This is a genomic window from Bacteroidales bacterium (genome assembly GCA_035299085.1).
Lineage (GTDB): Bacteria > Bacteroidota > Bacteroidia > Bacteroidales > UBA10428 > UBA5072.
This window is the reverse complement of sequence record DATGXG010000026.1, coordinates 1-57,671: the sequence shown is the minus strand read 5'-3', so window position 1 is coordinate 57,671 and position 57,671 is coordinate 1. Positions and strand designations below refer to the sequence as shown.

Annotated in this window: 47 protein-coding genes (1 of these 47 running past the window's edge); 28 read left to right on the top strand and 19 right to left on the bottom strand. The window is 41.9% G+C overall.

Annotated features, from left to right (window positions below; all coding sequences use genetic code 11):
• Together recN and VK179_08270 are read left to right on the top strand one after the other, a co-directional pair.
• On the top strand, positions 1 to 1,335 hold the 3' portion of the coding sequence (gene recN, locus VK179_08275) for a DNA repair protein RecN (GenBank protein ID HLO58724.1). The gene continues 321 nt to the left of window position 1, outside the view; only the last 1,335 of its 1,656 coding nucleotides appear in the window; the start codon falls outside the window, past its left edge; it ends in the stop codon at positions 1,333 to 1,335.
• Positions 1,336 to 1,373: 38 nt separating this feature from the next.
• Entirely contained in the window at positions 1,374 to 2,204 is an 831-nt protein-coding gene (locus VK179_08270; GenBank protein ID HLO58723.1) for an enoyl-ACP reductase, read from the top strand.
• Positions 2,205 to 2,306: 102 nt separating this feature from the next.
• Here VK179_08270 and efp read toward each other — a convergent pair whose 3' ends face one another.
• Positions 2,307 to 2,867 (bottom strand): elongation factor P, encoded by a 561-nt coding sequence (gene efp / locus VK179_08265; GenBank protein ID HLO58722.1) that lies wholly within the window; start codon positions 2,865 to 2,867, stop codon positions 2,307 to 2,309.
• Positions 2,868 to 2,923: 56 nt separating this feature from the next.
• A complete protein-coding gene (gene uvrB, locus VK179_08260) occupies positions 2,924 to 4,933 on the bottom strand; it encodes an excinuclease ABC subunit UvrB (GenBank protein HLO58721.1) in 2,010 nt (669 codons plus the stop codon).
• A 109-nt stretch (positions 4,934 to 5,042) separates the two neighbouring features.
• Between uvrB and VK179_08255 the strand changes: the two genes are divergently transcribed.
• A complete protein-coding gene (locus VK179_08255; GenBank protein HLO58720.1) occupies positions 5,043 to 6,440 on the top strand; it encodes an adenylate/guanylate cyclase domain-containing protein in 1,398 nt (465 codons plus the stop codon).
• A 201-nt stretch (positions 6,441 to 6,641) separates the two neighbouring features.
• On the opposite strand, the gene VK179_08250 is transcribed toward VK179_08255, so the two are convergent.
• From VK179_08250 to tsaD, 3 genes are all read right to left on the bottom strand, one after another.
• Entirely contained in the window at positions 6,642 to 7,742 is a 1,101-nt protein-coding gene (locus tag VK179_08250; GenBank protein ID HLO58719.1) for an AI-2E family transporter, read from the bottom strand.
• Between the two features lie 158 nt (positions 7,743 to 7,900).
• Positions 7,901 to 8,275: a DUF1987 domain-containing protein gene (locus VK179_08245; protein HLO58718.1), complete on the bottom strand. Its 375-nt coding sequence runs from the start codon at positions 8,273 to 8,275 to the stop codon at positions 7,901 to 7,903.
• A gap of 291 nt (positions 8,276 to 8,566) precedes the next feature.
• On the bottom strand, positions 8,567 to 9,589 hold the full coding sequence (gene tsaD / locus VK179_08240) for a tRNA (adenosine(37)-N6)-threonylcarbamoyltransferase complex transferase subunit TsaD (GenBank protein HLO58717.1): 1,023 nt from the start codon (positions 9,587 to 9,589) through the stop codon (positions 8,567 to 8,569).
• A 51-nt stretch (positions 9,590 to 9,640) separates the two neighbouring features.
• Between tsaD and VK179_08235 the strand changes: the two genes are divergently transcribed.
• The 4 genes from VK179_08235 to VK179_08220 are packed head-to-tail and all read left to right on the top strand — an operon-like array spanning position 9,641 to position 16,219.
• Positions 9,641 to 14,149: a translocation/assembly module TamB domain-containing protein gene (locus VK179_08235; GenBank protein ID HLO58716.1), complete on the top strand. Its 4,509-nt coding sequence runs from the start codon at positions 9,641 to 9,643 to the stop codon at positions 14,147 to 14,149.
• Between the two features lie 57 nt (positions 14,150 to 14,206).
• Positions 14,207 to 14,905 (top strand): MotA/TolQ/ExbB proton channel family protein, encoded by a 699-nt coding sequence (locus tag VK179_08230; GenBank protein ID HLO58715.1) that lies wholly within the window; start codon positions 14,207 to 14,209, stop codon positions 14,903 to 14,905.
• Complete coding sequence (locus VK179_08225) at positions 14,902 to 15,306, top strand: biopolymer transporter ExbD (GenBank protein HLO58714.1); 405 nt, start codon at positions 14,902 to 14,904, stop codon at positions 15,304 to 15,306. Before VK179_08230 ends, VK179_08225 begins: the two co-directional genes overlap by 4 nt.
• A complete protein-coding gene (locus tag VK179_08220; GenBank protein ID HLO58713.1) occupies positions 15,299 to 16,219 on the top strand; it encodes a hypothetical protein in 921 nt (306 codons plus the stop codon). The genes VK179_08225 and VK179_08220 overlap by 8 nt, the downstream gene beginning before the upstream one ends.
• On the opposite strand, the gene VK179_08215 is transcribed toward VK179_08220, so the two are convergent.
• Together VK179_08215 and glyA are read right to left on the bottom strand one after the other, a co-directional pair.
• A complete protein-coding gene (locus VK179_08215) occupies positions 16,220 to 16,993 on the bottom strand; it encodes a sulfite exporter TauE/SafE family protein (protein ID HLO58712.1) in 774 nt (257 codons plus the stop codon).
• On the bottom strand, positions 16,987 to 18,267 hold the full coding sequence (gene glyA, locus VK179_08210) for a serine hydroxymethyltransferase (protein ID HLO58711.1): 1,281 nt from the start codon (positions 18,265 to 18,267) through the stop codon (positions 16,987 to 16,989). Before glyA ends, VK179_08215 begins: the two co-directional genes overlap by 7 nt.
• Before the next feature lie 147 nt (positions 18,268 to 18,414).
• Here glyA and VK179_08205 point away from each other — a divergent pair, with 147 nt between their 5' ends.
• Complete coding sequence (locus tag VK179_08205) at positions 18,415 to 18,999, top strand: DUF4389 domain-containing protein (GenBank protein HLO58710.1); 585 nt, start codon at positions 18,415 to 18,417, stop codon at positions 18,997 to 18,999.
• A gap of 76 nt (positions 19,000 to 19,075) precedes the next feature.
• Here VK179_08205 and VK179_08200 read toward each other — a convergent pair whose 3' ends face one another.
• Positions 19,076 to 20,851 (bottom strand): chloride channel protein, encoded by a 1,776-nt coding sequence (locus tag VK179_08200; protein ID HLO58709.1) that lies wholly within the window; start codon positions 20,849 to 20,851, stop codon positions 19,076 to 19,078.
• A gap of 318 nt (positions 20,852 to 21,169) precedes the next feature.
• Between VK179_08200 and VK179_08195 the strand changes: the two genes are divergently transcribed.
• The 3 genes from VK179_08195 to VK179_08185 are packed head-to-tail and all read left to right on the top strand — an operon-like array spanning position 21,170 to position 26,143.
• On the top strand, positions 21,170 to 23,785 hold the full coding sequence (locus VK179_08195; GenBank protein HLO58708.1) for a glycoside hydrolase family 3 C-terminal domain-containing protein: 2,616 nt from the start codon (positions 21,170 to 21,172) through the stop codon (positions 23,783 to 23,785).
• 11 nt (positions 23,786 to 23,796) lie between these two features.
• Positions 23,797 to 23,922: a hypothetical protein gene (locus VK179_08190; GenBank protein HLO58707.1), complete on the top strand. Its 126-nt coding sequence runs from the start codon at positions 23,797 to 23,799 to the stop codon at positions 23,920 to 23,922.
• Between the two features lie 13 nt (positions 23,923 to 23,935).
• Positions 23,936 to 26,143 carry a heavy metal translocating P-type ATPase gene (locus VK179_08185; GenBank protein ID HLO58706.1) on the top strand — a complete coding sequence of 736 codons (2,208 nt, stop codon included), beginning with the start codon at positions 23,936 to 23,938 and terminating at the stop codon, positions 26,141 to 26,143.
• A 13-nt stretch (positions 26,144 to 26,156) separates the two neighbouring features.
• Here the strand turns inward: VK179_08185 and VK179_08180 are convergent, their stop codons facing one another.
• Positions 26,157 to 26,585: a pyridoxamine 5'-phosphate oxidase family protein gene (locus VK179_08180; protein HLO58705.1), complete on the bottom strand. Its 429-nt coding sequence runs from the start codon at positions 26,583 to 26,585 to the stop codon at positions 26,157 to 26,159.
• Between the two features lie 87 nt (positions 26,586 to 26,672).
• Here VK179_08180 and VK179_08175 point away from each other — a divergent pair, with 87 nt between their 5' ends.
• Positions 26,673 to 27,176 carry a DUF4440 domain-containing protein gene (locus tag VK179_08175; protein ID HLO58704.1) on the top strand — a complete coding sequence of 168 codons (504 nt, stop codon included), beginning with the start codon at positions 26,673 to 26,675 and terminating at the stop codon, positions 27,174 to 27,176.
• 125 nt (positions 27,177 to 27,301) lie between these two features.
• Here the strand turns inward: VK179_08175 and VK179_08170 are convergent, their stop codons facing one another.
• Positions 27,302 to 29,581, bottom strand: a complete 2,280-nt coding sequence (locus tag VK179_08170) for a M20/M25/M40 family metallo-hydrolase (protein ID HLO58703.1) — start codon at positions 29,579 to 29,581, stop codon at positions 27,302 to 27,304.
• 197 nt (positions 29,582 to 29,778) lie between these two features.
• Between VK179_08170 and VK179_08165 the strand changes: the two genes are divergently transcribed.
• Together VK179_08165 and VK179_08160 are read left to right on the top strand one after the other, a co-directional pair.
• On the top strand, positions 29,779 to 30,672 hold the full coding sequence (locus VK179_08165) for a leucine-rich repeat domain-containing protein (GenBank protein HLO58702.1): 894 nt from the start codon (positions 29,779 to 29,781) through the stop codon (positions 30,670 to 30,672).
• Positions 30,673 to 30,707: 35 nt separating this feature from the next.
• Positions 30,708 to 31,334 (top strand): NAD(P)H-binding protein, encoded by a 627-nt coding sequence (locus VK179_08160; protein ID HLO58701.1) that lies wholly within the window; start codon positions 30,708 to 30,710, stop codon positions 31,332 to 31,334.
• Positions 31,335 to 31,346: 12 nt separating this feature from the next.
• Here the strand turns inward: VK179_08160 and VK179_08155 are convergent, their stop codons facing one another.
• Both VK179_08155 and VK179_08150 read right to left on the bottom strand, forming a co-directional pair.
• The gene (locus VK179_08155; GenBank protein HLO58700.1) at positions 31,347 to 35,105 is read right to left on the bottom strand and encodes an FG-GAP-like repeat-containing protein; all 3,759 of its coding nucleotides are present in this window, start codon (positions 35,103 to 35,105) and stop codon (positions 31,347 to 31,349) included.
• A 48-nt stretch (positions 35,106 to 35,153) separates the two neighbouring features.
• A complete protein-coding gene (locus tag VK179_08150; protein ID HLO58699.1) occupies positions 35,154 to 36,302 on the bottom strand; it encodes an aminotransferase class I/II-fold pyridoxal phosphate-dependent enzyme in 1,149 nt (382 codons plus the stop codon).
• Between the two features lie 132 nt (positions 36,303 to 36,434).
• On the opposite strand from VK179_08150, the gene VK179_08145 reads away from it, so the two are divergent.
• The 8 genes from VK179_08145 to VK179_08110 all read left to right on the top strand — a co-directional run bounded on the left by VK179_08145 (position 36,435) and on the right by VK179_08110 (position 45,372).
• The gene (locus VK179_08145; GenBank protein ID HLO58698.1) at positions 36,435 to 37,829 is read left to right on the top strand and encodes a PAS domain S-box protein; all 1,395 of its coding nucleotides are present in this window, start codon (positions 36,435 to 36,437) and stop codon (positions 37,827 to 37,829) included.
• A gap of 11 nt (positions 37,830 to 37,840) precedes the next feature.
• The gene (locus VK179_08140) at positions 37,841 to 38,482 is read left to right on the top strand and encodes a response regulator transcription factor (GenBank protein ID HLO58697.1); all 642 of its coding nucleotides are present in this window, start codon (positions 37,841 to 37,843) and stop codon (positions 38,480 to 38,482) included.
• A gap of 167 nt (positions 38,483 to 38,649) precedes the next feature.
• Positions 38,650 to 40,701, top strand: coding sequence for a Cache 3/Cache 2 fusion domain-containing protein (locus VK179_08135; protein HLO58696.1), 2,052 nt, complete (start codon positions 38,650 to 38,652; stop codon positions 40,699 to 40,701).
• 20 nt (positions 40,702 to 40,721) lie between these two features.
• The gene (locus VK179_08130) at positions 40,722 to 41,087 is read left to right on the top strand and encodes a response regulator (GenBank protein ID HLO58695.1); all 366 of its coding nucleotides are present in this window, start codon (positions 40,722 to 40,724) and stop codon (positions 41,085 to 41,087) included.
• Positions 41,084 to 43,078 (top strand): chemotaxis protein CheA, encoded by a 1,995-nt coding sequence (locus VK179_08125; protein HLO58694.1) that lies wholly within the window; start codon positions 41,084 to 41,086, stop codon positions 43,076 to 43,078. Before VK179_08130 ends, VK179_08125 begins: the two co-directional genes overlap by 4 nt.
• 3 nt (positions 43,079 to 43,081) lie before the next feature.
• Positions 43,082 to 43,564: a chemotaxis protein CheW gene (locus VK179_08120; protein ID HLO58693.1), complete on the top strand. Its 483-nt coding sequence runs from the start codon at positions 43,082 to 43,084 to the stop codon at positions 43,562 to 43,564.
• Between the two features lie 2 nt (positions 43,565 to 43,566).
• Entirely contained in the window at positions 43,567 to 44,805 is a 1,239-nt protein-coding gene (locus tag VK179_08115) for a hypothetical protein (protein ID HLO58692.1), read from the top strand.
• 45 nt (positions 44,806 to 44,850) lie between these two features.
• Positions 44,851 to 45,372 (top strand): chemotaxis protein CheD, encoded by a 522-nt coding sequence (locus VK179_08110; protein ID HLO58691.1) that lies wholly within the window; start codon positions 44,851 to 44,853, stop codon positions 45,370 to 45,372.
• Here VK179_08110 and VK179_08105 read toward each other — a convergent pair.
• On the bottom strand, positions 45,347 to 46,039 hold the full coding sequence (locus tag VK179_08105; GenBank protein HLO58690.1) for a Crp/Fnr family transcriptional regulator: 693 nt from the start codon (positions 46,037 to 46,039) through the stop codon (positions 45,347 to 45,349). The two genes, VK179_08110 and VK179_08105, sit on opposite strands and share 26 nt — an antisense overlap.
• 193 nt (positions 46,040 to 46,232) lie before the next feature.
• Here VK179_08105 and VK179_08100 point away from each other — a divergent pair, with 193 nt between their 5' ends.
• From VK179_08100 to VK179_08075, 6 genes are all read left to right on the top strand, one after another.
• The gene (locus tag VK179_08100) at positions 46,233 to 46,595 is read left to right on the top strand and encodes a response regulator (GenBank protein HLO58689.1); all 363 of its coding nucleotides are present in this window, start codon (positions 46,233 to 46,235) and stop codon (positions 46,593 to 46,595) included.
• Entirely contained in the window at positions 46,592 to 46,759 is a 168-nt protein-coding gene (locus VK179_08095) for a hypothetical protein (protein HLO58688.1), read from the top strand. Before VK179_08100 ends, VK179_08095 begins: the two co-directional genes overlap by 4 nt.
• 1 nt (position 46,760) lies before the next feature.
• Entirely contained in the window at positions 46,761 to 47,615 is an 855-nt protein-coding gene (locus tag VK179_08090) for a protein-glutamate O-methyltransferase CheR (GenBank protein ID HLO58687.1), read from the top strand.
• A gap of 9 nt (positions 47,616 to 47,624) precedes the next feature.
• The gene (locus tag VK179_08085) at positions 47,625 to 48,698 is read left to right on the top strand and encodes a chemotaxis response regulator protein-glutamate methylesterase (GenBank protein ID HLO58686.1); all 1,074 of its coding nucleotides are present in this window, start codon (positions 47,625 to 47,627) and stop codon (positions 48,696 to 48,698) included.
• Positions 48,699 to 49,350: 652 nt separating this feature from the next.
• The gene (locus VK179_08080; protein HLO58685.1) at positions 49,351 to 49,821 is read left to right on the top strand and encodes a chemotaxis protein CheW; all 471 of its coding nucleotides are present in this window, start codon (positions 49,351 to 49,353) and stop codon (positions 49,819 to 49,821) included.
• A 78-nt stretch (positions 49,822 to 49,899) separates the two neighbouring features.
• On the top strand, positions 49,900 to 53,022 hold the full coding sequence (locus VK179_08075) for a methyl-accepting chemotaxis protein (GenBank protein ID HLO58684.1): 3,123 nt from the start codon (positions 49,900 to 49,902) through the stop codon (positions 53,020 to 53,022).
• 99 nt (positions 53,023 to 53,121) lie between these two features.
• On the opposite strand, the gene VK179_08070 is transcribed toward VK179_08075, so the two are convergent.
• The 6 genes from VK179_08070 to VK179_08045 form a co-directional block, all read right to left on the bottom strand.
• Entirely contained in the window at positions 53,122 to 54,009 is an 888-nt protein-coding gene (locus tag VK179_08070) for a PHP domain-containing protein (GenBank protein ID HLO58683.1), read from the bottom strand.
• A 60-nt stretch (positions 54,010 to 54,069) separates the two neighbouring features.
• Positions 54,070 to 54,723: an HAD family phosphatase gene (locus VK179_08065; GenBank protein HLO58682.1), complete on the bottom strand. Its 654-nt coding sequence runs from the start codon at positions 54,721 to 54,723 to the stop codon at positions 54,070 to 54,072.
• Positions 54,720 to 55,316 (bottom strand): hypothetical protein, encoded by a 597-nt coding sequence (locus VK179_08060; GenBank protein ID HLO58681.1) that lies wholly within the window; start codon positions 55,314 to 55,316, stop codon positions 54,720 to 54,722. The genes VK179_08065 and VK179_08060 overlap by 4 nt, the downstream gene beginning before the upstream one ends.
• Positions 55,313 to 55,705, bottom strand: coding sequence for a VOC family protein (locus tag VK179_08055; GenBank protein ID HLO58680.1), 393 nt, complete (start codon positions 55,703 to 55,705; stop codon positions 55,313 to 55,315). The genes VK179_08060 and VK179_08055 overlap by 4 nt, the downstream gene beginning before the upstream one ends.
• A 6-nt stretch (positions 55,706 to 55,711) precedes the next feature.
• Positions 55,712 to 56,311, bottom strand: coding sequence for an ATP-dependent Clp protease proteolytic subunit (locus tag VK179_08050; protein HLO58679.1), 600 nt, complete (start codon positions 56,309 to 56,311; stop codon positions 55,712 to 55,714).
• Positions 56,312 to 56,512: 201 nt separating this feature from the next.
• Positions 56,513 to 57,671 (bottom strand): glycoside hydrolase family 92 protein (locus VK179_08045; GenBank protein ID HLO58678.1); only part of this gene is annotated, 1,159 nt, incomplete at its 5' end.

The following is a 57,671-nucleotide window of genomic DNA, read 5'->3' as shown; positions in this document are numbered from 1 at the left end:
GATACACCGGTTAATCTTGAACTTTTAAGCGAGTTCGGAAGCCGGTTGATCGATATCCATTCACAACACCAGAACCTGAATCTTTCAAACAGCCTTTTCCAGCTAAAAGTACTCGACAGCTATGCACGCAGCGGTGAATTGCTTAACAGGTATCTGACTGCCTATTTTGATTACCGCCAAACAGAAAAGAATTACAGGAACCTTTCTGAGAATGCGGCTAAAATGAAAGCCGACCTGGATTATTTCGTGTTTCAGTTTGCCCAGCTTGATGAAGCAAAACTAAAAGCCGGCGAACAGGAAGAGCTTGAACTTGAACTTGAAAAGCTCACTCATGCTGAGGAAATCAAGAATTCACTGATGCAGAGCTTCGAAAATATCCAGGGCGAAAGCATGTCTGCGGTCCAGCAAGTAAAGGATGCGTTGTCTGCCATTTCACGAATAAAAAAATATCTGCACAATAACGAAAACCTTGCCGACCGGATCAACTCGGCCTATATCGAACTCAAGGATATTGCAGGGGAAATTGATTCATTGAATAATCAGCTTTCCTTTGACCCCAAAAGATTGACTGAAGTAAACGACAGGCTGAATATCCTTTTTAATCTTGAAAAAAAGCACCGGGTTTCAGGTTTGGATGAACTGATAGCTTTACGCGAAAATTTCCGGGAGAAAATTTCAGAAATTAATTCATTTGAGCAGGGTCTTCCCGAACTTGAAAAGAAATTGCAGGAACATCACTCGGTTCTCCAGGAAATTGCAGGCGAGCTTTCATCAAACAGAAGAAAGGCTGTACCGGAGTTTGAAAGACGGATCGTCAGCCTGTTGCAGGAAGTGGGTATTCCGAATGCCGGTTTTGCCGTTACACTCAATGCAAATGGCGATTTTACTCCCACAGGTGCTGATCATATACAATTCATGTTTTCAGCTAACAGGAACATGAAACCTCAGGATATTGCCAAAGTGGCTTCAGGCGGTGAAATTTCAAGGCTCATGTTATGTATAAAATCGCTGATGTCGGATTCAACGGGATTGCCGACAATCATTTTTGACGAAATCGATACGGGAGTATCCGGTGAAATTGCCGAACGCGTCGGCAATATCATCTTCAGGATGTCAGAAAAAATGCAGATCATCAATATCACTCACCTTCCGCAGGTTGCAAGCAAAGGTGATTATCATTTTCTTGTTTATAAAACCGATGAAGGTCAGTCTACGGTTACCCGAATGAAACTACTCAATGAAAGCGAAAGGCATTTGGAAATTGCCAAAATGCTTAGCGGTGAAGAGGTTACTCCGGCGGCTCTTGAAAATGCAAGAGCATTGCTTGGTAAGTAGTCTTATTTTATCTTTGTGGAATAACTAAATTTAATAGAATGGCTTATAATCTGCTGAAAGGAAAAACGGGCATTATTTTCGGAGCCCTGAATGACAGATCAATAGCATGGAAGGTCGCTGAAAAAGCCCATGCAGAAGGTGCACGGATTGTTCTCACAAATACACCCGTAGCCATGAGACTTGGTGAAGTTAATGAACTGGCTGCAGCCACCAACAGCATTGTTGTGCCTGCCGATGCAACAAGCACGGAAGACCTTGAAAACCTCGTCAGTAAATCGATGGAATTTTTCGGCGGTAAATTCGACTTTGTGCTGCATTCAATTGGTATGTCACCCAACGTAAGAAAAGGAATTCCCTATGATAATATTAATTACGATTTCTATTTAAAAACACTTGATATATCTGCTCTTTCGTTCCACAAGGTAATCCAGATCTGCCGTAAAATGGACGCCATAAACGACTGGGGTTCAATAGTCGGGTTGTCTTATGTTGCTGCCCAGCGTACCTTGTTCGGATACAACGACATGGCCGATGCCAAGGCCCTGCTTGAATCCATTGCGCGCAGCTTCGGTTACATTTACGGACGTGAGAAGAAAATAAGGATCAATACCATTTCACAATCGCCCACCCTTACAACAGCCGGTAGCGGAGTGTTCGGATTTGATTCACTCATCGATTTCACGGAAAGGATGTCACCCCTGGGGAATGCGTCTGCAGAGGATTGCGCCGATTATTGTATTACGCTCTTTTCCGATCTCACCCGCAAGGTAACGATGCAGAATTTGTTCCACGACGGTGGTTTCAGCAGTATGGGTATGAGTGAGAGGGCAATGACTCAATATGATAAGTCGTTTAAGGAATGCCCTTGAAGAATGTTTCAAAGTTGTTTCATATGGTTTCATTTAGTTTCAAAGTAGTTTCAGAACAATTTGAAACAATTTGAAACATATGAAACAACATGAAACTAAAAACTATCTGACCCTCTCAATATAATCACCGGTCCTGGTGTCAATCTTGATCCGGTCACCGATGTTGATAAAGAGGGGAACTTTCACCTGGGCACCGGTTTCAATGGTGGCGGTTTTCAGGGTACGGGTTGCAGTATCACCTTTCATGCCGGGTTCTGTATAGGTCACTTCCATTTCAACGGATACCGGCAATTCAGCAAATATGGGTTCTTCACCGTCAAAGTAAACTTTAATATTGGCACCTTCCTTTAAGAGGTCAATACCCTCGCCTATTGTTTCCCTGGGTATATGAAGCTGATCGTAGGTTTCATTATCCATAACCACCACGTTCGTTCCGTCTATATAAAGGAATTGCTGTTCTTTAAAATGAACTCTAACAATTTCCATTTCATCATCGGGACGAAACCGTTGTTCGATTAACCTGCCGGATTTGAGGTTACGCATTTTAACCTGGTAAAACGCCCTTAAGTTACCCGGAGTGCGGTGTTCGTATTCAAGAACAATTGAAATTTCGCCGTTATATCTTACAAACGTGCCTTTGGATATATCCGATACTTTACCCATAAAAATAATTTTGCGCAAAATAAATGAAAAAAAATGAAATTAAATGACTTCGTAAGTCATTTGGATAATAAATCTTTATAAGCCAGCATTTCATCCCTGAATCGTGCTGCTTCTATAAAATTCAGTTCGGATGCAGCTTTTTCCATCGATTTTTTTGCCTTGTCCATTGCTTTTTGCAGCGCATCCTTTGTCATATACTGAACCACCGGGTCAGCGGCGACATCTACCTTTTCCGGCTCAACATATACCTGGCGGTCGCCGGTTTTGCGACGAATGTCATTGAGTATGTTTGAAGCGGCCTTGACGATCTGCCTCGGCGTAATCCCGTTGGCTTCGTTATATGCGAGCTGAATTTCCCGTCTCCTGTTAGTTTCATCAATAGTTTTTTTCATTGATTCGGTCATGTTTGTCGCATACATGATCACCCGCCCGCTCAGGTTACGAGCGGCACGACCTGCCGTTTGGGTTAGTGACCTTTCCGAACGCAGGAATCCTTCCTTGTCGGCATCAAGTATCGCAACAAGCGAAACCTCAGGAAGATCAAGTCCTTCACGTAACAGGTTCACCCCCACGAGCACATCAAAGGTTCCGTTTCGTAACCCTTCCATGATCTCGATGCGCTCCAGCGTTTCCACATCCGAATGAATATACCGGCATTTGATATCCAGGCGAACGAGATAATTGGTGAGTTCCTCGGCCATCCTTTTGGTCAGGGTGGTCACAAGTACCCTCTCGTTGTTTGAAATGCACACCCTGATTTCTTTCAGGAGATCATCGATCTGGTTAAGCGATGGTTTCACTTCAATTACAGGATCCAGCAGACCGGTGGGCCTGATAAGCTGTTCGACAATTACTCCCTCACACTTCTCTAGTTCATAATCGGCAGGTGTGGCGCTAACAAATACCATCTGCCCTACCAGGTTCTCAAACTCCTCGAATTTAAGAGGCCGGTTATCAATGGCCGAGGGCATCCTGAATCCATATTCAACCAGTGTCTGCTTCCTTGAATGGTCGCCACCGTACATCGCCCTGATCTGGGGAATAGTCACATGACTTTCATCTATAATGGTAAGAAAATCTTCAGGAAAATAGTCGAGCAGGCAAAATGGCCGTTGTCCGGGAGGCCTGCCGTCAAAATATCTTGAATAGTTTTCAATACCCGGGCAATACCCGAGCTCCTGGAGCATTTCAAGATCATACGTTACACGGTCTTTCAGCCTTTTCGCCTCAAGATGTTTTCCTATATCCTTGAAAAAAGCAATCTGTTTGCCCAGGTCAACCTGGATCAATTCGAGAGCCTGTAACATCCTGCTTTTTGTTGTTACAAAAATGTTGGCAGGATAAATGGAGGCATGCTCCATTTCTTCAAGCGTTATGCCCGTTTCAGGATCAAACATTTTCAGCTCTTCTATTTCATCACCGAAGAACATAATCCGGTATGCGTAATCACTGTAAGCCAGGAATACATCAACCGTATCGCCGGCCACCCTGAAATTTCCTCTTTTAAACTCGTTTTCATTGCGTGAGTAAAGGCTGTCGACAAGCTGTCGTAAAAATGAATTCCGCCCCACTGAATCTCCCCTGCTGATCTGGATTGTATTGCTGTGGAAATCCTCAGGATTGCCAATACCATAAAGGCATGATACGGATGACACCACAATCACATCCCGCCTGCCTGATAAAAGGGATGACGTGGTGCTCAGTCGGAGTTTTTCTATTTCATCATTAATTGAAAGGTCCTTTTCAATATAGGTATCCGTTACAGGCAGGTAGGCCTCAGGCTGATAATAATCGTAATAGGAAACAAAATATTCAACAGCATTATTCGGAAAGAACTGCTTGAACTCACCAAAAAGCTGTGCCGCAAGGGTTTTGTTATGACTTAGTACAAGGGTTGGCCGTTTAAGTTTGGTTACGACGTTTGCCATGGTGAAAGTCTTGCCTGATCCTGTGACTCCAAGAAGTGTCTGGTATTTCAGATCCCTCTTTATGCCTGAAGTAAGCTGCTCAATAGCCCGGGGCTGATCCCCTGTTGGATAGTATTGTGAGTTTAAAGTGAAATCCATGATTTTAAGTCCGGTTATCAATCTTTTAGTGACAAATGTCAAAATTAATAAACCTTTTCCGGTATAGTGAACGTAAAAGAATAGTAATTTTTAGTCACGTAGATATTTGATGCCCAGAAAAACAGGTATATTAAAGCACATTGCAGAAATTATTTCTCAGAATAAATCCCTTACTTCCGAGAATGAAAAACTGAACCGGCAAAATGAATTCCTTTCGCAGGAAATAGAAAAATATAAAGTCCTCCTCAATAAACTGGGTAAAAATGAAATTTCAACAAAGCCGGGCACAGAAAAGAAATCGCATGTAATGCGGTTTAAGACTGCAACTGTCTTATATGCTGACGTGATCGGTTTTGAACAAATTACATCCCAACAGGATCCAAAACTTTATGTGGATTCACTTGATGAAATTTTTATCAAGCTTCAGCAGGTAGTAACCAAGTTCCCGGTTCGCAGCATCCGTACAATCGGCGATTCTCTCATGCTTGTAGGAGGTATTCCGCAGAAAAATATAACCAATCCGATAGAAGTATTGCTGGCGGCTATTGAAATGCAATACTTTTTCAGGGATCTGCAACGCACCAATGCGTTCAGCAATATCTGGAAACTCCGGATCGGAATACATACAGGAACAGTAATTGCCGATGTAAGCGGTAAAAAACGACCTCATTATGAGGTTAAAGGCGAAACAGTTAACCATGCCGCCCGCATCAGGCAATTTTGTGAAGAAGGACAAATACTCATATCAGCTACTACATACGAACTTGTAAAAGACCTGTTCAATTGTGAGTATTATAAAAAAATGCCGGTTAAATATGAAGGTGAAATCACCCTCTATTCGGTAAAAAGCATTAAGACAGATTATTCTTTACAGGGCAAGGGGATTATTCCAAACAAAAAATTCAGCCTGCGTTTTGGGTTGATACAGTTCACTGATTTACAGGAATATTTACTCGATAAGCTCGAAAAAGAATTGCCGCCCAGTCTGTTTTATCATAATATAAAACATACAGTGGATGTGGTTACCCAGGTGGAACTCATCGGAATCGGGGAAGGTGTGACTGATGAAGAGCTGCTGTTACTGAAAACCGCTGCTTTGTTCCACGACGCCGGGCATACCATATCGTATGATAATCATGAATACTTCAGCTGCCTTGTGGCACGGGAAATGCTCACTGAATATTATTATACTACGGCACAGATTGATTTAATCTGTGAACTGATCATGGCTACCAAACTGCCTCCCCGACCAGCCAATAAGCTTGAGAAAATTATGTGTGATGCAGACCTCGATTACCTTGGAAGAAGTGATATGATCCCCGTTTCAAACCTGCTTTTCATGGAACTGAAAGAACGATCAAAAATAAAATCACTTAAGGACTGGAACAGCATGCAGGTAAAGTTTATCAGCGGGCACCAGTACTTTACTGAAACAGCCCGTAATCTGCGTGAGGTTAATAAACAACTTCAGATTGAACGCATCAGGAATCTGATAGTGGAAGAATAAAAATTTGTTTCAAAGTTGTTTCAAAGTTGTTTCAAGGTTGTTTCAAGGTTGTTTCAAGGTTGTTTCAAGGTTACCTTGTTGGAACCATTTGGAACCACGTTTAAACCACTTTGGAGCCATTTGGAACCATTTGGAACCACGTTTAAACCACTTTGGAACCATTTGGAACTATTTGGAACTATTTGGAACCATTTAGCCTGATCAAACGGACTTTTTCTTCCATTTCCCCAGGAACCTCATCAAATTCTGCCTCGTCAGAGCATGCCGCTTCGTACCACGGGTTCCCAGCAGGTATGCATAGGGTTCCAGACGGGGTATTCTTTTGAGAATTATCTTCAGCATGGCAAGAAAAGGGATTGTAACCAGCATGCCCGGAACTCCCCAGATCATAGCACCTGCTATAAGTCCGATAATTATAACAAAAGGATTAAGCCTGATATTATTCCCGACTATATAGGGAGAAAGTAGATTATTTTCAAAAAAGTGCACGATGAAAACAAAAGCAAGGATGCGGATGGCAATGACCTCGGAATCCTGGGTAAGCAACGCGAACAGCAATGTCATGGCTCCTCCGATCACATTACCGAAATACGGAATAAAACTGAATAGGGCCTGGATAACCCCGATCAGGAGCGCATATTTCAACCCGATAATCAGCAGTCCTAATGAATTAAAGAAGCACAGGATAAACACCACTGTGGTTACACCCAGCATATAGCGTGTTACCACTGTTGCGATTTCTCTTAAGATATTAATGGTTATAAGCCTGTATTCCCTGCCAGTCAGCTGAAGAATGAAGTAAGCAAACTTTGTACGGTAATAAAGGAACAAAAAAACATAAACAGGCTGCATGAAAAGGGCGAAAAGTGTTCCGGTTGTAGCTGAAAATAGTTTTCCCGATTGCTTGCCGAGGTCGAAAATACTGTTCACTATAAAATTTTTAAGTCGGCTTGCCGACACCCCGAAATTGTTTTCCACGTATTGTTGGATGATTGTTAGGTGTTCAATGGTTTTCTCCTTAAATTGTGGCAGGTCGTCCAGAAACAGGTTCATTCTTTTAACAACCGCTATGGCAATGATAGCCACGATGGCTACAGCGAGAATAATAGGTACAAGAATTGAGAAAATACGGGGAAAACCTCTTTTCTCAAGGTAATTAACAATAGGGTAAAGCAGGTAAGATATCAGGATTCCGAAGGTAAGAGGATAAAGAAACTCCTTAGCCATAATGAGGGCATACAATAAAAGAATTATTGCCAGGAGCAGGAACGACAACTTCATGCCTATTACCTTATTATTCATAACGATTGGTGTTTAAATGTAAAGGTAGTGCAAAAAAAAGATACCGGATGCCGGATGCCGGATACTGGATACTGGATACTGAATACTGGATACCGGATACCTATAGCCCCGGCCTTCACCAGTCACCAGTCACCAGTCACCAGTCACTAGTCACTTCTTTAATCCGTCTGAATAAAATTGAATTTGATTTCGAGGATGGATTCGTAGTATTCCCCTCTTTCCATGATGTCATCATCTCCCTCTTCGTAATACCAGTTAATTGTAAGCTTATTGCCTTTTCTTACAATATCCTTGAGGGCCCTTAAAATATGAAGCAATGCTTTTGAAGATCCACTGTTGAAATACTCAAGTTCAATATCAATAGTTGTGGATTCAGGCGGATTTTGACAATAATAATAAACCCACTCAAAAAGATCATCATAAAACTTGGAAGCATCTTCAGGAATGGAACGACCGCTGATCCTCATTCTGCCATCTTTGTTGAAGGCAACATCAGGTGTTTTTTTGGTACTTTCGATCAGCAGGTTATCCATAAAATCGCTGTATGATAAATCGTGTGTGTAGCCTATACGCCCACAAAATCAAAATGTTTCTGAATAAATCCAAAAAAAAGATCGGCTGTAACAAATTTATAATAAAATTCCGTACTACAGCGCAGAGGCTTTTTTCAATGTTTTATCATGTCTGCATCCCTTGTTCCAAGCCAGTTGACCGAAACCGATATAAACGGGAAAAATGGCTGGTTTACGGTTTCACTAATTATTATAAAGGCGGTTATAAAATTGACCAACGGTACATTTATTTTGACGAACAGTTATTTTAGCTCAAAACTGATCAAAACGGGCGACCGGGGTTAGATTATGAGATGAGTACTGAAACTGTCTTGCTTTATAATACCCTGTGATTGCAATCATGGCTGCATTGTCAGTTGCATACTGCAGCGGAGGTATAAACACATTCCACTTCCGTTTGGCACCCAGTTCATACACTGCCTGTCGGAGTCCTGAATTAGCCGAAACCCCGCCCACAACGGCAATATCATGAATCCCTGTTTCTCCTGCCGCTTTAACGAGTTTGCGTGTGAGCGAATCGATAATGGCCTTTTGAATTGAAGCGCACAAGTCATTCGTATTATTCGCCATAAATTCCCTGTCCTCTGCCATCCTGTCGCGAAGGAAATACAGGAATGATGTTTTAAGCCCGCTGAAACTGAAATCCAAGCCTTTTACAGATGCTTTGGAAAATTCAAATGCGTTTGCATTCCCTTCTTTCGCGTACTTGTCGATTAACGGGCCACCCGGGTAAGGAAAGCCCATCACCTTGGCACACTTGTCAAACGCTTCACCTGCAGCATCATCAATTGTCTGTCCTATGATATGCATATCCAGGTAATCCTTCATCACCACAAGCAAGGTGTGGCCGCCCGATACTACAAGGCAAAGGAACGGAAAACGGGGAACCGGTTTTTCATTTTCACTTTTCAGTATGAAAACAGAAAGAATATGAGCGAGAAGATGGTTTACGTCAATAAGAGGAACCCTGAGCGATAATGATAGTCCTTTTGCAAATGAAGAACCTACCAGAAGTGAACCCATTAATCCGGGCCCCCTTGTATAGGCAATGGCATCTATATCCGCAACAGTACAATCTGCCTCCTTCAAAGCAGCGTCAACAACCGGTATTATATTCTGCTGGTGAGCACGCGAAGCAAGCTCGGGCACTACACCGCCATACTCTTTGTGTACCTGCTGGTTGGCAATTTTATTTGAAAGCAGCAGACCGTCTTCAATTATGGCAGCAGATGTATCATCACAGGACGATTCGATACCGAGGATGGTTAATTTCATTATTGCCTTTAAATTAAAAACTTTTTTCGCAATTTTGACGTTGTGTAAACTATGGCAAGCCGCAAAATTATTAAAAAGTTGGCAAAAATAACAGCCATCCTGCTGTTGATTGTTTTTGCCCTGCCTGCATCCGCTTTCCTTCTACTGCAAAGTAACCGGATACAGAATGATATTGCCGCCTTCATAATGAATAAGGTATCCGCAAAATTCAATACCCGCTGCTCAATCGGGAAAATAGATATTGCTTTTTTTTACAGAATAAGAATCAATGATGTGTACCTTGAAGATATTACAGGTGATACACTCATTTATGCCCGTTCAGTCACAGCAGGCATCCGTTCCATTAATCCCGTGGCAAAGACCTTTTCAATAGGAAGCATCAATGTGGACAGGGGGAAATTTTACCTGGCCATTGACTCGGCCGGTGATTTGAATATTAAATATTTTCTTGACAAGTTAAAGGGAAACGGGACAAAATCAAAGGGCGGCTGGACTGTTGAACTGAATAACCTGAGGACCCGGAACAGCACATTCAGTCTCAAAAATGCCAATTATGTTCCAAAGGATTTCGGGATCAATTACAGCGATATGCAGGCTACAGGCCTGAACGCTGATGTAAGACGTTTTAGCCCTTCATCCGATTCTCTTTCATTTTTTGTGAAATCGCTTAGCTTTAAAGAAAAAAGCGGGCTCACTGTGGAAAACATGAGTTGTCTTTTCAGTGAGAGCAAAACATTTCTTTCCTTCAGGAATCTTGAAATCAGGACAACTGAATCCGAGATTAAAGGAGATGAGGTTTCCCTCCGGTTCGCCAGTTACAGCCAGATGAAAGGTGATTCATTTCCAGGATCTGTGAAATTGCGCATAAGGCTTGATAGATCTGTATTCAACCTTAGTGACCTGTCGTATGTTTCCCCCTCATTCAGGAATATTAAACAGCAGGTTACATTTTCAGGCCGTGTTTCAGGAACTCTTAATAATCTAAGGGGAAAGGACCTATACGTGGGCTTTGGCAATTATTCACACTTTGCAGGTGACCTGAGCTTTGAAGGACTTCCGCAGATAAAACAAACTTTTATTGTAGCTGATATCAATGAATTCATTACATCGGAATCCGATCTGAAGAATCTCCAGTTCTTCAGGCAGAAAAACATACGTATTCCCGAAATATTGAATAAACTGGGCAGAATAACCTACAATGGCAATTTCACCGGCTTTATTAATGACTTTGTGGCCTATGGCAAATTCAATACTGCTCTTGGGGTTGTTCGTACCGACCTTCTTTTTCGGCCCGACACGTCCAATACACTAGGATTCCAGGGAAAGCTGAACGCGCAGGATTTTAATATCGGTGAACTTGCGAATGCTTCGGACAAAATGGGTAAGATCAGTCTGACTGCAACAGTGGATGGCGCTTCGGTTGCCGGCAAGTCGGTTCATGCTTCCCTTAAAGGCAACATCGGTTTGTTTGAATTCATGAAATATGAATATAGCAATATTTCGCTGTCGGGCGACCTGAATAACCGTACATTCAACGGATCGGTAAATGTACATGATCCGAATGTCGATCTTGAATTCCTCGGAAGGGTTGATATTACAGATTCAGTGCCGGACTTCGATTTCAGGGCCAATATTACCGATGCGAATTTATATGAGCTGAACATCACACCAAAAGATCCTGATTTCAAAGTCTCATGCTATCTGATCGCAAATGCACACGGGCAGTCAATAAATACAATGAACGGAGAAATCAAGCTTCTCAATTCACTCTTTGTTAAAAAGGATAAGCAGCTTCAGGTCTATGATCTGACTCTGAGTTCGAAATCCGGATCGTCAGGTAACTTTTTACAACTGAAATCGGATTTCCTTGATGCGGAATTGTCAGGAAATTATGAATTAACAGGTATGGCCGAAACAGTAAAACATTTCATATTCGATTACTTTCCATCCCTGGCTGATTCGGCAGCTATTCCGAAATTTTCCTCCTATGATCTTGCCTTTACTTCAAAAATAAAAAACATCCGGCCGCTGTTTGACTTTTTCCTTCCTGATTACGGGGTGGCAGAAAATAGCCTGATGAGCATGCGTTACAACGGCACAGGACATGATTTGAATATGCATTTCGAAGCGGCTTATGTAAAAGCAAAAAATATCATATGGGATAACCTGAATATAAATGCTTCCGGATCTCCTGAATCGTTGCATTTTGAAGCAGGCAGCGAAATCATGTCACTCGGAAAGCGCCTGCGGTTTGAAAATTTCACTGCAATTGCCAACTCAGCCCATGACACTTCCGGAATTCAACTTAAGTGGAATAACTGGAAAGATGTAACCTCAAAAGGCATGATCAGTGCTATGACGAAATTCAACCGGGCATCATTGATGTCAAAGCCGGGCATTGAGGTGTCTTTTAAAAAGTCTGAATTCATAGCCCGTGATACCGTATGGAACATACAGCCGGGCATGGTAAGGATCGACAGTTCAGCCATACGGTTTGACAATATTGCCATAAACCACCTGAACGAATTTTTCAAAATTGACGGTAACATAACAGAAAACCCGGAGGACGTTGTAACGGTTGTTTTCAATCATTTCGACCTTGGAAATCTCAACAGCCTGTCAGCATCCTCTGGCTATAACCTGGATGGTGTTCTGAACGGCAATGCCAAACTTTCGGGCATTTATTCCACGCCATTTTTTACAAGCATGCTGCACATTGACAGCCTTGTTGTAAACAATGAAATGCTTGGGGCAACGCAGATCAATTCTTCGTGGAATAACCGTAAAAAGGCCATTGAGCTTGACATTTCAGCCATGAGGGACAATCTCAAAACGGTTAACATAACAGGTGAATACCTGCCTACGGATGAAGGCCGGATTGATTTTGATATCCGGCTTGAAAAATTAAGGATGAACATTCTGAACCCTTATTTGAATTCTGTCTTTAGCGATATCAGGGGGATGGCATCAGGAAAGGCCACCTTAAAGGGTACATTGAAAAAACCTGTTCTCAATGGAGAAATAGCGTTACAGAAATCGGCGTTTACAATCAATTACCTTAAAACAAGGTATAGCTTCAGTGACAAAATACTGATTGAGAACAACAACATGTATTTTAACGAGATAAGGGTTTTCGATCCAAAAGGAAACTCCGCTTATCTGAGCGGAGTGATGCGAAGCAGATACCTGAAGGACCTCAGTGTTGACCTGAACATTCGTTCTGAAAATTTTCTCTGCCTGAATACGACTCTTGCTGATAATAAAACGTTTTACGGCACTGCCTATGCCACAGGCACCGTTAAAATGCAGGGTCCTTTACGATCCATGACAATGGACATTGTGGCTACATCGGGCAAGAATACAAATGTCAAAATTCCATTGTCCAACACCGGTGAATTAAATGAATATCCTTTCATTGAAGTAAGCGATGTAAACGATGGCAATGAACCTGAAGAGGTCAAGACCTACCAGGCTGATTTCTCGGGTTTAAACATGAGATTCAAGCTGATTATGACCCCTGATGCCGAAGTACAGATGATCATTGACCCCGTGTTGGGCGAGATCATTAAGGGAAGAGGAAACGGCAACCTCGATATACGTATGAGCAGTCGGGGCGGCTTTACCATGTCGGGCGACTATGTGATTGAAGAAGGGGATTACCTGTTCACTCTTCAAAAGGTAATCAACAAGAAACTTACAATTGAACCGGGAGGTACGATTCACTGGGATGGCGATCCGCTGGATGCCACAATTAACCTGATTGCAAATTATTCGACACGTTCATCGCTTGCTGACCTGTTAGGAGGTGAAGACGATCAGAAGTTAAAAGTGGATGACAGGGTTACATTAACCGGAAAACTGATGTCTCCGGATATCAATTACGACGTTTACCTTCCTGATGCTGACGAATCAACAAGGTTGAGAGTGAACGGAGCTATGGCTACCACGGAGGAGAAGACGAAGCAGTTTATTTCATTGCTGATAACCAATCGCTTTTCACTGAATCAGGAATACGGCCGGCAATATTCGGGCGCCACATCGGTATCAAATTCGTCCTCTTCCATTTATTCCAGTGCTGCAGGGGTTAACTTCAGTGAATTACTATCTAACCAGCTTAGCAACTGGTTGTCTCAAATTGTCAATGACCTGGATGTTAACGTAAATTACAGGTCAAACCGTGAGATGAACAGTGATGAATACCAGGTAGCTCTTTCTTACCCGCTTTTCAACAATAAGCTTATAATTAACGGAAGTGTTGACATGTCAACCAACGCTGCTGCTTCCACAACGAACCAGATTGTGGGTGAATTTGATATTGATTATAAACTGACGGATAATGGAAAATTGAGGTTAAAAACATTCAACCATTCCAACAATGAATCGGTGGTTGAGCAGGGTTTGACACAAAATTCAACTTACACCCAGGGATTAGGTATAACATATAAAGAAGATTTCAATACCCTCGGAGAACTTCTCAGGCGGCTATTCGGAAAAAAAGAGGAAAGTCCCGAGCCTGTCGATACTGACAATGAGAAGCCTGTAGTTAATAACTTGCCTTGAAAAATAAACACCTGTGTTCAACGTTTATTTAATTTTAGCAAACCAATAAAAATTCTTATGCTTTTCGTTCTGTTGCAAAATGTATTGACTACGACTGCCGATAGTCTGGCGGCAGGCCAAACGGGTGCACATGCCACTCTGAATTACTGGGATATGGCCCAAAAAGGCGGATGGGTGATGATTCCGATAGCATTCCTGCTTCTTCTTTCAATTTATATTTTCCTTAACCGCCTGGTTGTGCTGAATTACGCTTCAAAAGAGGATTACAACTTCATGAACCGCATCAAGGATTATATCCATGACGGAAAGATCGATTCAGCACATGCCCTTTGCCAGAGCACACAATCACCTCTGGCCCGCATGATTGAAAAAGGCCTTTCAAGGCTTGGACGACCCATGAAGGAAATTGAAGAATCAGTTGAAATTGTAGGTAAATTTGAAATCTATAACCTTGAAAAGCATCTGAGCGTTCTGGCTGTGGTGGCCGGTATTGCACCAATGTTTGGTTTTATAGGGACCATCATCGGCGTTATTAAGATTTTCTACAATATTTCACTTTCCGATAATATTTCAATCGGGATTATTTCCGGTGGTTTGTATGAAAAAATGGTCGCCAGTGCTTCAGGTCTGTTTGTTGGTATCCTGGCATTCATAGCCTATCATACACTGAATATCATGGTGGAAAGAATTGTTCATAAGCTTGAATTCAGCGTCATGAATTTCATGGACATTTTAAATGAACCGGTTAAAAAATGATACAGTTAAGGAAAAAGAAGAATGCCATGGCTGAGGTTTATACCTCATCCTTTAATGATATCATGTTCTTCCTGATGTTGTTTTTCCTTATTGCATCAACACTTATCAGTCCAAGTGTTGTAAAGCTAACTCTTCCCAATTCAAAATACCATCAAACCATCAGGAAAACTGAGATCGCGTTGTCTGTAACAAAAGATCTCCAGTATTTTGTCAATAAGCAGCAGGTAAGTTTCGACCAGCTTGAGAATGTACTTTTGACAGCTACAGCTGGAAAAACAGAACCCATCATTGTTCTGAGGGTTGATAACACAATTCCGGTACAGAATTTGGTGGATGTTCTCCAGATAGGGAATAAGATTAATGTAAGGATGATATTAGCAACAAAGGCTCCAAATGGGTGAAATAACTCGACAAACATATACTAAGGCTAAAGTTGTAGGCTATACAGGATCGATCGGAACAGGCATCATTTTATTCCTGATCCTTTTCTTTACGTACATTTATACGCCCATTCCTCCCTATCCCGAGGGTGGCGGAGGCGGAGGTATGGACCTTGAAGTAAACCTGGGTTATGCCGAAGCTGGTTTTGGTGAATTGCAGCAGTCGGATCTGTCAATACCCGATTTCACTCAACTAACCAATCCTGCCCCACCCGCTGAAACCAAACCGCAGGAAGTGTTGTCTCAGGACATCGAGGAAACAGCCAGCATAAGCGAAACTCCTAAAAAAGAAAAAAAGCCGGAGCCTAAAAAGGTTGTCTCTTCCACAACCACACCGAAAAAACCGGTCAACCAGCCTGTAACCGAAAAACCAAAGACAGTAAATAAATCGGCCCTTTATAAGCCCAGTAATAATGCGACTTCTAGCACAGGCCAGGGAAATACCGAAGGGGCAACCGACCAGGGAGTTCCCGGGGGCAAGCAGGGTTCGGCTTTATATGGCCAGGGCGGAAGCGGTGGAACCGGTCCGGGAAGCGGCGGAGGTTCAGGCGGAGGATCCGGCGGAGGTATTGGGTCAGGCATTGGAGATGGCGTAGGTCCGGGCATTTCGTTCAACCTTGACGGGCGTTCAATGATCTTCATCCGTAAACCCGATTTCCAGATTCAGAGGGAAGGTATTGTTGTTGTTGAAATAACAGTTGACAATAGCGGCAGGGTAATTGCTGCAACACCCGGTGTGAAGGGTTCGACAATTGTTGACAATACATTATATGCGGCTGCCAAAAAGGCCGCTCTGGAGTCGAAATTCAATGTAAAGGATGATGCCCCGCAAAGGCAGATAGGAAGAATTACCTATCACTTCAAACTCGAGTAATCAGAAGAACATAAGCTGAACAGCGGAAATCAAAACCGCCACGAGAAGCACATATCTTACAAAGGCAGGTCCCCAGCTTACTGCCGACTTTGTTCCGAGCCAGGCTCCTGTCATGCTTCCTATCGAAAGGATCAGTCCCGATTTATAGTCCACCTGGTGCCCGATCATGTAAATCAGCAGGGCAAAAGGGGTGTATAAGAAAACAAGGAAATTTTTAATGGCATTGGCTTTCACAAGATCCATACCGGCTCCGAGTACGAGCCCGCCAAGAAGGAAAAAGCCGACACCTGCCTGCACAAACCCGCCGTAAACGCCAATCAGGAAAAAAACGATAAAATTGAGCCAGATTGAAGCAGGGATCTGCTTTTCTTTCTGTCCTTTCAGCCATGCCTCCGGCTTTAAAAGGATAAAGAAGAACATAATGATCAGAAGGATACCGATGACCCGTTCCATGGCTTTGGCATTCAGTGCAAGTGCCATAAGTGCACCGGCAATGGAGCCCAGTACAGAAGGAATGCCGAGTTTTAACCCGGTCGACCGGTCAAGTGCCGCCTGCTTTCTGAAACCCAGCGAACCGACAAGGCTTTGAAGCATGATGGCAATCCGGTTTGTACCATTGGCCATGTTTGGCGGAAGCCCGATAAACATGAGCATAGGCAGCGTAAGCAGTGAACCGCTGCCTGCAATTGTATTGATAAAGCCGGCAACAAGGCCGGCTCCGATTATCAAAAGATATTTATACCATTCAAGGTCGAAAAAGGTAAGTATTACCATGCAAACAACGGGTAGTCTTTCATTAGCTGGTTCACTTTTCCCCTCACTGCATCAATCACTTTTTCATCTTCAATATGCATAATCACATCATCAATGAGCTCAACGATGGTTTGAATAAGATCTTCCTTGGCGCCTCTTGTCGTGATGGCAGGTGTACCAACTCTCACGCCTGATGTGGTGAAAGGAGTACGCGAATCGAAAGGAACCATATTTTTGTTCAGGGTGATATCGGCTTTCACAAGGGTATTTTCAACCATTTTACCTGTAACCTCAGGCACTTTGGTTCTTAAATCAATCAGCATGGAGTGGTTGTCGGTTCCATTTGAAACCACCTTATAACCCTTATCAATAAAGGCTTTTGCCATGGCAGCCGCGTTTTTCTTCACCTGGGTCACATAATCCCTGTAAGAATCAGTCAATGCCTCACCAAATGAAACTGCCTTGGAAGCGATCACATGTTCGAGCGGTCCGCCCTGGATACCAGGGAAAACAGCCATATCAAGCATGGCCGACATCATTTTGATTTCTCCTTTCGGAGTAGTAATACCCCATGGATTCGGAAAATCGTGTCCCATCATAATCAGACCGCCCCTTGGACCGCGCAGGGTTTTATGTGTGGTTGTGGTTACTATATGACAATGCGGGAATGGATGATTCAGCAGACCTTTGGCAATGAGACCGGCCGGATGAGCAATGTCAGCCATGAGCAGGGCGCCCACTTTATCGGCAATAGCCCTCATGCGTTTATAATCCCAGTCGCGCGAATAAGCCGATGCACCGGCTATGATAAGCTTCGGTTTTTCCTGAAGGGCAATTTCCTCCATTTTATCATAATCAACACGTTCGGTATCAGGGTTCAGTGTATAGGCGACCGGTTGGTATAAAATTCCTGAGGAATTAACAGGAGATCCGTGTGAAAGGTGACCGCCATGGGATAAGTCGAGACCCATGAATTTGTCACCAGGATTGAGTACGGCAAGCATAACGGCTGCGTTGGCCTGTGCACCTGAGTGAGGCTGAACATTAGCCCATGCTGCATTGAATAATTGCCTGATCCTTTCGATGGCAAGGTTTTCCACTTCATCAACTACCTGGCATCCGCCGTAGTATCTTTTGCCGGGCAGTCCTTCGGCATATTTATTGGTCAGGCATGAACCCATAGCCTCCAGTACCTGGTCACTGACGAAATTCTCAGATGCTATCAGTTCAATACCGTGCAGTTGCCTGTTTTTCTCACGGGTAATTAATTCGAATATGCGGGAATCTCTTTCCATGGATGTAAATTTTAGTTTCAAAAGTAATGGTTTTGCCAATGAGTTAAAAAATAAAATTGCAATTGTTTATGAGATATTAACCAACAGCAGCATCATATTTTTAATAATTCCTTACATTTAGTATATCAACCACTTAAATCTCATTCCATGGAATTAACAATTAAAACACAGGACCGCTATTCGCGGCTCCAATTGCTTTTACGCACCTTTTTCGGCTGGCTGTACATTGCGATTCCTCACGGAATTATCCTGTTTTTCCTTGGTATCTGGTCTGCAATCCTGACCTTTGTAGCTTTCTGGATCGTTCTCTTCACAGGGAAATATCCCAAAACCATGTTTGATTACCAGGTTGGTTTCAACCGTTGGAACCTTAGGGTGAACACGGCAATGATGAACCTTTCTGACGGTTATCCCGGTTTTGGCCTGGATGTTCAGGACGAGAACCTGAATTTCAACCTGGAATATCCCGAAAAAATAAGCAGGGTCTTGCTTCTCCTTCGTCTTTTCCTGGGCTGGCTGTATGTTATGATTCCACATGGATTCTTATTATTTTTCAGAACCATCGCCACTATGGTAATTGTTTTCATCTCGTGGTTTGCTGTTCTTTTCACAGGTAAGTATCCTGCCGTATTTCATGAATATGTCACCGGACTCATGAGATGGAATACACGGGTAAATCTTTACATTGCATTTCTGACCGATCAGTATCCGCCGTTTAACGGAAAGGCTTAGTTCAATAGCCCCGGCCTTAAGGCCGGGGGCAATGGATGACCCGGATTTATAGTCCCCGGCCTTAAGGCCGGGGCTACTAATCCTCCGAAATTTCTATCAACCAGTTGCGGTAATAGGAGAATAATTTCGACTTGGATAAAAAGCCGATGTATTCTCCGTTGTTTACAACCGGAAGGTTCCAGGCTTCATTATCCTCGAATTTCTTCATGACGCTTTCCATTGAATCACCCGGCGAAATGTGAGTGGGAGGAGGCTGCATCAGGTCGCGCACAAAAACCTGGTTGTACATTTCACTGTTGAAAATGATATGGCGGATGCTGTCGAGCAATACAACACCTACCAGGATGTTTTTGCCGGTAATTACAGGGAACAAGTTTCTTTTTGAACGGGAAATAGCCTTTACGAGCTTGCCTAGTGAATCAGCCGGGGTAACAGGCACGAAATCCTTTTCGATCAGCTTATCCATGTCCAAAAGGGTGAGTATAGCTTTGTCTTTGTTGTGAGTGATCAGTTCGCCGCGCGTTGCCAACCGGTGTGTGTAAATGGAATGAGGTTCGAAATAACGGATGGTAATAAAGGAAACTGTAGAGGTAATCATTAACGGGATAAACAGCACATAACCACCTGTGATCTCAGCAATGAGAAAGATGGCAAAAAGCGGGGCATGCATGACGCCGGCCATTAATCCGGCCATGCCGCTCAGGATGAAATTCTGTTCCGGTACGTTGATAAAGTGGATTTGGTTAAGGAGTTTTGCAGCCAGGTACCCCGTGAAACCGCCCATGAACATGGAAGGAGCGAATATTCCCCCCACCCCGCCGGCACCGGTTGTGGCAGTCATGGCTATTGGCTTGAACAAAAGTACGAGCACCATGAAGACAACAAAATACCATAAACTGCCTTCATGGCCGCTGAATATGCTCCCGTGGGTGATTGAACTGATATTACCTTCGAGAAAATCATTCAGGATGTCATAACCTTCACCGTAAAGTAAAGGGAGAAAAAGAATAAGTAATCCGAGCACCAGGCCGCCGATAATCCACCGTGTAGTCCGGCTGCCGATTTTTGCAAAGAGTTTTTCAATTGAAAAGGTCATCCTTGTAAAATACAGCGAAACGATACCTGCAAAAAGACCGAGAACGATATAAAGAGGTATATTGTGCAGGTTGAAATTGCCCTGAACAGGATAATGCAGCGAAACGCCGGGATCAAGGAACAGGTAAGATATTGTGGCACCTGTTACAGCCGATATCAATAGCGGAATAATCGACCACACACCGATATCAAGCATCAGCACTTCCAGTGCAAAAACAACACCGGCTACAGGGGCTTTGAAGATACCGGCAACTGCGCCTGCAGCACCACAGCCAATAAGTGTTGTAATGGATTTGTAATTCATGCCGAAAAGCCTTCCGAGGCTCGATCCCATGGAGGACCCGGTAACCACAATAGGCGATTCAAGTCCGACAGATCCTCCGAAACCCACTGTCAGTGTTGAAGCAATAATGGAAGAATAGCTGTTATGAGGCCTTAGAAAACCTCCCTTTTTTGAAATAGAATAGAGAACTTTGGTTATTCCGTGACCCATTTCATCTTTTACCAGGTACTTTACATATAAGACGGTAAGCAGGATTCCCAGCATCGGAAAGGCCAGGTAAAGGAAGTTGATCTGGAAATAGCCACCATACTTAAGAACAAACTGGTGAGTGTAATGAACCGTGTTTTTAAGCAGCACCGCGGCAAGCCCACTGACAATGCCAATGAACAGGCTAAACACATACATTTGCTGCCTGTGATTAAAACGATCTGAAAACCAATTGATTATTTTTGTATACCCCTGTCCGTTTTTCATCTGCCGCCCCTTTTCCTTTTTTCTGATTTTATTTGCGTGAAATTATAACGAAACAATAGAGGATGCAAATGTTTTTTTTCCGGGGTCGGACCAGACTATACACTAAAACAAGGGTTTAAAGGTTCCAATGTTTAAAGGTTTAAAGGTTTAAAGGTTCACTCAGGTTTACAATGGATGCCACCTGGTCGAGATCGGCTTGCTCTTTGAAATGATGACTATTATATTCGATAGCCATCGCGATGCGATCATAGTTTGGATTCTTGCGCTTAAAGCATAAAATGTTTAGATTTGATGTTATCAAACTAAAATAAAAAAGCAATGCGCAGAATACTTTTCACCTTGTGTTTAATACTTCCGGCAATTTTCACTGTCATCGGACAAACCACCTATCAATATCCTTTCCAGGATCCGTCTTTGCCGGTTGAGGAAAGAGCATATGACCTTGTTTCGCGACTTACTTTGCAGGAAAAAGTAACCCAGTTTTTCAACCATAGTGAAGCCATTCCGCGTCTTGGTATTCCGCAGTATGATTGGTGGAATGAATGCCTTCACGGCGTGGCAAGAGCCGGTAAGGCCACAGTGTTTCCACAGGCTATTGGTCTTGCAGCTACCTTTGATGAAGAACTGATGTTCACTGTGGCTACCGCTATTTCCGATGAAGCAAGGGCCAAGCATCATAATTTTCTTAAAAACAATGTGCACAGCATTTATACCGGACTTACCTTCTGGTCGCCGAACATCAATATATTCCGCGATCCCCGTTGGGGAAGAGGCCAGGAAACCTACGGAGAAGATCCATATCTGACAGGCAGAATGGCTGTAAATTTCATTAAAGGATTACAGGGAAATGACCCTCACTATCTTAAAACCATTGCAACGGCCAAGCATTATGCTGTTCATAGCGGACCGGAATACAGCCGCCATGTCGATAATGTGTTTGTTAATGACCGCGACCTGTATGATACTTACCTACCTGCATTCAAAGCTTCGGTGAAAGAAGCCAATGTACAATCGGTAATGTGTGCCTATAACAGGTTCCGTGATAAGCCATGCTGCGGCTCAGACCTGCTTCTCAGTAACATTCTCAGAAAGGAATTCGGCTTTACCGGTTATATCACATCGGATTGCGGTGCCATCAGTGATTTCTATACAAAAAACGCCCATCATGTGGTTGAGAACTCATCCCGTGCCTGGGGATGGTCGGTTTCCACCGGTACAGACCTGAATTGTGAAACTCCTGCCAGTTTTCTTGTAAGCAACCTTGATTCGGCCATACAAAACGGCGTGATCAATGAAAAAGACCTGAACACATCACTTCTCAGGCTTTTTGAAGCCAGAATCAAACTGGGAATGTTCGATCCGGATATCATGGTTCCTTATTCCAAAATACCCTTTTCAGTTGTAGGCTCCAAAGAACATTTGCAACTCGCGGAAAGAGCAGCCGAGAAATCACTTGTACTGCTCAAAAACGATGGCATCCTTCCATTGAAAAAAGGAAAGAAAATCGCTCTTATCGGACCTAATGCCGACAACTTTGACATTCTGATTGCTAACTACAACGGGGAACCTGTAGTTCCCATCACACCGCTCACAGGACTGAGAACCAGGATGGGAAAGCAAAATGTGCTTTATTCCGCCGGTTGTCCCATAGTACCCGGCATTTATACCAATTACCAGCCGGTACCGTATAAGAATTTATTTCATGATGAAAACGGAGCGCTTAAAAATGGTCTTAAAGCTGAATACTACAGTGAAGAAGGATTGAAAGGCCAGCCTGCATTTGTGCGTGTTGACAGCTCAGTGAATTTTTACTGGATGCGCTCACCGGTTGATAACCAGATGGAAGATAGTTTTTCAGTTAGATGGACAGGAATTCTTATTCCAGATAAATCAGGTACTTTTACATTCGGAGGTAATACCCGTGTAAAAATTAACGGGAAAGATCCCGGAAAAAATCTCGTGGAACTTGTAAAAGGCCAGAAATATAATCTTGAAGTTACATTTACTGTGGTACCCTTCTGGTGGAACAATGCAGTTGAACCTTCAGCAAAATTCGAATGGGTTGAAACATCAAAGGATTACAAAAAAGAAGCGGTTGATGCTGCCAAAAAGGCAGATGTGATCGTATTCTGCGGTGGTATTTCTTCCAGTCTCGAAGGTGAAGAAATGCCGCTCAGCATTGACGGGTTTTCACACGGTGACCGCACTCACATTAATCTTCCTTCTGTTCAGGAAGACCTGCTGAAAGAGCTCAAAAAAACAGGCAAACCCATTATTTACGTTAATTTTAGCGGCAGTGCCATGGCTATGAATTGGGAAAATGAAAACGTTCCGGCAATTATCCAGGCATTTTACCCCGGTGAAGCCACAGGTACAGCCCTTGCCCGCATGCTGTCCGGTGATTTCAACCCGGCTGGCCGATTGCCCGTTACCTTCTATAAATCGGTTAACGATTTGCCTGACTTCAAGGATTACCGCATGGAAGGCAGAACATACCGTTATTTTAAAGGCGAACCGTTATGGGGTTTTGGCTACGGATTAAGCTATACCACATTCACATATAAAAATCTTACCATTCCTGAATCATCGCCGGCCGGATCTGATGTAAAGATATCTGTTGACGTTACCAATTCAGGAAAGATGGATGGTGAAGAAGTCGTTGAAGTATTTGTGACCAACCAGGGCGCATCAGTTCCTGTTCCGCTTAAAGCACTGGCCGGATTTAAAAGAGTGATGCTTAAAGCCGGAGAAACCAAAAAAGTTGAACTCGTTTTGAAAGCTGAAAGTTTTTCGGTTATCAATGAAGAATACAATCGTGTTGAAGAAGCCGGCAAATTCATTGTATATGCCGGTGGTAAACAACCGGTTGCTGGTGATAAAAATACACTAAGTGATGAAATAAACATTACAGGGCCAACAGTTGTTATTCCCTGAAAAATGTTTTCATGCATTTTAAAAAATCTGCCTTCAATTGGTTTAAACGAATCGGACTTATAGGATTTCTTTTCTTCCTGGTTAAAGGTTTGATATGGCTTGCCGTATTGTTTGGGCTTGGCAGGATTTTTGGATAGCCTGTAGTCACCTATGAAATCAATTACAAAAACGTATCCTGTCGAAGGCATGAGCTGTGCCTCGTGCGCTCTGAATGTGGAGAGAACTCTGAAGCGTCAGCCCGGTGTAGCCAGCGCAGCAGTGAACTATGCCAATTCGTCAGCAGTTATAGAGTTTAAGGAGCCTGTTGATGCCACTTTACTTCAATCAGCCATCCGTTCGATAGGATACGATCTCATCATTGAAGAAGACAAGACTGAGAGCGCCGAAGAAAAACAACAAAGTCACTACAGGCAGCTGCTTTTCAATATGACAGGTGCACTGGCACTGGCATTTCCCGTAATGGTTATTTCCATGTTTTTCATGTCAGTTCCTTTTGCCAACTATATTATGCTTGTACTTACCCTGCCTGTTCTTGTTTTTTTTGGCAGGAATTTTTTCATTAACGCGTTCCGGCTTGCACGGCATGGGCAGGCCAATATGGATACGCTGGTTGCTTTGAGCACCGGGATCGCCTTTCTTTTCAGTCTTTTCAACACTTTCTATCCGCATTTCTGGCACTCAAGGGGATTACATCCGCACGTGTATTATGAGGCCTCAGCCGTTGTAATAGCTTTTATTCTTATTGGTAAAGTCCTTGAAGAAAGAGCCAAATCAAAGACTTCTTCTGCCATACGGAAATTAATGGGATTACAACCCGACCTGGCCGTGATGCTCGACGAACAGGGAAATGAAAAAACAGTACCCGTATCCCTTGTCAGGCATGAAAACCGACTTCGGGTGAAACCCGGCGACAAAATTCCGGTTGACGGCGAATTCTTCTCAGGCACCTCCTCAATTGACGAAAGCACAATCACGGGTGAATCGATGCCTGTAGACAAAACAAAGGGTGACAGAGTTTTTGCCGGCACAATGAATCTGAACGGGAGCTTCGTAATGATTGCGAAACAGGTGGGTTCCGAAACCGTTCTTTCAAGAATTATTCAAATGGTTCAACAAGCCCAGGGCAGTAAAGCTCCTGTGCAAAAAACAGTGGACAGGGTGGCCGGAATTTTCGTGCCTGTTGTTATAACTATTTCGCTGTTGAGCTTTGCCGGTTGGATGTTCTTTGGTGGCGACATTTCACGGGCACTTCTGGCCATGGTTACTGTGCTTGTCATTGCCTGTCCATGTGCGCTCGGATTAGCCACACCAACTGCCATCATGGTGGGTATGGGAAAAGGAGCCAGGAACGGAATCCTTATCAAGGACGCGGAAAGCCTTGAAAGGATAAGGGATATCAATGCCATTGTGATGGATAAAACAGGTACTCTGACGGTCGGACACCCTGCCGTAACCGGCATTAAATGGTTTGCAGAAGGAAAGGACATACCTGCCTATACCCGGCTGCTTATTTCTATAGAAAAATTATCTTCGCACCCTTTGGCTTCTGCTATTGTATCTTCGCTGTCAAAACAAACAGGAGAATATAGTGAACCGGGTTTTTTTGAAAATCTTCCGGGTAAAGGTGTCAAAGCACGGTTTGACGGCAAATCATTTTTTACAGGAAATATTAAACTGCTTGCCGATGAGGAAATTCCAATAAGTGCAGGACAGATGCAGTATATAAATGCCATGCAGGAAGAGGCCAACACGGTGGTGCTTTTTGCAGACGAAAACGGGCTTCTTGCGGTTATCGGACTTGCCGATATCCTGAAATCATCTACAGCCGATGCAATCTCTGAATTACAGAAAACCGGTGCTGAAGTATATATGCTCACAGGAGATAATGATCATACGGCAAAGGTTATAGCTTCACGAGCAGGTATCACTCGTTACAGGGCGAATATGATGCCATCGGATAAAGCTTTTTTTATAAAAGAACTGCAATCAACGGGTAAAGTGGTGGCTATGGTGGGTGACGGAGTGAACGATTCACAGGCACTTGCTGAAGCTGATGTAAGCGTCGCCATGGCACAGGGAGCCGATATTGCTATTGATGTTGCAGGTATGACAATCATGTCGTCCGATCTCAGCAAGATTCCGGCTGCCATTCGTTTATCGAAATACACAGTCGGCACAATTCGTCAGAACCTGTTCTGGGCCTTTATTTATAACCTGATAGGAATCCCCATTGCAGCCGGGATATTATACCCTCTGTGGGGAATCATGCTGAATCCTATGATTGCCGCCGCTGCAATGGCATTAAGTTCTGTTTCGGTCGTTTCCAACAGTCTTCGGCTGCGTACAAAGAAGATTTAAATGACGGTTTGAATCAGAACGGAATAAGCTTCTTTTTTTTCAGATTATTTTCCATCGTCCAGAAAAATGCATTTCCATGGGCAATCCGGAAAATAATAAGTCCCGGACTGTCGACAGTTAAACCAAATTCTTTAAGAAAAGGCCGTTCATTTAATACCTTTTCCTTTAAGCTTTTATCGTTTACGAATTCAGTTTCCCCCGAAATGCGCATGGTAATACCGGCATCAGGTCCGTGTTTATAAAAACATGCTTCTGCTTTCGGGTTTTTGATCAGTTGCCTGAAAAGATCCTTAATCATTCCTGTTTGAAAATAAAACCCGGTCTCATCGGCAAACCAGAATCCGAGCGCACGCACTCTGGGCTGACCATTCTCATCAGTAGCCAGGAAACAAACCTTGTTCTCATTGGCAAACCGGATACATTCTGCTATAGTGTTTTCCATAATGTAATTGAAAGATTGAAGTTACATAAAAATTGATCAATTCACGAAAACATTTGTTAGTGAGTTAATACCACTAAATCCACTTATATGAAAAAAAAAACAATGATTCTTGCTGTCGTTTATTTAGGATGGACAGCTCTAGCATTACAGGCCCAAAGTACTGAAGATCTCAAGGCAAAAGTCACCCGTGTTAACCAGGAGATGGCTAAAGCCATGATGGAAGGAAATACTGAAAAAACACTCAGTTATTATACCGAAGATGCCATTTCAATGCCCAATAACGCTGATATGATTGAAGGACTGCCAGCTATCCGAAAATCGACTGTCGAAATGAGCACAACCGGTATGAAGGTAAAATCCTTTGAAGTCCAGACTATCTATGCGGTTCCATGTGAAAACATGATCCTTGAAATCGGAAAATTCAATATCCGTTTCACCATGCCTCAATCGGATGAAATTAATGAAGACGCCGGTAAATATCTGACAATCTGGGAACAGCAGCCTGACGGCACGCTTAAAATCAAACTTGAAACCTGGAATGCGGATGCAAGCCCCGAAATGAGTTCGGGGATGAATTCTGTAAACCAATAAGAAGTTTGAACGCTTCGCTGTTTAAAGAAAAGGTTTGAAAGAAGTTTGAAAAAGAGTTTGAAAAAGAGTTTGAAAGAAGTTACTCAAACGATTTCATTCAAACGATTCATTCAAACGATTTCATCCTAAAGATTCGGCTGCATCGACTTTACCGCAAAATCACGGAAATTATCATTCAATAATTTATATTGCAGCGACTTGTCCTTAGCGGACTTTGAGTACTGCCTGACAAACATTTTGAGGTACCGCAAATCTTCAGGAGCAAGATCCGAAGGACAAATCAGAATATGATCGTCGCCGGCCAGTTCAATCAGTCTGGCCAAATTTCTGTTTTCCTGGTTTATGATATCATTGTTTTTCAATGCAAATATGATGAGGTGGCCTTTGGCTTTGATATTACTGAATATCCGGTCGCTGAGAAATTCGGAATTCATTATCAACACCGGATCAACGGATTCGGATGTGATGGCTTCCAGGCAGGGCACAGGTAAGTTATTCAGAATTACACCCAGGCCGTTTTGATGGCAAATAGTCAAAAAGTGTCTCATCCTGGCCGTATCAGTACAAATTACATTTTTGCTGTCGACTATGGCAATGCGGTATCCCTGGCTTGCAAGTACTTTTAATTTCAGATCATCCATGCCGACATCGGCGGGATTGAAAGCCGCAAGCAATCCTTCACGGGTCATCATCGCATCGTAGGCACTTGTGGAAAATACATACTTGTTGTTATTTTTTTGCAGCGCACTGTCAAGATCCGCTAATAAACCGATGAAGTTTGCATTCTGATCTGCGGAAGGCTGTGATTTGGAGAAATTCACAAGTCCCTGTCTGAAATTAGTTTCACTTAATTTTTCATTGCATGATGATAAACTGATTGGCTGATAGAATGAAAATGACATAAGTCTCATCTGGTTTTCCTCCTGTCGTGCCAGGCGGTTAAAGTCGGAACGGCTGTCCGCAATTGCGGTAACACAGGCAGCAATAAAATCGCCAGTGAACTGAAGCACAGGTTTACTTATTTTTTCAGGATCATCGCCAGGCTGGTGATAATCGGGATGTGAACCAGCTGTCATCCCTGCAAATGCTGGTATTCCAAGATTTAAAAAGTTACTGTGATCGCTTCCCGAAATACCTCCGTCACTCCAAATGATGTTCCTGAGAAGGGCTGTGTCCAAATTTTCCTTAATGAAATCAGCCAGTTCGGGACCGTAAGCAGTGCCGGGCATATTTAGTTTTCCATTTCCTACGGCTACCATATCCAGATTGAAATATACAACAATCTTTGATGCATCAACAGTTGGGCGGTCACACCATGCCTTTGAACCCAGAAGCCCCATCTCCTCTCCGGTCCATGCGGCGAAAATTATACTCCGCCTGGGTTTGTACTTGTTCATGATCATAGCCCTGGCAATTCCAAGGGCAACTGCAGGTCCGGAGGCATTATCATCAGCTCCGTTCCATAATTTTCCGTGTTCGTCTGCGCCAAGATGGTCAATATGCCCTCCTATAACGATAAATTCATCTTTCAGAGTCCTGTCCGTTCCCTTTATCATTCCCAGTACATCGCGGGTATGAATCGACTGGTTCTTTTTACCGCTAGCCGACATATGACAGGTGCTTTTCGTTGCAAAGGATTCGGGCTGGGTTTCAATCAAGTTGTTAATGCGGTAATACGACTGTCCCATTTGCGAAAAAATAAACCGCACAACCCGCTCATCAATTGAAAACACAGGGAAACAGGGAATTACCCTTACCATAGCCAGGTGATTTCCAAAAGTTGGTTTCAGAATGCGCTGATTTGTGCGAATAAGCGGTTCATAAAATAACACTCCCACAGCACCGTGTTCGTAACAGTATGCTGCCTTTACCGAATCGATACAGGAAGGCATCCAAGACTGTATGTCATTACGCGGGGCACCTCGCTTCATTAAAACTATTTTATTTTTAAGGTCAAGCGTATCAAAATCATTCCTGTTTTTTTCCGGGTTATAAATACCATAACCGGCGAAAACAATATCACCCTGGACATCACCGGGCTCACTTTTATAAACTACTGAAAAATCCTCATTATATCCCTGGAAGAATGACCTGTTGTCGATCGTAAGTCCTGCTGTCAGGTCAAACTCCTCTTTTGGAATTGAATAATTAAAAAACCAGGAACCTGAATCACCGGCTGGTTTCAGGCCCAGTTTCTGCAGTTCGGCAGCAAAATAATCTTCGGCCATAACACATCCGGCAGTACCGGTTTCACGACCCTGGTAATCGTCGGAAGCAATATCCGAAACAACATCCTTTATATATTCTGCATCTACATGAAGTTTGGTTTGTGAATAACAGTTGTATTCAAAAATTAGGTTAAACAGGGTTGAGATAAGTAAGGCGAAGATGTAGTTGTGTTTCATGGAAAGGAGAAGTTTTAGGTGAAATGTTCTATTTATTGATGACCGGAAAATATTACTTTACCCTATAAATTTATAAAATGCGGATTTTCAGGAACTATTTTGGATAAATTTTACGTGAATGTAATAATTTTGCAGAAATCATGACCCATTGCAATTTCCGCAGTTCATGGTCGTTAAAAAAAGAAGGATTTCTCTGAATGATGACAACATCTGAATTGTATCAAAACATAAAAGAAGCTTATTCGAATTCGAATTTGAATAAAATCAGCGTTACCCTGATTGGCTTATACAGGGAACAGCAATATGGCACCCTTAAACAGATTGCTGAAATCATAAGTGAATCGGATGCTTTTGAACCGGGAAACGACGCTAAAAATTTTGCCCGGATGATGATGCTGTATCATCCTGACAGGGGCGACTTTCATCGTATGGAAATTGACAGGCTGGCAGCAGCGGGAGACCATGACGGATTACTGAGATATTCGCATATCCTGCGACTGGGCAAAATTGATGAGATAGCCGCAACGCTTGCAAATTATGAGGATATAGATTATTCACCGGTATATGAGTGGGATATAAACCTTGAAAATTTCACCATCATAAATACAAGCGGAAAAGTCGTCGGAGAAAAAACTAACCGTTCCGGATCAAAGAAAAGATACTATTCATTTTATGAAGGTGTCCAGATGAGAATTTTCGGCGATCTGAATGTCGGCTTTCCAACATATTATCTTGAAGATCTCGATGAATTTGAATTGTCTCAATCAGGAATCAATGATCTCGATGGCATTCAGTACTGCCTTCATGCCATCGTGATAGACCTTTCAGAAAATTCGATATCAGATATAACGCCCCTCTGGAAACTTACACAGCTTGAAGAACTGAATTTATCCGACAATGAAATAGAAGATATTGAAACGCTTTCAAATCTAAGGAATCTAAAATCGCTTAACCTGTCCAACAACTCCATCCGCGATATCTCCTACCTCCTTGAACTGCCAAAGCTTGAATTTGTTAACCTCACCGGGACCAAAGTGAATCAATCACAGGTTGAAGAACTTGAAGAAGCCGGTATCACTGTTGTTTTATAATCTTCTTAAAGATCAGATACGTGCAGGTAATTAAAATGTATAAAGTAGCGATTCTCGGCGGCACCGGGAAAACCGGAAAGTTTGTGGTTGATGAACTCGTCAAACAGGGATACCCGGTTAGAATGCTTGTCAGGAACCCTCAAAAAGCAGTAAATATCGATCCTCTTGTTGAAGTGGTGACAGGCAACGCAAGAAACTATGCAACTATTCAGCGACTGGTTACAGGTTGCCATGCCGTGATAAGCACACTGGGGCCTGCAAAGGGTGAACCTCCCATTAATTCCGTGGCTGTTTCCCATTTGATTAAGGTAATGAAGAATCTGAAGATTAAAAGATATATTGAAATAGCAGGCTGGGGATTGCAGGCAGCAGAAGATAAAAGAGGATTAAAAACGCGGCTTGCAGGATGGCTGATCCGAAAAATGGTACCCGTAAAGGCAAAAGCCCGGCAGAACGTGTATGAAATGCTTAAGGCCAGCAACCTTGATTGGACCATTGTACGGTGCCCGACTATTGAAATGACATTGTCGCGCCGCAAATTATTTGTTGAACTGGCGGATGCCCCGGGTAATAAAGTGAGTGCCGCTGACCTGGCCGAATTTTTAGTGACCCAGCTTAAGGATGAAACGTATTATAAAAAATGCCCTTTTGTGGCCAGTTAATTACTGAAATTTTCAGTTTTTAATCAATCTTACCGATACGGATTTTCCATTAGCAGTCAACCTTAAAATATTCAAGCCCCTTAGTTTTGTAACATCATAATTAAAAACGGTAGGCGACGGGACATTCAATTGAAAATGGTCAACCAGGATGCCGCCCGAATTAAATACATCCACCACGGTATTGGGACTGTTAAGAAAACCGTTAATATAAAGAGACGTGTAGGTATCAGCAGGATTCGGAAATACAAACAGGATTTTATCATTCAGGGCAGCATCTTTAACGCTTAATAAAACCTCTATTTGAATGCTGTCTGAATAAAAACAACCATACTGGTTAATAATGGTGAGCTTCACCTTATGGTCGCCAATATTAAGTTTATCTCCGCTAAATGATTTCGAACAAAAGCCGATTGTATCGTTCCATAAATAAGTATAGGGGTCCGAATAGCATTGAATGAGTGAATAGGTATCTGTATAGCCAATGGATACATTTTCACCCAGCTCAAAATAAGGTCGCGGATAAACAGCATAATTGATTGTATCATTTGAAATACAGCCAAATTCGTTCATAACTCTTACTGAAAGCGGTTCATTTTCATAAACCCATGTAAAAGAAGTTGTATCTCCGTTTGACCAATTGTATTCAGTGAAGAACGTGTCCAATGCTACTTTGGCTGAATCACCCCTGCAAAATTCCACATTTTCATATTGAACTACTGGAGAAGGGAACAATCCGGGCAAAAGCACATTTGAAGTATCCACACATCCTGCGGCATTTGTAAGAAATTGTTGAACAGACATGCTATCCCGGCAATAAAAGCGGTCGTCGTTATCAGCAGCTAATATTCTGCCGTTAACTGACCACTTGTATTCCGCGCCAGGGTAAGTAATTGAACTGATAAGGGCACTGTCACCGGGGCAAAATATACTATCACCTGCAAACCGGATTTCCGACCTCGAAACCGGCAAATGGTGAATAGTGACCGAGGAAGTAGTATCATTAAAATCATCATAATGAATAACACACCTGTATACTCCCGGGCTGCTTATCTTTAACCGGTTATTCACGGATTCAGCTGGAAGGCCATTTTTTTGCCATTCATATACTACTGACTGACAAAACGGTAAATGAATGAATGGCCTCACGTTTTCGCAAACAAGGGTATCAGCAACCTGAATAAGTGGTTCGATCAGGTTATATGTTTTATTGGCTTCCAGGCCTGTATATATGCTGTGATGTCCGGAAGTCCAGAGAATTTCAACTGTATCTGCTTTTTCAGCATCTCCGAGTCCGAAGTGTACCTCATATCCGTTCTGTATATATTTATCCACCGAAGCTTCAATGACCCGGTATTGCCATGTATCCTTATTGCTGATTCTTGCTTTGATAAACACCTTTGAACCTATCGCATTAATATTGGACCGACTACCAAAACAGTGAAATTTTATCCAGTTGTTTGAATTAACAGTATTGTTTAAAAAGATAAAATCATCCGAGTCGTAATCATTGGCATCCCATAAGAGCACATCTGTTCTGCCATCATTTGAAATATCAGCCGCCGTTATTGAGTTTTCTCTTATTATCGAGTCGATTTCGAAACAACCTGTTGTGTCATTCACAAATATCATATTACCCTGGTTCAGGAAAACACGGTTGGTTTTATTGTCCAGTGTGTTTTTGATACAATCTGTATAACCATTGTTATCCAGGTCGCTGAAGGCCACGTTATATGCACTGCATTGGTTGTTAAAGAAAAAAGGATTTCTTTCGTTTGTGAGCCAGGTATCATTGTACTGAACAGGTTTTCCGTTTGTACCCTTATATAAGAAATTTTCTGAACCTGATGAAAAATAAAAATCCATTTTTCGATCATTGTCCATATCTGCCGCATAAAACCTGTCTATAGGAAATCCGTCGAAAAAAGTATTATTTGCCGAAGTGTATTCCCCGTTCTGATTTAGAAAGACTCTTTCTGAAGACACTCCTGATACTACAATATCATTGTCATTATCATTATCTATATCTATCCAACGAATGCCATTAACAGTTTCATAAATATACTTAGCGAGAACTTTCTTTTCAAACCTGAATGACCCTTTGTTGATGTACACAAACAAATTGTAATCAGTACCTATGATAATATCAGTAAGCCCGTCGTAATTATAGTCAAGCAGATTTTCAACATAAGTTTGCAAAAATTCTTCAGGATCGATTGAAATAACGTCAAATCTGAAATTTCCTTTATTGATAAAAATCCTTGTGTTGGCAACAATATCATTCAATCCGTCATTATTCATATCACCGACGAGAGATTGATATACCCAGCTGTTGAACGGTTCGTCACCGATAATCGAATCGGGCACCAGGTCAATAGGAGTAAAGTGAGGAGTAGTTTTACCGTCTGAATTATAAAGTGATGTTGGGGAACTAAACAAATCCGGATCCTGGTCTCCGTCGAGATCAGCAATATTAATTACAGGCATCGGGTAGGTATAATCATCGACCTCGAGATTAATTAATTTTTTCAGATCCACATGGTTATGATCAGTGAACACTACAGCCAGCGCTGAAACAGTATCCCTGCACTCACCATTTGATGCTTCGAGGGTGACCCTGTAATTTCCCGGGGAATTAAAGGTATGTACAGGAAATAATTGATCAGAAACTGTACCATCACCAAAATCCCATTTGCAGCGTTTTGTAGCTCCGTATAAGACCGGTTCAAATAAAAATTTAGTTTGATTAAAGGTATCACCATATTGCACATTCTGGTCGATTGAAATTTTGAAATCGTTGCAATTCGTGCTGATAAGCCTGATTAAGCCTTTTTCTGTGGCTGCATATACATTGCCCTGCCACACTTCTATATCAGAAACCCGGATATTACCCAGCGGCAAATCGATCTTGTGCGGATCCTGCCACGTATTTGAATAATATATTCCGCTATCCGCAGCAATCAGCACATACCTGTCATCATAATCAGCCATAGCCCTGATTGCCTGAGACTCCAGGTATCTTGGGTAAGTATAATCATAATTTGTTTTTGTAACATAACCTTTCTCAAAACCGATCCATGAATATAATATAGAACCGCTTTGATAATAATCGATGTTGCCGCATAAGGGACGGCCATATTGAGCATTATCAAACACAGGCCAGGACATCCATAAACCAGAACACAAATGAGGAACGGGAATATCCAGTAAAAAAGGATCGTTTTTGCTGAGGAAGCTTCTGTTTAACTGGTTATAGCATTCAATTTTATAAAGTTTATCCCCAAAAGAGGTGCCCTGGTATGCGTTTCCGTTTGTGGCTACTCCGAAACGAATCTGATCAGCAAAGGTTATTGCGTTTTGTCTCAATATTTGCCTTGTCAGGTACAGTGAATTAATATGATTTTCTGTAGGAGCAAGTCCCAGATCTGTAACTGTATTTTTAAAAGTACCGTTACTGTAATGAAACACAAAATTGTCATTTGTACCGGCAATCAGTTGATTTGTATCAGGTACTACAAAGTCTGTTAAACCATTGGATAACAGTGAGGCGAATTCGCCGGTTTTATTTTCGATTTTACCTGTACGAGTGATCCGGTATAATTCTCCGGTTGGAGAACCTGTAAAGAACCAGATTTCACCATTATAGGAAATCCGCACTTTCCTTACTTCTTTTTGCGGGAAATAAATTGTATCAATTTTCAGTGAAGGTTGAGCCTGGCTGCAAACAGTGCTGAAAAATAACAATGCGATAACGAGAGTGTGAAAGAAACGCATAAAATAAGTGTCAGGTCTGAAATTAACAAAAAATGGTTAACTTTCTTTTCATAAAGTCAAAGCGTTTTTTAAATCATCAACCAGATCTTTGACCTCTTCAATTCCTACAGACAACCTCAGCAAATTGTCTCTTATACCTTCCTCTTCACGCTGTGCCTTCGGAACAAGGCGGTGCGAGGTGGTAACCGGTGCACAGATAATGGTTTCTACACCACCGAGACTCATAGCCGGTTTAATAAGTTTAAGCCTTTTCTGGAAGGCAGTAGTATCCTGGCCCTTTAATTCAAATGATAGCATGCCTCCGAAACCCGACATCTGGCTGGCAGCAATGGCATGATTCGGATGCGCTTCCAACCCCGGGTAAAAAACTCTCTCAATCGAATGATGCTGCTGCAGGAACAGCGCTATTTCACCTGCATTTCTGTTCTGCCTTTCAACACGGATGCCCATTGTTTTTATGCTTCGTTCCAGCAGGTAGCACATCAGCGCATTCAGGCTGCCTCCCAGGCTCATGGATGTTTGTGTGATCCTTTGAATGTAAGGCGCAGATGAAACCACAACCCCGGCACATATATCGCTGTGACCGCCCAGGTATTTCGTGGCACTGTGCAGAACTATATCAATACCAAAGGTTATCGGGTTCTGGTTAATGGGTGAAGCAAACGTATTGTCGATTACCGATACGATTCCATACTTTTTACATAACTGTGCTATGGCACGAAGATCGATAATGGACAGCAGCGGATTCGATGGTGATTCGACATAAATGACTTTTGTGTTTTTTTTAATTGCACGAGCAAAAGATTCAGGTTCATTCGATTTAAGTATGGTATGATCGATGCCGAACCGCTCAAATTCGTGCTGGATAAAGTGAATTGTCCCTCCATAAAGCCCGCTTTGAAACAGGCAATGATCACCCTTACTGAGAAGGGAAAGCAGCGTTGAGCTTACGGCTGCCATACCGGAACTGAAAAGAATCCCGGTTTCAGCTTTTTCAAGGGCCGCCACTTTATCTATCACCGCTTTCTGGTTAGGAATGTTGAAGTAACGTGGATACAGTCGGTCTTCCGTATCCAGATACCCATAGGATGTGGATGTGTAAACAGGTGTGTTGATTCCGCCGAATTCCCCTGTATGCTGACCGGCATGCACACACAGTGTATTATGTGAACCGTTAGGCAAATCTGATTTTATCATTGTCTTAATTTTTGAATAAAGCTAGAAAACTCCTGATAAATTATATAGCAATAATAATACAACACCCTGATTTTTTATTACCTTTAATTCTGTCACTAACTGTCGTGACCAGCCCGCCTAAACCAGAAAAATATGAACTCCGATCAGCCTGCAAATCCTGCAGTTGAACAGCAACTGTATGTCTTTCTGCTAAGTCAGATTCATGAACCCGGCTTTATTATTTTAAATCGATCAGGAACATCCTATTTAATAAACAAAAAGCTTGCATCGCTGTTAAAGTATCGATCCATTAAAGAATTCTATCAAACCAATGAAAATATATACCGGATTTTTGCCGGGAAAGAAGCAGGGATTTTTAATCAGATCAATAAAAATCCAACTTTAACCAGACAAATTACAATCAGGGACAAGCAGGGGCATCAGGTCAGATTTGAATTACAACTTAGATGTATGGGTGATTTTAGCAGGGAAGATTGTATTGTGAGCGGAATATTCATTGATGAGGTGGCTAAAAACCTCGATCAGACTGTGCTTAGCTTTCTGAATAGTGATGAATTTTTGGATGAAGCTATGTTCATCCTTGATTTTAAGGGAAATATGCTCACTGCCAACCGGAAGATCCATCATATCGATTTTTTCGCCAATCTTATGGATAAAAATGTAAATCTTTTCAGTCTTATTGATGAATCAGACCGGGACAAATTAACGAAAAGATTGCAAAGTATCAGGAAAGGTTTCTCATTACCCCCGGTTGAATACAAATTGATTAGTCCGGATAATAAATTGGCATATATAAAATTATACAGCCGGTTAATTACGTATAAAAAAAAGAAAGCTTTACTGGCACTAATAAGAGACATAACCCTAAGAAAACAGACCGAAAAAAGGTTGATTCAGGCTATAATTGAAACAGAAGAGAATGAAAGACACAGGTTCGCATCCGATTTACATGATGAACTCGGGCCTTTCTTCTCAGGTATAAAGCTCTATATCAACGAATTAAAATCTCTCAAAAATGAGCCCCGCAAACAGGTGAGGTTGTTGAACTATCTTATAAAAATGACTGATGAGGCATCTGATAGAATCAGGACAATATCCAGCAATCTCACACCCAATAATATGATTGAACTGGGACTTGCTTATTCAGTGAAGAAGATGATCGATCAGATCAATAAGGCAGGCCAGGTAAATATAAATCTAAAGATTAAGGGTAAAGAAGAACAGATGGAAAACCCGTTCATCCTATCGCTTTATCATATAGTCCTTGAACTAATAAATAACGGGATGAAGCATTCAGGCAGCCGAAGTATTTCTTTGATTTTATGGTTCCGGGCTAAGAGTATTCAACTGGTATATCTTGACGAAGGAAAAGGTTTTGATTTGAATAACGAATTAAAAATGAATAAAGGTATCGGATTAAAATCTATTCTGAACCGGATTATTTTTTACCAGGGCACCTATAAATTCATAAAGAAAGATACACAAGGTATCCGTTTTGAACTGAACTTTCCAAAATCCTCATTTTAATCTCACTTACTATGAATCTTCCTAAAGTAGCTATTGTGGATGATCACATTTTTTATCGAAACGGAGTTGCATTGGCTATTAAACGGTTCAGTTTTGTTGAATTTGCTTTTGAGGCATCAAATGGCGAAGAATTCATTGATAAACAACAAAAAAAACCAGCGGATATTGTGCTTCTTGATGTGATGATGCCTGGTATGAATGGTTACGAAACGTTAAAGACAATAAAAAAAGATTATCCCGCTATCAAGACAGTTATACTTACTATGTTGGATTCGGATGACACGATATCGCATTTTATAGATGCAGGTGTTAACGGTTATCTTTTGAAAAATATCGATAACAAAGGACTTGCAACGGCTTTAAAAGCAGTAATAAACGGACAGGTTTATTATTCCCAGGAACTGATGTCCTATTTCACCAGGAAATTGGGTGAGAATAACAAAAAACAGAAAAGCCAAATTTCCCTTACAAGCAGGGAACTTGAAATCCTGGAACTTATATATAACGGTTTTTCAAATAAAGAAATTGCTGACAAGTTATTTGTAAGTGTGAGAACCATAACGAACCACCGGTATAATTTAAAAATAAAAACTGAATCAAAAAATACAGCCGGACTTATCTCATTTGGGTTGAAAAACAACCTGTTTAAATAAATACCTGCAATTTTTCCCTAAGTATTCTTACTGGTAAGAATTTCCTATTTGTACCGGTTTTATTTTCCTTTTATACCCGGTTTAAATTAAGCAAAGATAACTAAAGAATTGTAGTATTCAACGTCGTAAACAAGAACGTCTGAAATAATTACAAATTACTACATCTCATGAAAAAATTAAATGATTTAAAGATTGGTGCAAGGTTGAACCTTGTTTTCAACCTTGCTTTTGTGGTCATCATTTCGTTGCTGGGGGTTTATACTATAACCTCACAAAGAAGGCAGCTTGTTAATGACACAGATACCCGAATGTTTGAACAGGTGAATGATCTGGCTTCAATTATTAAAGAACAGATCAAACAGGGTCAAAACACAACCAGGCGCGCCACTGATGTAGGAATTGACCTGATTTTTACAAACAACCATGTGGTTTCAACCGGACAATCTTTTGATATACAAGCTAAAAACCAGTCTACAAAAGAAGTTCAGCAACTTCAGATTAAAAAAGTAACAATTAATGGCAATAGTTTATATAATAGTACTACTTATGTGGATGAAGTTTCTAAACTAACCGGTGTTGTCTGTACCATTCTTCAAAAAACAAACGCCGGATATGTCAGGATCTCAACATCTGTTATCCAAAAGGATGGCAACCGGGCAATTAATACTTTGATTCCTAATGATTCACCTGTTGCTTTAGCGCTTGACAAAGGCGAAGAATTTGTTGACCGTGCCGTTGTATTAGACGAGTGGTATTTAACAGCTTATAAAGGTTTTACACTCAATGACGGGACACAACTGGTAGTGGCAACAGGAACACCGGAGAAAGATATGAGTTCTCTGAAAGAATACTTTAGTTCAAAAAAGTATTTCGATTCAGGATATCCTTTTTTGGTTGACAATACCGGTAACCTAATAATCCATCCAACCAAGGAAGGTTCAAACGAAAAAGACAGCGAATTCTTCAAGCAGCTTCAAAATGACAAGAGCGGCTATGGATCAGGAAAATACTCTTGGGAAGGCAGAGTTAAAAAACAATATTATAAATATCTACCTGAAATTGAATCATATGTTGCCGCTAGTATCTTCCAGGATGAATTTCTGAAAATTGTAAGAAGAACCACATATGCCATTCTTGTTGCAGTACTTATCGGAATAGGAATATTTATTATCATTACTGTTGCATTAAGCCGTTCTATAACCCGTGCACTTAAACAGGGTGTTGAATTTGCAAAGAAAATTTCACGCGGCGACCTTACAGCTACATTAATAGTTGATCAGCATGATGAAATAGGAGATCTGGCAGATTCTCTTACACAAATGCTCGATAAATTGAGGGAAATTGTGCTGAATATCAGAACAGGTGCCGACAGTATTGCCGCTGCCAGTTCACAAATCAGCAATGGTTCACAGCAGTTATCACAGGGAGCCACTGAACAGGCTTCATCTACAGAGGAAATCTCTTCGTCGATGGAAGAAATGGTCAGCAATATCCAGCAAAATACCGATAATGCAAGGCAAACCGAGAACATTTCCGGAAAGGCAACCGATAGTATGATAGAAATGAGCAAAATAGGAAGGGAAAGTTTTGACACCATTCAGACTATTGCTGAAAAAATAACAATTATTAATGATATCGCATTCCAGACAAATCTTCTTGCTTTGAATGCAGCTGTTGAAGCGGCAAGAGCCGGTGAACACGGACGCGGATTTGCTGTGGTGGCTGCTGAAGTGCGTAAGCTGGCTGAAAGAAGCAAACTGGCAGCTGATGAAATTGAAAGCCTGTCCAGGAATAGTCTGAAGATTACCGAAAAATCACGCGAATCTCTCGAGGCTTTGGTACCGGAAATACAGAAAACTTCACAACTGGTCCAGGAAATTACAGCAGCAAGTGTTGAGCAGAATTCAGGAGCTGACCAGATAAACAGTGCCATTCAACAATTGAATATCGTTACCCAGCAAAATGCTGCATCTTCTGAAGAAATGGCAACCAGTGCCGAAGAACTATCCGCTCAGGCTGAAACATTGAAAGAAGCTGTCGCCTATTTCAAAGTTGGTGATGAAGATAAAATCCAGAAAAAGTACGGGGAAAACAATTTCAAAAAACACGCAACTCAAACTAAGGCTGCTTCTTCTAAAATCAGGGAAACCCTTCATCATGAACCAAAGAAAACTTTGGGGACTGTGGCTTCATCAGACAAGGATTTCGAAAACTTTTGATTTCTGAAATCCTGTTCGTTATGAAAAAGAGAATCATTGTAGTAGAGGATTTTAATACCTCGAGACAGATTATAAAAAAAACTCTGGAAGGCATGGGGCATATGGTTGATGAGGCCGCTGACGGAAGAGATGCCACGCGATATTTCGACGGAAGCACAATTGACCTTGTGATTACAGATTACAACATGCCAAACATGGATGGGGGATCGCTTGTAGAATACATCCGAAGCACAGAAGTATACAAATATATACCGATTTTCGTACTCTCCACTGAAACGAACATCGATAAACAAGCAAGGGCAAGAGATGCAAAAATCACTGCCTGGATAAGGAAACCCTTTGAGATAACTGAATTTAAGAAACTGGTTCAAAAAGTTCTGGCATGATAGATGAATTCATACAGGGATTTGTTACAGAAGCAAAGGAATTGCTGATGCAACTTGAGGATGACCTCATGAGGCTGGAACAGAATCCGCTCAATCCGGAGATTATCAATAGTATTTTCAGAATCATGCACACCCTGAAAGGCTCGGCCGGTATGGTCGGGTTCAGGAATATCCAGGGACTTACACATGAATTTGAAAACCTCTATTCGAAGATCAGGGACGGGGAATTAAAGGCAGACAGCCGGATCATTGATACTACCCTTAAGGCTAAAGATACTATGCTGGCCATGCTTGACGGTAAAAAAAGTGAGGCAGATTATGATCTTAAGCGATTGCACAATGAACTTGATACTCCGGAATCCGTTTCTCAGGAAAATGAAACGGATACTTATGTCATTCTTTTTACACCAGATAAGAATGTGTTTGAGCGGGGCTTAAAACCCGAGAACTCAATTGAAGAATTGAAACAGTCCGGACAACTTGTTTGCATCATTCATGACAAGGGGAAATTAAAGAATACTTCTGACCGTGAAAAAATTTGTACTACTTCCTGGGAAGTTTACCTTAGAAGTACCGTTTCACGTGAACAGCTGAATGATATATTTCTTTTCTACGAACAGGATGAATTTTGCGTCCTGCCGGTAACCGCTGAATCTATTGAACCTGAAGGCCATGTTTATTTGAAGATTAAAAAGTTATATAAAAACAAGAAAGATATAACGGCACATATCCGTCAATACCTTCAGAAACTACCTGAGATTGTGAAAGAGGAAGCAGTTGCCGCTGCCATTCAGGAACCATCAAACCAGGTGCAGGCTGAAACCGTAAAAACCGATACTGAAACAACTGTAAATGTTTCATCGCATAAACTGGATGAATTAATGAACCTGGTTAGTGAGCTGGTTACTGAAACCGCTACTGTTCAGGCAAGAGCTATGGTGTATAATGATTCCAAACTTAACAATGCCCTTGAAAACATCGAGAAGTTGACAAAAAAGTTCAGAAACAATGCTCTTGATCTGCGACTTATACCTGTTGGCAGTTTGTTGAATAAGTTTAAAAGGCAGGTAAGGGATCTCTCAAGGGATCTGGGGAAAAATGTGCAACTGCTTATCGAAGGCCAGGATATAGAGATTGATAAAACCATTCTTAAATCAATTGAAAGTCCATTACAGCATATAATACGGAATAGCATTGACCACGGGATTGAATTTTCCGAAGAGCGACTGGCAAAGGGCAAAAAAAAGGAAGGGTTGCTAAAAATCACCGCCTTTTATTCAGGCGCCAGCGTTATCATTCAGGTTCAGGACGACGGAAGCGGGATTAACCTTGACCGTGTGAGGGAATGTGCTATTAAAAAGGGATTCATTACACAGGACCAGGTAGTTACAAAAGATGAATTGATCACCATGATCATGGAACCCGGCTTCACCACGAATGAGAATGTAAGCATTGTTTCAGGCCGGGGCGTTGGAATGGATGTAGTAAGAAAGGAGCTAAACGGTGTGGGTGGCAGTCTGGAAGTCTTCACTGAAAAGGACCTGGGAACATCAATTACAATGAAGCTTCCCACAACACTAACAATTGTGGATACCCTGATGGTGAATATTGCTGAAACCAAAGTCCTGATTCCGGTAATGGATATTGAATACTGTTACAGGGAAAAACAGCAGATTCTGAATAAAAGGGATAATCGTTACCTGGAATATAAAAATCACCCGATTCCCCTTGTCTCTCTGCGGGAACAGTTTCGCTACACTTCATCGGTATCGAAGGACCAGATGGTGGTTGTGATCAACAAATTTGACAGACGATACGCCATTATCGCCGATGAAATCGTCGGAGAACACCAGGCTGTTATTAAGCCATTAGGTGAGTTGTTTGTTAACCAGCCTTATTTTTCAGGCGGTAGTATCCTGGTGGATGGCGACCTTGCCTTCATCCTGGATACCAATTTTCTTTTTAATCATATCACAAAACTTAAAGACTAAACAATGATTACAGATATAGATAAAAAAACGAGCTATATAAATCTGGAGATCGGCACAGAGAATTTTGCCATCAGTGTCTACCAGGTTTTAGAAATCATTCAGTTTGATAAAATAACACGGATACCGGATTCTTCAGAATATGTACCCGGTGTAATTAATTTCAGGGGATCGATTGTGCCAGTTATTGATATGCATAAACGTTTTAAAATTGAGAATAATGAATTGGCTGAGAAAATGGTGGTTATTGTGGAAATTAATTCAAATGATAAAATAGTATTAATGGGATTAATTGTTGACCAGGTAACTGATGTGATCGAATTCGATTTTAAGGAAATTAAATCGGTTCCTGACCTGGGTATTAAATATAACCCGGAATTCCTTGACGGTTTCATCGAACGTGATGGCAGATTCATTATGGTAATGAATACGGATCATGTGTTGAGTGTAAATGAACTTTCTGAAATCACTGAAAAAGCAGCCCAGTGATAATGAAGAATGTTGCATTTTCAGTCCTGATATTCCTGTTACCCGGCTTTAGCCTGGTTAACGGTCAGAATAACAATACGGCCACTGTTAAAGTTTCCGGGTTGATAAAAACAGATCTGTTTTACGATACACGCCAGACAGTGAATGCACGTGAAGGACATTTTCTTTTGTATCCTGCTTCTCAATCATTTGATCCTGATCATAAAGATCTGAATGATGCACCATCCTTAAATTTCCTGCCTATTCAATCCAATCTGTCCGTTAGCGTTTCAGAAATTGAAGTCGGCAAAGCGAAAGTCTCCGGCCTTGTTGAAGGTGATTTTTTCGGGGGAAGCAATGCCAATACAAATATGCTGCGACTTCGGCATGCATATCTTAAATTACGGTGGGAGAAGGCGGAAATCATTGCAGGTCAGTCTTGGCACCCGTTTTTTGCCACTTCATGCTTTCCTTCAACGCTCTCATTTAATACGGGATCACCAATAGCGCCCTTTTCAAGAGCTCCCCAGGTTGGATTTTCATACCTGCCCGGAATCTTCCGGTTAAGTTTTACAATGCTGACACAAAGGGATTATTGCTCGAACGGACCAGAAGGCACCTCTTCCAAATATCTCAGAGATTCACATATGCCCGACTTAATTGTTTCGGCTGAGATACGAATTAAAGGTACAACCGAAACAGTGATAGGAACCAATATCGGATATAAGAAAATCAAACCTGAAATAAAGACTGGGAAAGGGTACCAGACTTCTAGTACTGTGGATGGTATTTCGGCAGAATTCTATCTTAAATATGTATTGCGTAGACTTACCTGGAAGATTGAAGGTGTTTATCTTGAAAATGGCAGCGATCTGCTGGGTATCGGAGGATATGTTGTAAAAGACACAATCAACAGTTTAAAAGGAATTGTAAGCTATGAGCCCTTAAGCACAGCATCAATATGGTCAGAAATTAGCTATCAGAATGACAAATTTCAGACAGGTATTTTTGCCGGATATTCAGAATGCATAGGTGCTGCGTCAGATGTAAAAGGGCCATTCTATTTCACCATGGGAATGCCTGTAAAGAGTGTTTTCAGAGTCTCTCCCCGGTTTCTGATTAAAGCAGGACCTGTTAATGCCGGAATCGAACTGGAATACACGCGTGCAGGCTATGGCACCGGCAGTCCTGACGGTAAACTGGCCAATCCTGTTTATGTTCAGAACACCCGTTTACTGACGACTATCTTCTACAGATTTTAATTTTGAATCAAACAAAAAAAGTGATTCCGACGTAAACGAAAGCATATGGCAGAGTTTATATGCAATGAAATAACCTACCTCCTTCCCGGAGAACTTATTGTTACATCAGAACCTATGAAGATATCTACGGTGCTGGGTTCATGTGTTTCAGTATGCATGTATGACAGGGAAATGAAGATCGGCGGCATGAATCATTACATGATGCCTTTTTATAAAAAAGAAGATGATCTCCCGTTGAAATACGGCGACACTTCTCTCAGGATTTTACTGAATAAAATGATACAGGCCGGGGCCAGGAAGAACAGGATATTTGTAAGAATATACGGTGGTGCTTCTGTATTGCGGATTGAGAATTCAACCATTAACGTGGCTGAAAAGAATATCGGGGCAGCTTATGACTTTGTAAAAGAGCATAACCTGGTTGTCAATTCGGTAGAGGTAGGAGGTCACAAAGGCAGAAAGGTTGTATTTGATACTCTCGCCGGTGTGATCAGCTGCAGCTTCCTGAGAGAAATCAAATCAGCAACTAACTGGAATTCGATCAACCTACTCGGCATAGAATCCTGACCATATCCGGATTATTGAGCAAAATATTCTTCCCCTTTATCTGAATCAGCTTTTCATGCTTAAATTCATTCAACATCCGGACCATGCTCTCAACAGACATTCCTGAAAGTTCAGCCAGATCTTTTCGTGTAATATGCGAATAAATGTCTTCTTGTTTCTGACCATAATCCGACAGGTAAAGAAGGGCGGATGCCAGTTTTCCCTGCATATTTCTTGTACCGATAATCTTTAGTCTTTCGTACAGGTAATCAAGCTCTTCACTGAAATTCGTAAATAACCGCAGAAAAAGAACAGGATAATTTGTATAAAGTTTTCTGAAGTACGACGATTCAATCATGCATACCCGTGTCTTTTTTAAAGCTTCCGTGGTGTATAATGACTCATTTTTCCATGATAACAGGTTCAGCCCAATGTATTCGTTCTTCCCGGATAACCGGATGATGACATCTTTATTGTGATATCCTTCGATCGTATGTTTGACAAACCCTTCATTGATGAACAGGATGGTGGACTGAATGCTTCCCTGCTTAACAAGCGTTTCACCTTTTCTGAAAATAATTTCACGTTTATAATTCTGAAAACCGGACAGTTCTTTGGCATGGACAGAAGAAAAAACACAATCCAGGGTGCATTCCTTACATTGCTTTTCATGGGACACTTCGGGCATGATGACTTCATTTACAGTGAGAAACAGAAACAGGTCAATTAAAGCTGCATAGTATTATGTCATCTGACATATAATTATTTGTACTTTGACATTTAAAAATAGTTATAAAATACTTGAAATTTTTTTCCTTATAACTGTAAACCCATTTTAATGTTCACGTATACCCATAGAAACCCCTGCAAAAATATTCATAATGAAAAGAATCGTAATTGCTGAAGACTTTAACACCTCACGGCAAATAATCAAAAAGACCCTTGAAAACATGGGATATCATGTTGATGAAGCTTCTGACGGAAAAGAAGCATTGGGTTTATTTGACGGCAGGCCGGTGGACCTGCTGATAACCGATTACAACATGCCCAATATGAACGGTGCTGAACTGATAAAAAATATAAGAAACAGTGAAGTGTACAAATATGTTCCCATTTTTGTATTATCCACCGATACCAACATAGAAAAGCAACAGAAGGCAAAAGAAGCCATGATCACCGCATGGATCAGGAAGCCCTTTGAAATAAGTGAATTTAAAAAAATGATCGAAAAAGTTTTATCATGATGGAAAAGAGTACGCCGGTTTTGAAAGATGAATTAACTGATCTCAGGAGTGAAGTGGAAAGAATTTTAGCTTCGATTGTCAGCAACGATGACCTTTCCGGTCAACCGCCTGTTCAGCGATTTCACCAAAAAACAATGATGTGGGAAAATACCGATCTTGCCTGATATGGCTGATATAATACAACTAGAAGAAAGGGAATATAAGAGACTCAGCTCATTTATCATGAGCCAGTACGGGATAAAACTACCACCCGTTAAAAAGACCCTTCTACAATGCAGGCTGCAAAAAAGACTACAGGCATTACATTTCAGCAATTTCAAAGAATATGTTGATTATGCCTTTTCATCAGGCGATCATAATGAGATCACCCTGATGATTGATGCAGTAACGACCAACAAAACCGATTTTTTTCGTGAACCGGGTCATTTTGATTATCTGCTTGAAGAAGGTATTGAGCGGTTGATTCAGAAAACCGGTAAAAGAAGCTTTACAATATGGAGTGCAGGATGTTCAAGCGGTGAAGAACCTTACACAATAGCCATGGTGCTGAGTGAATTTTCGCTAAAGCAGCCGGTTGAATTCACCATTATGGCTACCGATATATCCTCAAGTGTACTCGAACATGCAAGGGTAGGAATTTATAATGAAGAAAAAACGGGAGATATTCCGTTAGAATTTAAAAAGAAGTACTTACTCAAGGGTAAAAACAATTTTGTCAACAAAGTACGAATCATACCTCAGCTGCAAAACCGGATTCAGTTCAGAAAATTCAACCTGCTATCTTCTGATTTTTCATCCATGGGTAAATTTGATATTATCTTTTGCCGGAATGTGATGATCTATTTCGACAGGCAGGTACAGCACCAGGTGTTAAAACATTTCGCGGATTGTATAAACAACGAAGGATTGTTATTTTTGGGGCATTCTGAATCTTTGGCGGGACATGAGCTTCCATTTATCAGTCTGAGACCGACAATATTTGAAAAAGGTAACCCTTTAACAAGGAATAAAAAATACTAATCACCTCGCATGAAGAAAATAAGGGTCATGATAGTGGATGATTCTGCGCTTGTCAGGCAAACGCTGACGTCTATACTGAATTCGGATCACTCTCTTGAAGTGGTTGCTACAGCACCAGACCCGATTATCGCCGCAAGAAAGATCATGACGGAAAAACCGGATGTACTGACTCTTGATCTTGAAATGCCTAAGATGAGCGGACTTCAGTTCCTGAAAAAGCTCATGGTTCAGTATCCTCTTCCGGTGGTTGTCATTTCGAGTCTTACCGAAAATGGCAGTGAACTTGCCATGAAATCACTTGAATACGGAGCTGTTGATGTGATCACAAAACCCAAAATCGCCACCAGGGAGTCACTTGAAGAATCGAGGATTATTCTTTGCGATGCTGTAAAAGCAGCAGCTCATGCAAAAATGATAAAGGCCGTAATCAAACCAGAATTAAAAATTGAGCCTAAGCTTTCAGCTGATGAGGTGGTCGAGTTATACCGTAACACAGCGAATATTAAACATACAACTGACAAAATAATAGCTGTAGGAGCTTCTACAGGAGGCACCCAGGCTATTGAGAAGTTTTTAAAGGCAATGCCTCCCGACTGTCCCGGAATTGTAATTGTACAGCATATGCCTGAATTATTCACAAGGTCATTTGCCGAGCGATTAAACCAGATCTGCAATCTTCATGTAAAAGAAGGTGAGCATGGTGAACTGGTTACACCCGGGAAAGCCATTATTGCCCCGGGAAACCGTCATATGCTGCTGGCAAAGACAGGGGCTAAATACTACATAGAAATAAACGACGGGCCCCTTGTAAATCGCCACAGGCCTTCAGTAGATGTGCTTTTCCGTTCGGCCGCCAATTGTGCCGGACCCAATGCCCTAGGTATCATTATGACCGGAATGGGCGATGACGGCGCTCATGGTTTGCTTGAAATGAAAAATGCCGGTGCTTTTACAATTGCCGAAGATGAAAGTACATGCGTGGTTTTCGGAATGCCACGTGTTGCCATCAGCCTTAATGCCGCCTCTCAGATTCTGCCTCTTCATGATATTGCCAGGTATACCTTTAACCACTTCAGGACATAGTTCTTGGTCACCCTGAGCGTTTACCCTGGCTTCGACTCCGTTCAGCATGAATCATAAAGCTATTAACAATTGTTCATAACCCCTGTGCATTTCACGTTCAAATGTACAGGGAAGAAATTGACTACCAGGTAATAAACTGTTGTACATTTGGTCTACCAGATGAGCGATAATAAGGTTGCCCTTAAATGCGGAACCAGATAGTGGTTACTTAAATGGAATCACAACTGGTTTTACAGGTCCCCGGATCTGCACATGAAAAGGACCGGAGTGCAAACTCCGTCACTAAGGTTGTCCCGGGAGCAATCCTGAGCAATCGAAATGACAGCCGGAAGTCAGAACCCTAAAAAGTCCTGACCAAAAGCCAGGGGTGGAGGCCCGACCAAAAGTCAGGCTAAAACCGATCTTACTAACAGTAATCTGGCACGAAGGAATACCCCGGTATTCCGGAATGAAACGGGAATCATTTAAACCATGGTTCCCGTTTGCGTTTTTAGGGTTACGGCAATATAGTTGATATTCATCAATTCACATTGTTATTTATATCAAGATTTATTTAAAGATACATCAACAGCTTTCCCGGTAACATCGGGCGTTTCCGACGTATAACCATTCAATTAATTGTTTTCACCATTATTATCCAAAACATTAACTGATGAAGTATACGTACCTCTCTTTTGTAATCGGCGAAGAACTCTACGCCGTAAATGTTTCCAAGGTACTTGAGGTCCTTGAGAAACAAAACATCTCCCGGGTTCCCAATGCACCCCATTATATTAAAGGCATTGTGAATTTCAGGGGAGATATCGTCCCTGTATTTGAATCAAGGGATAAATTTAACCTCCCCGAAAGAGGTGATCATTCTTCATATGTAATAATTGTACTTGACCTTTCAAGAGACTCCGAAATTTTCAGGATTGGCGCTATGGTTGACCGGGTAAAGGATGTTCTTGAAATTGATGACCGTGATATCCGGGCCGTTCCCGTTATGAGCAAGGAGTTCAATTCACATTTCCTTCATGGTATCTATAAACTCCAGGAGAAATTCATTCTTTTGCTGGATGTCGACAAGGTATTTACCGAAGAGGAAGTGAACATTCTTTCCAATGTGACGGAACAAGAATAATCCGTCGTCCCGCCATACTCCTCCTGATTCCACTAGCCCAAAAAAATCAACAACAACCAATTATCGGAGGAAAATATCATGAATCAACTAAAAATCAGAACAAAACTGCTTATCAGCTTCTTTTTACTTGTCGTCATTTCAAGCACAATAGGTTACCTGGGGATCAGTAAAATTCATCAAATTGACACCAGTTATTCAGACTCTTACATAGTTGTTACCGATCCACTGGGTGATCTTGTTTATTCAGTGTTTGATTTTCAACAGGCAAGAGTCTTGTACCGCGATTATGTCAGGGAAAATGATGTGAATCAAATCAAAAAACTGATTGATCAGAGGAAGGTATATTCAGACAGTGTAAGCAAATATATGACCAGCTATGAACAGTCTATAAGGACCGAGAAAGGTCGTAAACTGTTTGATGAATATATGCAGGCACGTAAGGAATTTGTAGGCAATTTAGAGACTCTGGAAGGACTTGCTCTGGAAAACAGGGACGATGAAGCTAACGCCTTAATTGATGGAGACATGAGCAGAACTGTAAAAGCTTACGAGTCGGCAATGATGGCCCTTGTAGACAATAAAGTAAAGAGAGGTGGAGAAATTTCAGATCAGAATACGAAAATAGCAAACCAGGCGGTTAACTTCATGGCCGTCCTTATTGTATTGGGTGTAATAGTCGCAATAATCCTGGCATTATATGTTTCAGGAAACATCCAGAATATTATAAAATCTGTAATAAAACAAACAAAGGATCTTGTGGATGCAGCCATTGCAGGCCGCCTGGCAACCCGCGCCAAACCGGAGGACACCAATGAAGAATTCCGTGAAATTGTTATCGGCATCAATAACACCCTGGATGCCGTCATCGGTCCGCTGAATGTGGCCGCTGAATATGTCGACCGGATATCAAAAGGAAATATCCCTGCTAAAATAGCTGATGAGTATCATGGCGATTTCAATGAAATAAAAAATAACCTGAATACCTGTATTGATGCTATTAACCTTTTGGTTACCGACTCCAAATTACTTGTTAAAGCCTCAATTGATGGTAAATTTGATACCAGGGCCGATGCTGAAAAGCATTTTGGCGATTATAAATCAATCGTACAAGGCGTTAATGAAACACTTGACGTTGTGGTTGCCAAGATTTTCTGGTACGAACAGATGCTGGATTCTATTCCATTCCCGATTTCGGTTACAGATATGGATATGAATTGGACGTTTTTTAATAAAGCAGCTGAAACAGTTACAGGTAAAAAGCGAAGTGAAATGTGTGGCAAACAATGCAGCAACTGGGGTGCCGATATATGCAACTCCGATCGCTGCGGTATAAAACTCCTGAAGAAGGGCATTCTTACTTCTAATTTCAAGCAACCCGGTATGGAAATGAACTTCCAGGTTGATACTACATACCTGCTTGATGCCTCGGGCAAACAAATAGGACATATTGAAATAGTTCAGGACATTACAAAATCACTGCGAACAGCCCAATATAATAAGGTTGAAGTTGAAAGGCTGGCTGCGAACCTTGATAAACTCTCTAAAGGTAACACCGTGTTTGACCTTAATGTTTCCGCTGCTGACCAATATACAGAAGCCGAATACCAAAACTTCCGCCTGATTAACCTCAATCTGGAAAAAGTGCAGGAAGCTATAGTAAGGCTTTATAGTGATGCGGAATTATTGTCGAAAGCAGCTATCGAAGGTAAACTGGCAACCCGTGCTGATTCATCGAAACACGATGGTGATTTCCGTAAGATCATAGAAGGTGTCAACGACACACTTGATGCCGTAATCGGACCTCTGAATATAGCAGCAGAATATGTCGACCGTATTGCAAAAGGTAACCTGCCCCAGAAAATCACAGATTCATATAACGGTGATTTCAATGAAATAAAAAATAACCTCAACTCATGTATTGACGCAATTAACCTGCTCATTGCCGATGCCAATATGCTTGCCGATGCAGCTGTTGAAGGCAAACTGGCAACCCGCGCCAACGCCGGAAAACATGAAGGAGATTATGCAAAAATCGTTAAGGGAGTTAATGACACTCTTGATGCGGTAATCAGTCCCCTGAATGTGGCAGCAGAATATGTGTCACAGATTGCAGTTGGCAATATGCCTCCGCTGATTACCGATAATTATAACGGTGATTTCAATGAAATTAAAAACAACCTGAATACTCTTATCATTGCGCTGAACCAGATTATTGAAAAATCGCAGCTGATGGCCCAGGGAGACCTTACAGTTAACCTGGTGGCCCGCTCTGAAAATGATGAGTTGATGAAATCGCTCGATAATATGGCTAAAGCCAATGCATCGGTTATTAACGACTTTATCACCGCAATCGATAGCATCGTTCAGGCCAGCCAGCAAATGCAGGCCGTTGCAGAACAGATTTCACAGGGATCGAATGAACAGGCTTCCTCAACTGAAGAAATTTCTTCTTCGATGGATGAAATGGTGAGCAACATCAATCAGAATGCTGAAAATGCCAAGCAGACCGAGGAAATTGCACTCAGGGCTTCAACGGATATCAATGAAGGCAATAAATCGGTTACCATCACGGTGGATGCCATGAAGAAAATTGCCGACAAGATCACCGTTGTGGGACAGATAGCCGAGAAGACCGACTTACTGGCCATCAATGCTGCCATTGAAGCAGCCAGGGCCGGCGAACAGGGAAAAGGCTTTGCAGTTGTTGCGGCTGAGGTAAGGAAGCTTGCCGAAAACAGCCAGGCAGCTGCCAAAGAAATTGATGAACTGTCGAAATCAAGTGTAAAAATTGCCGATGAATCCGGTGTTTTATTGCAGAAAATTGTGCCGGATATCCAGAAAACGGCATTGCTTGTCCAGGAAATCACAGCTGCCAGCTCTGAACAGAATACCGGTGCCAAACAGGTGAACAGTGCAATTATGCAGCTAAATCAGATTACGCAGCAGAATGCTTCGGCATCAGAGGAAATGTCATCCAGTGCGCAGGAACTGGCAGCCCAGGCTGAGCAGTTGAAAGACCTGGTTGCATTTTATAAGACGGGATTAGAAAGAAATACCACTTCAAAAATAATTTCATCAAGACTGCATAATTCGGCAAAACAGGTATCTAAAAGCAGTACACAGCAAAGTAAAATGAAAGCCGGTGTGTCTGAACTTGACCTCAGGAACAACGGCGAGAGTGAAAACTTTGAAGCATTTTAGTTCTTTCAGGTTTACAATTGGTTAAATAATTTTCAGGCGCAATAAGTAATAGAGTAATAATGGTGCAGCAGGGCGAAGGATCTTCCTTCGCCCTTTCTTTTAGCATAAAAGCTCCTCTATGCTTTCAGTAAGGTAGCCCTCATAGCGGTCGTTCAGTTTAAACTGACCCATTTGTATAGCCGGCTTATTTTTACCATGAAAATCGCTGCCGCATGTGATTAGAGCATTGCGCTTCACGGCCACATCCGACAGGTATGCAATCTGGCTTTCATTGTGGTAATTATTGAAAACCTCAATTCCTTTTGCTCCGGCAGCAAGCAGATCAATAACCACCTCTTCCCTGCCCCTGAAATTATGACCAGGGTGAGCAATAACCGGAATTCCGCCGGTGCCTGTTATAAGAGATATGGCATTACTGAAATCCATAAACGATATCTTCACATAAGCCGGTTTTCCCTGGGCAAAAAAATCAAGATAGAAATTCAAATAAGGATTATCACTCCGTTCGCCGCCTGCCCTGTATGGAGCCAGTTTGGGATGATGATCATACGCCGGATTGCCCAAAAGGTACTCAGCAATCATTTCAGCCGACGGAAGCCTGTCACCTTCTGTTTTCATGATTTCTGCCGCTTCTGCTTCAATTCCCAGGATTTTCAGGTTATGTACCATTTCATTGAATGCAGTCCTGACCAATCCCGAAATTTCATCAGCAAGCCGGGTGTATGCCGGGTCCTTCCATTGTATATTATATCCAAGCACATGCAGATCGGTTCCTTTATATATGCAATCAATTTCGATTCCGGGAATAACCCTAATGCCTGCACCCGCAGCATCTTTTAGCGCTCCTGAAATTCCGCCGGTCACATTGTGGTCGGTTATAGCTATCGTTTCCATGCCCGAACTTCTGGCCAGATTCAGAATTTCACCTGTACTTAATTCTCCGTCTGCACTGTAAACAGTATGTATGTGAAGATCTGCATTAATCATTTTGTTTTTGTTTTATGTGAGATTCCACATGTACAACAGTTGCATTCAATTCCTTGTTCATCAGGTAAACAGGGAATGGCTGACCTGGCTGAAATGAACTATGGCATCCGCCTTAAAACACGAATAATCTTTGTTTGTGGAATTCACTATGATCACTTTGCCGGGTTTGGCAGCAAGAGCCGCTTCAATTCCCGCATAGGAGTCCTCAAAAATCAGGACATCCGCCGGCAAGAGTCCAAGAATATTTATAGCCGATAAAAACATATCCGGGTCAGGCTTGCTTTTATAGGATCCGTCATTATAAAGGATATATCGCGGATCAATCAGTTTATCCAGCCTCAGAAATTCAATGTAAAAACTGACATTGCCGATTTCCGAAGCTGTGGCAATGGCAAAGGCAACCCGATTGTCTTTAAGGAAGGCAATCAACTCTCTTGCACCGGGGGCAAGGTCAATTTTCACTTCACGGCAGATATCGCGGTATATCGATTCCTTTTCTTCAACAAAATTCAGAATTTCTTCAGAAGTGAGGCTTTTATTAAAAATATCCCTGAAAATAAGTTCGTTATTCCGCCCATGGATCCTTTTGTCTTTTTCATCATCGGTCATTTTAAGATGATACCGTTGAAGAAATACATCCCAGGCCTTATTATGCAAAGGGGTATCCCATAAAAGAGTTCCGTTGAAATCGAAAACAACACCTTTCAGCTTCATGATTGCCTGATTAATTCAAGCCGGCCTACAATGGTTCCGGGTTTTAAATGCGTTCCGGGTGATAGCACGGCATTAGCACCGATTTTACAATGATCACCCACAACAGCACCGAATTTTTCAACCCCTGTTTCAAAAATTTGCACGCCATCATTAACGATGATGATTTTGTTTTCTCTCTCATTCAGGTGGTTTGCGATTACTGCACCGGCTTCTATATTTACGTTTGTTCCAATAATACTGTCGCCTACGAAATTGAAATGAGCCACCGAAGATCCAGGAAACAACAGTGAAGTTTTTATCTCACATCCTGAACCAATTGTAACCCTTTCGGTAAGGAAAATCCCTCCGCGCAGGAGGACATTATTTCCGACATAACAACCGGCACCAATGATAGCAGGACCTTTAATTATAGCGGAATCTTCAATCGTGGCCGATTTGTGGATGGCAATATCATTGTTGATGATGAAATTGGCATCAAGCTCCTGAATGAGGGCTGTTATAATTTTCTGCAGATGTGAAGTGATTTCCCAGGGTAATTTCTCCCTGCCGCAAAATTTCTCAGAATCCTTTATGTAGTCTTCCAGTACAATCATCGTTCGTAAAATTCAACGGGAAGATCATCGGGATCTCTGAAAAAAGTGAACTTTTTACCTGTCAGAGTATCTGTGCGGACAGCTTCATAGGGAATGCCCTGTTCTTCGAGATGCCGGCAGGCCTCATTCATATCATGCACTTCAAATGCCAGGTGGCGGAGGCCGGCAGCTTCGGGACCGGAAACCCTGGGGGGAGGATTATTAAAGGAGAAAAGCTCAATCAGGAATATTCCGTTCAATGAAAGATCAAGCTTATAGGAATCCCGCTCCCGGCGATAAGTTTCACGGATTATTTCTAGCGGAAGGACATGCGTGTAAAAATGTTTCGACCTGCTGTAGTCGGAACAAATGATCGCTATGTGATGAAAGCTGTTAATCGACAGCATCATTCAAAGTTACTTCATCGAATACATCTTGTCCACAATTCCGTAGGCTATGGATTCTTCCGCATTCATCCAGTAATCGCGGTCAAAATCCTTCAATATTTTATCCACGGACTGGTTACAGTTCTTTGCCAGGATATCGGCTGTGATTTCTTTTGATTTTATGATCTGCCGGGCATGTATGGCAATATCGGCAGCCTGTCCCTGCAGGTACCCCATACTGGGCTGGTGGATCAGCACTGCACCCAGGGGATAAATATACCGTTGTCCTTTCTCACCGGCCGACAGCAGCAACGAACCCATAGATGCGGCAAGTCCCATGCAGACAGTTGATACGGGTGAGCTGATCAGGTTCATGGTGTCAAGAATTGAAAAACCTGCTGTTACCATGCCTCCCGGACTATTAATATAAAAAGTAATGGGTTTGCCCGGATCAGCAGCTTCCATGTATAGCAATTTGCTCACGATTACTTCAGCCGACCTGTCGTCGACTTCTCCCCATAAGAATATTTTGCGCTGTTCAAGAAATTTCTGTTCAACTACCCTGTTGAGTGATGCCTGTTTTTCAGGATTTTTATTTTCTTCGGGTTCCTCGGAATATACGGTTCTCATAGTTTATTCTGGTTTGATTGCAAAGATAGTGAAAAATTAGTCTGTAGTCTGTTGGTCTGTTAGTCTGTTTGTCTGTTTGTCTGTTTTTCTGTTAGGTTTTAAGCAATAAGGTATTAAGGCCTAAGAGATATTTCTTAAATCATAAATCAGTGTTCGATGTTCGGTGTTAATTTGGTCTTAACACCTATTACCGTTTACCGTTTACCGATTACTGATCCCTGATCCCCTGGAAAAAGAATACGGTAATCCCTCATCTCCGCTCAGCCATGATTTTTGCGCGGTTGCTGACATTGAAAAATCAATTTTGCAGCCTTTCAACATTTCATTATGATCAAACCACACTCTGCCATAACTTTTGCCATTCAAACGAATCTGCTGAACATACCTGTTGGCAGGTGAATTATTCGTTGCATTTATCTCAACCTGTTTTCCGTTTTCAAGATTAATCTTAACATGGCTGAATACGGGTGAACCGATTACATATTGCATTGTTCCCGGGCACACAGGGTAAAAGCCCATGGCAGAAAAAACATACCAGGCCGAGGTCTGACCGTTGTCTTCATCACCGCAATACCCGTCGGGTGCCGGCGTATAAAGCCTGTCCATAATGTCTCTCACATGAAACTGAGTTTTCCAGGGTTCATTGGCGTAATCATACAGGTAGGCCATGTGTTGTATCGGCTGGTTGCCATGCGCGTAATTCCCCATATTCATAATCTGCATTTCCCTGATTTCATGAATCGGAAAACCGTAATAACTGTCGTCAAAAATTGGAGGCAGCTTAAAAACAGTATCCAGCATGGTAACAAAGTTCCGGTTTCCGCCCATAAGATCAATCAAACCCTGTATGTCGTGAAATACGCACCATGTATAATGCAGGCTGTTTCCTTCGGTAAATGCATCTCCCCATTTAAAAGGACTGAAAGGAGACTGGAAAGTACCGTCAGCATTTCGGCCCCGCATGAGCCTGGAAGTGCTGTCATAAACATTTTTATAATTCAGGCACCGTTGTGCAAACCGGTCGGTTTCTTCCTTTGGCCTCCCAAGAGCCTCTCCCAGCTTCCATATGCAGAAATCGTCATAGGCATATTCAAGCGTGCGGGCCACATTTTCATTGATTTTTACATCATACGGAATATAACCTTTTGAATTGTAATAACCCACTCCCAATCTTCCCACTGAACTGATCGGACCTGCATTTTCCGAATTTTTAAGTACGGCTTCATATAATTTTTGAATGTCGTATCCGCGAATACCCTTCAGGTACGCATCCGCAACTATTGACGCGGAATTTGATCCGATCATGCAATCCCGGTGACCGGGACTTGCCCATTCGGGAAGCCAGCCGCTTTCAAGGTAC

Bases quoted from the DNA above. Each gene is read 5' to 3' on its own strand.
- VK179_08270 (HLO58723.1), top strand. From the start codon at position 1,374: ATGGCTTATAATCTGCTGAAAGGAAAAACGGGCATTATTTTCGGAGCC.
- efp (HLO58722.1), bottom strand. From the start codon at position 2,867: ATGGGTAAAGTATCGGATATATCCAAAGGCACGTTTGTAAGATATAAC.
- uvrB (HLO58721.1), bottom strand. From the start codon at position 4,933: ATGGATTTCACTTTAAACTCACAATACTATCCAACAGGGGATCAGCCC.
- VK179_08255 (HLO58720.1), top strand. From the start codon at position 5,043: ATGCCCAGAAAAACAGGTATATTAAAGCACATTGCAGAAATTATTTCT.
- VK179_08250 (HLO58719.1), bottom strand. From the start codon at position 7,742: ATGAATAATAAGGTAATAGGCATGAAGTTGTCGTTCCTGCTCCTGGCA.
- VK179_08245 (HLO58718.1), bottom strand. From the start codon at position 8,275: ATGGATAACCTGCTGATCGAAAGTACCAAAAAAACACCTGATGTTGCC.
- tsaD (HLO58717.1), bottom strand. From the start codon at position 9,589: ATGAAATTAACCATCCTCGGTATCGAATCGTCCTGTGATGATACATCT.
- VK179_08235 (HLO58716.1), top strand. From the start codon at position 9,641: ATGGCAAGCCGCAAAATTATTAAAAAGTTGGCAAAAATAACAGCCATC.
- VK179_08230 (HLO58715.1), top strand. From the start codon at position 14,207: ATGCTTTTCGTTCTGTTGCAAAATGTATTGACTACGACTGCCGATAGT.
- VK179_08225 (HLO58714.1), top strand. From the start codon at position 14,902: ATGATACAGTTAAGGAAAAAGAAGAATGCCATGGCTGAGGTTTATACC.
- VK179_08220 (HLO58713.1), top strand. From the start codon at position 15,299: ATGGGTGAAATAACTCGACAAACATATACTAAGGCTAAAGTTGTAGGC.
- VK179_08215 (HLO58712.1), bottom strand. From the start codon at position 16,993: ATGGTAATACTTACCTTTTTCGACCTTGAATGGTATAAATATCTTTTG.
- glyA (HLO58711.1), bottom strand. From the start codon at position 18,267: ATGGAAAGAGATTCCCGCATATTCGAATTAATTACCCGTGAGAAAAAC.
- VK179_08205 (HLO58710.1), top strand. From the start codon at position 18,415: ATGGAATTAACAATTAAAACACAGGACCGCTATTCGCGGCTCCAATTG.
- VK179_08200 (HLO58709.1), bottom strand. From the start codon at position 20,851: ATGAAAAACGGACAGGGGTATACAAAAATAATCAATTGGTTTTCAGAT.
- VK179_08195 (HLO58708.1), top strand. From the start codon at position 21,170: ATGCGCAGAATACTTTTCACCTTGTGTTTAATACTTCCGGCAATTTTC.
- VK179_08190 (HLO58707.1), top strand. From the start codon at position 23,797: ATGCATTTTAAAAAATCTGCCTTCAATTGGTTTAAACGAATCGGACTT.
- VK179_08185 (HLO58706.1), top strand. From the start codon at position 23,936: ATGAAATCAATTACAAAAACGTATCCTGTCGAAGGCATGAGCTGTGCC.
- VK179_08180 (HLO58705.1), bottom strand. From the start codon at position 26,585: ATGGAAAACACTATAGCAGAATGTATCCGGTTTGCCAATGAGAACAAG.
- VK179_08175 (HLO58704.1), top strand. From the start codon at position 26,673: ATGAAAAAAAAAACAATGATTCTTGCTGTCGTTTATTTAGGATGGACA.
- VK179_08170 (HLO58703.1), bottom strand. From the start codon at position 29,581: ATGAAACACAACTACATCTTCGCCTTACTTATCTCAACCCTGTTTAAC.
- VK179_08165 (HLO58702.1), top strand. From the start codon at position 29,779: ATGATGACAACATCTGAATTGTATCAAAACATAAAAGAAGCTTATTCG.
- VK179_08160 (HLO58701.1), top strand. From the start codon at position 30,708: ATGTATAAAGTAGCGATTCTCGGCGGCACCGGGAAAACCGGAAAGTTT.
- VK179_08155 (HLO58700.1), bottom strand. From the start codon at position 35,105: ATGCGTTTCTTTCACACTCTCGTTATCGCATTGTTATTTTTCAGCACT.
- VK179_08150 (HLO58699.1), bottom strand. From the start codon at position 36,302: ATGATAAAATCAGATTTGCCTAACGGTTCACATAATACACTGTGTGTG.
- VK179_08145 (HLO58698.1), top strand. From the start codon at position 36,435: ATGAACTCCGATCAGCCTGCAAATCCTGCAGTTGAACAGCAACTGTAT.
- VK179_08140 (HLO58697.1), top strand. From the start codon at position 37,841: ATGAATCTTCCTAAAGTAGCTATTGTGGATGATCACATTTTTTATCGA.
- VK179_08135 (HLO58696.1), top strand. From the start codon at position 38,650: ATGAAAAAATTAAATGATTTAAAGATTGGTGCAAGGTTGAACCTTGTT.
- VK179_08130 (HLO58695.1), top strand. From the start codon at position 40,722: ATGAAAAAGAGAATCATTGTAGTAGAGGATTTTAATACCTCGAGACAG.
- VK179_08125 (HLO58694.1), top strand. From the start codon at position 41,084: ATGATAGATGAATTCATACAGGGATTTGTTACAGAAGCAAAGGAATTG.
- VK179_08120 (HLO58693.1), top strand. From the start codon at position 43,082: ATGATTACAGATATAGATAAAAAAACGAGCTATATAAATCTGGAGATC.
- VK179_08115 (HLO58692.1), top strand. From the start codon at position 43,567: ATGAAGAATGTTGCATTTTCAGTCCTGATATTCCTGTTACCCGGCTTT.
- VK179_08110 (HLO58691.1), top strand. From the start codon at position 44,851: ATGGCAGAGTTTATATGCAATGAAATAACCTACCTCCTTCCCGGAGAA.
- VK179_08105 (HLO58690.1), bottom strand. From the start codon at position 46,039: ATGCCCGAAGTGTCCCATGAAAAGCAATGTAAGGAATGCACCCTGGAT.
- VK179_08100 (HLO58689.1), top strand. From the start codon at position 46,233: ATGAAAAGAATCGTAATTGCTGAAGACTTTAACACCTCACGGCAAATA.
- VK179_08095 (HLO58688.1), top strand. From the start codon at position 46,592: ATGATGGAAAAGAGTACGCCGGTTTTGAAAGATGAATTAACTGATCTC.
- VK179_08090 (HLO58687.1), top strand. From the start codon at position 46,761: ATGGCTGATATAATACAACTAGAAGAAAGGGAATATAAGAGACTCAGC.
- VK179_08085 (HLO58686.1), top strand. From the start codon at position 47,625: ATGAAGAAAATAAGGGTCATGATAGTGGATGATTCTGCGCTTGTCAGG.
- VK179_08080 (HLO58685.1), top strand. From the start codon at position 49,351: ATGAAGTATACGTACCTCTCTTTTGTAATCGGCGAAGAACTCTACGCC.
- VK179_08075 (HLO58684.1), top strand. From the start codon at position 49,900: ATGAATCAACTAAAAATCAGAACAAAACTGCTTATCAGCTTCTTTTTA.
- VK179_08070 (HLO58683.1), bottom strand. From the start codon at position 54,009: ATGATTAATGCAGATCTTCACATACATACTGTTTACAGTGCAGACGGA.
- VK179_08065 (HLO58682.1), bottom strand. From the start codon at position 54,723: ATGAAGCTGAAAGGTGTTGTTTTCGATTTCAACGGAACTCTTTTATGG.
- VK179_08060 (HLO58681.1), bottom strand. From the start codon at position 55,316: ATGATTGTACTGGAAGACTACATAAAGGATTCTGAGAAATTTTGCGGC.
- VK179_08055 (HLO58680.1), bottom strand. From the start codon at position 55,705: ATGATGCTGTCGATTAACAGCTTTCATCACATAGCGATCATTTGTTCC.
- VK179_08050 (HLO58679.1), bottom strand. From the start codon at position 56,311: ATGAGAACCGTATATTCCGAGGAACCCGAAGAAAATAAAAATCCTGAA.